Source organism: Sedimentibacter saalensis (assembly GCF_007830175.1).
Taxonomy (GTDB): domain Bacteria; phylum Bacillota; class Clostridia; order Tissierellales; family Sedimentibacteraceae; genus Sedimentibacter; species Sedimentibacter saalensis.
In genome coordinates this window covers 1-57,671 of sequence record NZ_VLKH01000010.1, presented here as the reverse complement: position 1 = coordinate 57,671, position 57,671 = coordinate 1, and the positions used below count along the sequence as shown (strand labels likewise).

Genomic DNA, 57,671 nt, shown 5'->3' with positions numbered 1-57,671 from the left:
TGATTGAAGGATAAAAGTAGCAAAGTGTAGAGCTGCATTCAGTTCTACAAAATTTTTATTAACTTGTATAATCTTTTCAATTTTATACTATACATTTTGAAATAATCATAAGGTGTATAATAAAGATGATTACTCATTAAATTAAACTAGTTTAACAGAAAATAGACTTGTAATGTAGAGCTACATATTTGTACTGATACTACAATTAAATTAATTTGTTCTTACTTCTTAAAAGTTTATATGAAAGTCGAGCGCATAAATTTAGCAGGAGAATTAAAATGAAATTACTAATATTATCTGATTTACATTTTAGAGAGAAGAATGATTGGCAAGTAATTGACAAAATCGGCAGTGAACTGATTAAAAGAGTGAAAGCTAAAATGAAAGATGATGAGACCATTGCAATTGCCGTTTTAGGTGATATTATTGACTGTGGTGGTAAAGGTAATAATACAGTGAAATTTGCAGAAGCAAGCAGGTTTATTAATATGCTTAAAAGCGAATTCAATGATGCACGGTTTTATTTTATACCGGGAAATCACGAAATTAAGGATGGGAACATAATCTGTGAATTTGATGAGTTTTACGCGCGACATAGTTTAAATCCGGATTTCAAGTTCACAAATGAAATTTCTATTTTTTCTGAAACTCTCTCAGGGTTTAATATGGTTTTTGTTGATTCAGTATTAGCTCGCAGACACGATGCCAACGGAGAAATAAATATTACAGAGTTAAAAAGCAATATGAAAGCTAATTGCAAAAACATTATTTTTATGCACCATCCTCCCTGTGCTCAAGAAGGGGCTGATCGGGTTGTTGTAAATTCTGCAGAATTAATTTCAACTCATGCCAATTTTGTGTTCTATGGACATCAACATGGCTATGTTAATGTTCCCGATTTTTTGGAACATGATACAGACATTCATTCTGTTGGTGCTCTATTTAAACAGGATAGAGGCACAAGAAATGAGTTTTTATTGCTTGATATAGCGGATAGTAAAATTAACTACGCTTATAGATATGTTTTTGCGGTATCATCTTTTCTAGCGCAATTGATGTTTCCTAAAAAAAAGGAACTAAAATCACATGAATGGAAATTTGACATTCCCCCTAAAATTGAAAAAGTCCTAAGTAGAAGATATAAAAAAGTCTCAAGTAAAACTTCATTTAATGAACGTGATTCCGTATTTACAGGTCTGATAGGAGTAAATATTGAAACGCTCTTAAAAAATAATAATAGCATTCTATTGCTTGGCGACGCTGGTGTTGGCAAATCATTTGTACTTACAAGCATTTATTGGAGTTTTCAAGATAATGAGGATTATTTTCCTATATGGATAAGCCTTAGAAATACAAACTATGAAACTATAAAAAGGTATGTCGGTTATGCACAACATAATACCATCGACAATAAAACTCCTGTTCTTATTATTGACGGATTAGACGAAATGAAAAGTGAAAATGTAGCTGATTTAATCAGAGATATCGGATCTGCTATAAATGGAGATGTAGAAGTTAAAATTATTATTTCTTCAAGAACAAACTTTAAGATTGAGTTGGAACATTTTGTAGAGTATAAAATTTTACCCTTAACAGATGAAGATGTTACAGGGATTGCTTCAGAAAAAGGAGTTAATGATATTGCTATTTTTATGGAGGAACTTAAATTGAAAAATTGTTTGCCACTGGCAAAAATTCCTTTTTATTTATTTGACATAATCAATATATATAAAGAGAAAGGCTCTTTACCAGAGCGCAATCAATTGCTTATTCATATGATTTTATCGAGGTTCAAGAACGCAGATGATCGATATCAGTGTAAGTATTCAGAAAGCATCTTAGGAAACGAATATAATATATTATTAGCTTTAAAAAAACTAGCATTCTTTATGCAGTCACATCACGAATATTCATTGGCAAATCTCAAGTATACTCGAATTTTGGAAACAAATATAAGAGAGCAGCTAAGAAAAACTGGTTTAGTCGTGTATCAAGAAGCTCAGTATGCTACATCTTGGGAATTTGAACACAATATTTTCCGTGAGTTTTTAGTGGCAGACTTGTTGAAAGAAATTTCATTTGATGAATTGTTAAATATCATAACATATGATGAAGAAAAAACGAAATTACGCCCTTCGTGGGTGAATGTTACGTCTTTTCTTTTGAGCATGAGGGAAGATAGCATGTTAAAGGAATGGCTAATTCAAAATGCCAAAGATATTATTTGTGAAATTGAATCAGATCGGTTAACACTGGCAGACCGTAACGATGTATTTATAGCCATACTTCAAGATTGTTTTGCTAAAGGCACTCCAGTCTATACGTATTATAACGTTGAAAAATTAACACGATATTTTCAGAGTGAAGAAACCATAAAATTTATACTGTCTGTATTGAAACAAAGCGATAGGTACTATGAAGTTTTGAGTGTTTTGCATATTTTGTGTTATTGCACATCATTTTATTGTTCAGAAGATTTGATACTAGAAGAAATTTTAAAATATTTATCGGCTGATGTTTCAGAAAATATAGTAGTTCGTGCTATAAAAGCTCTTTCTAATCTTTGCAAATCTAATTTATCAAAAAATATATCTATCATTTTTCCTTTTATTAAAAATGATAATAGAGTAGAGGTTGCTGGGGCAGTATGTGATTTGTTTGCAATCAATAATATATCGGACGAGTATGCCGACTATATTTTAGAAAAGCTGAGCAATGTCTGTGAATTTTGTGAAAGCTACAGTGCTGAAAAGTCTCTTATGCACGCAGTTGGTTCATTTTATAACCTGAATAATTTACTGTCCGCTATGGAATTATTGTGTAAAATGGATGCCCCATATAGATTTTATAAAAGCGATGAATTATTCACAGAACTTATTGAGAAAATCCATACTATATTGAGAGGTAGAGATGAGCACCATATTGATACGCTTATCGGCATTTTTATTATTGCTTCTAAGAAACACTATTCCAAAAAAACGAATGCTCTAAAGCAATATTTCATAGGGACAAACAATCTTGCAAAAGCATTTAATAAAATACTAGAGCTTGATTTACCAGACATAGACATGCTGTTTGCAATTGAAACAATAATGGATGAGAGTTTGACTAAGATTTTAGTTGAGCATTACTCTGCAAACAAAGTAGATGCCGAGATTGTTAAATGGTATGCAAGACGATTGCCTCAAGGCTCACCAATATTTGAATCTCTAAACAGAGCTGTGATAGAAAAAGAGAATTGTGATATTTATACAGAACCTCGTATTGATTGGGAAGAAAACAATAAAATAGGCAACCAAAAGTATTTTGACAGTTTGCTTGATAAAACTGAGTTTGAATCTTTAATTAATGAGTTAATAGATTTTTTGCATCCGGAAATTACTTGTGGAGAGTTATTGGGAGACTCATTTTCAAAAGTGCCTAATGATCGTGAAGATATGCATAATTTGGTAACAGCGCTTTATCACAACGGAAATGCAGAATGGAAAGTGGTGGATTTTGTAAATTCAATTGATTGGGATAATTTTTCTATTTTCCAAATTTGTAAAATGCTTAAAGATGACAAAGGTATCTTATTTGATGAACCACAAAAGAACGTTTTGGAAGAATACTACAACAAAATGATTCAAGAAATAAATTTTGAAACATTTGATGAAAGGCTTCCAACAAGTGATGCGATTCTATCCTATGCAGAACAACTTGTATTTTTGATGAGACGATACGATTTTGCGTGTAATGATGAAAAAATATTGGAATTTCTTATGCTACCTTGGTATGTTTTTGAATCATCATCTGTTAGTAGTGAATCAGAAATACTAAAGTTTGTTTCAGATAAAATTTCTGATCCACTGAAATTAAGAAGAAAGATACTTGAAAACATCAGAAAAAAGTCACTAAATCCACATGCGTCACAGACACACATTCTCTACTGTTTAGAATATAAATTACCAGATGCTGTGAATTTGGCAACTGATCTATTCAAAAGTACTGATGAAAATAGTAGATATTTACGGAATGCTGCAGTAGATTATTTAATTACTTTAAGTGGTGAGAAATATGTAGATGATTTAATTGATGCTAATATAGATGAGGACATGCTACGATATCTTGCTATTAAGTTAGAAAATGTTAATACAAATTTGATCAGTATACTAATTGAAAAAAACCAGCAATCTACGACCCGTATGTTATTTTTAGAGGAGCTTATAATACATAATTCTGAATATGCTTTACAGGTTTATACTGAACTTGTAAAGGAGAGAAATGGATTACCCGATAAACATACTGACACAATGAGTGTGCCTGAAATTACTCATTCGATACGTGAAGTCAATGACATTTCTCTGCTTGATCATGTTATGAATTTATTTGCAATCTGTCTGGGTGAAGGATTTGAAGATAAAGATGGATTTGGTCTTTTTTCAAGCTTAAACAGTTCAATTCAACAGTTAATTCAAGTAGATAAGATTAAGGTAAAAGAAAAACTTCAAAAAATGATAACAGATTATCCGGAAAATGAAAAACTAAAAGCTAATTGCAACTGGCATATACATAATATTGAGAAAGTACAAAATGTGTCTGGGGATACTCCTTGGAGTTTTAAAATGATCATAGAGTACTTAAATAGATTTAATTAAAATTAAATGATCAGATTGAATAAGAGTTCGAATTCTGTTGAAGAAAATAGTGATACATTATCTGAAATAGCAATTGATATAAGAAATTAGGCATACATAATTCGTACATATAAATTTTGAAGCCTGATTTTTTTGATGAAAATAAAAATAATAAAAACAGGAAAGACAGTAAAATTAATGAAAGAAATGGATGAAAATTAGATAATCATAGAGTGGGAGTAATATCAGTTGCTGCCCTTTTGGGAACAACTGATTAAAACAAGCTAGTAAAAAGATACCCTGATTATATCTGCCGAAATGTAGGAGAACTGAAAGAAATAGTAAAAATCATTTTTTAATGTACAATGCAGCTTTTAACATCTTAAAAGCATGATATTTTTCAAGTTTACATTTTTCAACGTATTCCTCTTTACGCTAGAATGCCTTACAATAAGATTATTGCAAGGCATTTGTTTTGGTGAACCATGAGGGATTCGAACCCCCGGCACACGGATTCGAAGTCCGGCACTCTATCCACTGAGCTAATGGTCCATGATTTATTATTACTTTTAGATTATACTACAAAGTTTTAATACTTTAATTTATTTAAATAATATATTAACGGTAAATTTATTGAAAATAATACAAATTTTTATTAATAGTAACCAAACAGTAACCACTTTTTATTCATACATAGAATTCATAAAAATAAAATGAGTTGAAAACCTGTTATTGCAAGGCCATTATGGTTACTTAAAACGGTGAATCAAGTTATTACGAACAGATTCGAAGTCTGCCACTCTATCCCCTGAGCTAATGGCCCACGACTAATAGATTATATTACAAAGTCGTGATAATTTCAATAGTTTCGTAATAATTATTTTCTGCTTCATAATAATTATTTTATATTTTGATATGTAAGTTTTAAATTTGCTGGTAACATCTTTCACATGCATGGCAAGAGGTAAAATACTTACAAATATCAGTATTTTACCTCTTATAATATCAATATTTTTTCTTAAGCCACAAATAGCTTACATAGTAAATTAATAACTGAACGCATACGGCATACCCAATTATTGTACTTGCTTCTGGAAATTTTAAAATCCTCAAGACAATAATTGCAATTGCTTCAATCAAAATTGAATAATAAAATGTCATGCTTCTAGCTTTTTCAGCTAGGAATCTGTTTCTTTCATCATTGTTTTGTACATTCATTTTTTCAGCATAGCTGTCATCATTTTTATAACGATGTAATTGAGTCAGCCTTACGATTGATATTACTATAAAACCAACTCCCATACCGCTCCAATATGTGTCCAGCAATCCGAAAATTTCAGATGCAGCAAATAGTGATATGCCCAAAATCATGATGAATCCAAAATAAATTGTTCTGTTTTTAATTTTATTCATTATAATCCTCCTCAAAAATAAAAATATCTTCTATAGCCATTGAAAAATATTTTGCTATTTTGAAAGCAAGCAAAATAGATGGATTGTATCGTCCGTTTTCCAATGAACTTATTGTCTGCCGGGATACCGACAATGCTTTGGCCAAATCTTCCTGATTTATCCCTTTTTCATTTCTTATTTCTTCTAACCGGTTTTTCAATTGTATCACCTCCAGGTAAAGCGTGCTTTACATGCATGAGCACGTTTTGTAAAGTTAACTTTACATCTATAATAACAGATAAATTATGCTATGTCAAGCTGGCTTTACATTTTTTTATAAAAAAATTACTAATAGACTTTGTTTAATAATTTATTCATGAAACAATATTCAATTTATACCCATGGAGAACTAAGAAAAATTTAATTAATAATAGACGTATTTTGCGTTCTTATGGTATACTGAAGTGTGCAATATTAAATAAATCGATATTTATGGTCATAATTATTATGCTGAATTTTGAATATAATTTTAATTTATACAAGCTATAAGTTTATATTATAATATCAATTTACAAGGAGGTGGTAAAATGTATTTGAAGGAACAGACATATGTCTGTACTCTAGCTGAAACCGGAAACATTTCTAAGGCCGCTGATCAGCTTTTTATAACACAGCCTGCTCTTAGCACTTATATCAGCAACTTGGAACAGAACTTAGGGGTACAGTTGTTTGCAAAGGTAAATAACAAATTTGTCCTGACATATATTGGGGAAAGGTATGTGGAGAAAGCAAAAGCTATGCTCAAGCTTCAGAATGAGTTCAACCTGGAACTAAGCCTGTTTGAAAAAGGTGTCAACGGAAGGATAAGAATAGGAGTTCAGGCAAGGAGATCTCCATTTATTGTTGCTGACATAATATGTCTTTTTAAACAGACACACCCGAATATCGAAATAGTTTTCTATGAGGGAGTAATATTCACATTAGAAAAAATGATAGAAGAAAACAGGTTAGATTTAATTATCTATACATGCCTTGAAAGAAAGCCTAACCTTGTGTACGAACGCATTAAAGAAGATAAGATTCTCGTTGCAATCAACAGCTTAAGCAGCTTGAGAAGCAGGACAAACTGGAATGAAGCAGACAAGTACCCGTGGATAGACATAGAGGACATTAAAGATGAAATACTGATACTTCCACATAAAGGTCAAAGTTTAAGGGATATATGTGAATTGTTGTTTAAAAGCGAAAAATTCAAACCTAAGAAAATTATTGAAATTAGAAACATAGAAACTATAATATCTATGGTTTCAAGAAACTTGGGAGTCGGCTTCAACAGGGAAAGCTACGCTGACAACATGAATGCTGCAAATGTAATGTACTTGAATATAAAGCAGGAAAAAACACCTTCTGAGCTTGTCATAGCTTATACGAAAAATAGCAGCCAGATACCAAATTTCATGAACATTGTTGAATCTATCAAAACATTGCTGCTAAATAAGTAAAAGTAATAGATGCTATAATATTGAAAACATTTACAAAAATTTTTTTCCATTATAGACTGTCGGTAGCTTAGCTAAAACATTAAAAAAGGAGTTGTTATATTGGAAAAAATTAAAAAAGGCAGCTTTAAGATGCCGCACTCATTGGTAATTGTAGCACTCGTAGTTATTTTTGCCGTAGCTATGACCTGGATTATACCGGCAGGACAATATGCAAGGGTTGAAAATGCTCAAGGAATGAAAGTGATAGACCCAAACACTTTCGAATACGTTGAAAGCTCACCTGTAAACCCCTTAAAAATACCGCAATTTGCTGTTGAAGGTTACATTAAAACTGCAAATCTAATTTTCGTTATACTATTTTCCGGTGCTGCTTTTGATGTAATAACCACTTCAGGTGCATTGCAGTCATTAATAGCAATGTTTGCAAAAAAGTATTCAACTAAGGAGTCTGTTTTCATACCTGCATTGACACTGGTTTTTGCTTTAATCTGCACTACTCAGGGTGTTAATACATTCATTGGATTTGCACCTATAATGGTAATGATTGCAAGAGGGTTTGGTTTTGATTCTATTGTGGGTGCAGGTATTATTCTTCTTGGAGGTGCTGTAGGCTTTTCAACCGGAACGCTTAATGTGAGCACAACAATAGTTGCTCAGAAGATAGCTGAAGTGCCGTTGTACTCCGGAATAGGATACAGGACAGTGAGCTTTGTGGTGTTCTTTATCATAACCAATATATACCTGGTGAGATATGCAAAGAAAATAAGACTAAATCCTGAACAGAGCCCAATGTATGATTTAGACAAACAAGAAAGCATACAGGGCAATGCTGATAGTTTTGATGAGCCCATGACCACAAGAAAGTGGATGGTAATACTTACATTATTTGCTGTTTTAGGAGTTATAGTTTACGGAGGAATTAAGCTTGAATGGGATTTAGAAGAAACAGCAGCTGCATTTATATGGATGGCAATAATAGCCGGAATAGCAGCGGGATATGGTCCCAGCAAAATTGCAAAGTGTTTTGTAAACGGTTCCAAGAGAATGATTGGTGCTGCCTTGATAATAGGGCTTGCAAGAAGTGTATCTAATGTGCTCACTGCAGGTTTGATAATGGATTCAACTATACACGCCTTCGCACAGGCATTGGGTTCGATTCCAAAATATTTGCAGGGCCCGTTCATATATATAGCAAACATAATAATCAACATGTTCATCACTTCAGGAAGCGGACAGGCTGCAGCTGTAATGCCTATATTTATTCCATTAGCTGACATGATTGGAATGACAAGGCAGACATCAATACTTGCCTTCAATTTTGGTGATGGATTCTGTAATTATATTCTGCCCACATCAACGGCTCTTATGGGAATATTAGGTGCATCCAACATCCCTTACGACAGATGGATGAAGTTCATGTGGAAGCTGTTCCTGATTTGGGTTGCAACAGGCAGTGTCCTGATGTTAGGAGCTCAGATCATTAATTTAGGTCCAATTTAAGGAGTTTAAATGAAAGAAAAATTATTTGATAGCATAAATGCTCAAAAAGGAAAATTAATTGAAATAGCAGATTATATTTTTGATAACCCTGAATTGTCTTTTAATGAAGTAAAAGCAAGCAAGGTTCTTGAGGATTATCTGGAAGAAGAAGGTTTTATGGTTGAAAGAGGATTGGGAAGTCTCAATACCGCTTTCAAAGCAGTATATGAAAACGGACAAGGAGGTCCAAACATTGGACTTCTTTGTGAGTACGACGCCTTGCCCATGGGTCACGGATGCGGCCACCACATGCAGGGACCTGCAATACTTGGAGCTGCCGTTGCCGTTAAAGATTTATGCAGCAATAAACCTTTTAAGCTTACTGTTTACGGAACTCCGGCTGAAGAAGGCGGAGGCGGAAAAATAATAATGCTTAAGGAAGGTTTTATTAAAGAACTGGATGTTGCCCTCATGATGCATGGGGGTCCATTGACCCAGGTAGATGTAAAATCATTGGCTGCAGAAAGCATCAGGGTCATATTCCACGGAACCAGCTCACATGCAGCCTTAAGACCAGAGCAAGGCAGAAGTGCGCTGGATGCTTTACTGCTGACATTCCAGGCAGTGGAATTCTTAAGGGAACATGTGTCGGAAGATACCAGAATGCACTATACAGTACTGGATGCAGGAGGAGCAGCCAATGTTGTGCCTAAGACAGCTGTGGGTTCTTTCAGCCTGAGATCCTACAGTTCGAAATATTTGGATGAAGTTAAAGAACGATTCAGCAAGATTGTTCAAGGCGCTGCCCTTATGACTGAAACAACTTATGATCTTGTATCAGAAAAAAGACTTGAAAGCAAAGTACCTTCATACATTCTTAACGATGTGATTATGAAAAATGCGGAGCTTATCAATGCACCTTCAATAAAGCCTGCAAGAGAGAAAACTGGATCTACGGATTTTGGAAATGTTACTTATTTGCTGCCTGGAGCTGTTATAAGGATTGCCTTTGTTGATGAAAGCGCTTCATCCCATTCACAGGAATTCCTGAACGATGGAAAGACAAGCAGAGGTCATGATGCAATAATCAGTGCTTCAAAAATACTGGCTGCAACTGTATTTGATTTGATTGAAACAGAAAACTTAATAGATGAAATAAAGGAAGAGTTTAATAAAACAAAATCCTTACTGTAGTACCGGATTTAATTTTTATTATTGATCACTCCCGCAATATATGTACATGAAGATATTAAAATTTGTCAATTAGGTATAAATAAGTTATAATAAAAAGCAATTCAGTAATGCAGAATTACGTTCAACAACAAAATAACATTATAAGGGTGAGTTTTTAATCATGTGTACAAGTTTTATTCACAGAGGACAAGATATAATTATTGGAATGAACTTTGATAACAATGGAATGAGGTATACTATTGATACCAAAAATCCTAAATGGTTTACAGTGCTAGTTGATGGTGGACGTGGAAGTTATCCATCATTTGGAGTAGATAGACTGGGAAGATTTTTCAACAATCTTGTTGTTAATTCAAATGGTAAAGGCTTGTACAAGCGAGCAAGCAAAAAAGTTACTCATACAACCAAACTGATTGAAGATATTCTCAATGATGTTATTTGTGTTGAAAAATTAGGCGAGTATTTAAATAACATTGAAGTTGTTAATACTCCGAACTGTAGCAGTCATAATATGATTTGTGATTCCAGTGCAAATGTCTGGGTAGTAGAACCTGGTCGTGGTAATATATACAATCCGGCAAAATCATCACAATTTTTTGTCATGACGAATTCCTCATTATGGGATAATCTAAATGAGAATAGTGAATGTGATTGTATTAGGTTTAAAACTATAACAAGTTTATTAGAAAAAGCAAAGCAAGTAAATGTCGAAACAGCATTTAGCATGCTTGATACTGTAAGTCAAAGAAACGGAGAATGGATTACTGCTGTCTCAATGGTCTACTCAAAGAATCTTAATACTGTACATTACTGTTTAAATGGGAATTTTAACGAAAGATTTGAATATAAGTTTTTAGAGTAATAAAAGTGCGAAATTGTTACTTCGTAGTTTCAAATTATTCGAACTAACTATAAAAAACACTTAAGGACTGATAATAAACCCTAAGTGTTTTTTAGTGCTATAATATAATGAAGATAAAATATTATTTTATTTATTTTTAAACTATGTTATAATAACAGCTGTATGTTATTATCGCAAATGTACCAATTATATATTATAAAATAGTACAAAGCGGCATATAAATAAGTATAAGCGCTAAATGTGGCTTAACATTAATTGTCGGGAGTGAGTATATGGTATCTAGAAAAAAATATATTCTTACGATTATCGTGGTTGTTTTTATTACTGCTTTTTTGACTTTGACGCTGGGCAATGTATTCCTGGTTGAAATCGGACAGAAGGTGGTTTTATCAGATGAAGCATACACCGAAATGAAGGATATGTATGACAAGTATGCAAAACAGGAAAGTGTCATGGAACTTGCCAAAAGCGATTTCTTATATGAGGCTGATGAGAAAGTAATGCTGGAAGGAGCACTGGAAGGGACGCTTGCAGCATTGGGAGATCCTTACACACAGTATTTATCAAAGGAAGACTTTGCTGCATTGATGCAGGACACAGAAGGATCATATGAAGGAATAGGTGTTTACATAACAGCAAGTGATGACAATAAAATACTGATTGTTGCACCCATTGAAGACACACCTGCAGAGAAGGCAGGATTAAAAACAGGTGATAAGGTAATAAGAATTAACGGCACTGAATACACTGCAGATCAAATTGATGCAGCTGTTAATGTTATGAAGGGTTTGCCGGGAACAAGCGTGACGCTGACTATTCAAAGAGAAAATTCTGACGGCAGCAATTCTGTTTCTGATGTTGTCATAAACAGGGAAACAATAAGAATTAAGACAATAAAGCCTGCAATGCTTGAAGACGGTATTGGATACATAAGAATCACAACTTTTGACATGCAGACTGCCGAAGATTTCAAAAAAGCTTATGCGGAATTGAAGTCCAAGGGAATGAAGAGCCTTGTAATAGATTTAAGATACAACCCCGGAGGAATTATAGATGCCACTGTTGAAATATCCGATATGTTCATGGGCGAAGGAGTTGTAACTTACACAAAGACAAAATCCGGAGAAATGGAATATTTCAAATCAGATTCAAAAGCTGAAGATATTCCGGTAGTTCTTCTTATCAATGAGGGAAGTGCAAGTGCTTCTGAAATCATGGCAGGAGCATTGAAGGATACTAAGAGGGCAACATTGATCGGAACAAAATCTTTCGGTAAAGGAATTGTTCAAAGAGTTCAAAGGTTCGGCAATGAAGGTGAAGGAATTAAAATGACTGTTTCAGAATACTTCACTCCAAACGGAATTAACATTCATGGAATAGGAATAGAGCCTGACATAGAATCTGTATTGCCGGAAGACGCAGCAGGATACGGATACGAATTCTACAAAACAGACAATCAGCTTCAGAAGGCTGTTGAAGTTTTAAAGGGAAATTGAATCAATAAACATAATGGGCACCCGAAAGGGTGCTCATTTATTTTGAGCTCTTTATATGAACATAATGAAAGTACAATATGTCTGAATCAGATTAAATTAGTCTGAACCAGACGAATACATGCCTACCTAGAATAAAATGCACATATTATTTGTGATAAAATTATCACTGCAGGCATAGCTTGTGCATTTTAATTTATAGGGAGGACTTAAATGAAAAAAATAATGAGAAGAATCAGTGTGATTTTGTTGTGCATAGTAATGGTGCTTTCGTTAGCTGCATGCGGGTCACAGGAGAGCAAGTCTGTTTACAAGGCAGGAACTTACACTGCAAGTGCAAACGGAAAAAATGGTGAAGTTAAAGTAGAAGCAACATTCACAGGAGATAAAATTCAAGCGGTAAAAATACTTGAACATAAGGAAACTGCCGGAATAGCAGACGCTCCTGTAAAAAGTATTCCTGAAAAGATAGTGTCAAATCAATCTTTGGCAATTGATACTGTCAGCGGTGCCACAATTACAAGCCAGGCAATTTTAACAGCAGTGGAGGATTGTGTGAAGCAGGCAGGAGGAGATGTGGATTCATTAAAGGCAGCAAAAGTGAATGCAGTTTCTGACAAAGTTGAAGAAGTATCTTATGATGTGGTAGTCATAGGAGCAGGAGCCGCAGGAAGTTCTGCAGCACTGGCTGCAAGTGAAGGGTCAGACAGTGTGTTGCTGCTTGAAAAAACAGCAAGCCCAATGGGAGCAGGAACACTGGCAGGCGGAATGTTTGCAGCTGAAAGCTCATTGCAGAAACAAGCCGGAAAGACTGTAGATAAGAACTGGATTTTTGATGAATATATGAAGGCTTCTGCAGGATATATGAACTCTGTACTTGTTCGAACTATTATTGATGAATCCAGTGAAACAGTTGACTGGCTTATAGATAACGGTATGCAGTTAAACCTGGTGGATGCAGGAAGCGGATTCAGTTTTGCAAATGTAGGAAGACCTTCTACTTTGCACGGATACAATGAAGGAGGCATAGCTGCCATCACAAAGCTTATAAAGCAATTTGAAGGCAATAATGGAACTGTAATGTTTTCTACTCCGGCTACTGAACTGCTTACAGATTCAAGCGGCAAGGTTACTGGAGTCATTGCTACAAAAGAAGACGGAAGCAAACTGAAGGTGAATGCAAAGGCTGTAATAATAGCAACAGGCGGTTTTGGCGGGAATCAGGAAATGCTTAAGGAACAGTTTGGTGACAAGTATACAATCGGTGAAGTGGCTTCCTGCACAGGTGATGGAATTAAAATGGCGTGGAGTGCCGGAGCAGCAGAATACGGCACAGCTACAGCCCATTATTTTTGGGAGACATTCACAGGAGAAGAATTTGGAGCCTTAATCGGTGCAGTGGGAGATGATTTCTTTTCATTGACGGACTTTACTTTTTATCCTCATTTAAGGGTTAACAAACTTGGACAAAGATATTGTGATGAAACAACAGTTACTGATTTTGCAACCCACGGAGCGCAGGTTCATATGCAGCCAAATCAAACTGAGTACTTGGTTCTGGATACAGGCATATTGGAACAGATTGCTGAAAAGGGTTACGTTTCAGTGGAAGATCACTTTGGAACGTTTAAAGGTAACAGAAATTTCTACATGGAGTTTAATGAGCCTAATGATACTGATGAGCTCATTGAAAAAGAAAATACACCAAAAGATTACGCTCCTTTGCTGGAATCAGCTTTAAACACAGGTGTTGTTTTCAAGGGAAACACATTGGAAGAACTGGCACAAAACATGGGAATAGATGGAGGCACTTTTACTGAAAGTGTTGAACAATCCAATACTGCAATCAAGTCAGGCAAAGATGACATGTTTTATTCCGACACAAACAGGCTTATTCCTGTACAAAAAGGACCATACTATGCAGTCAAGTATGTAGCGCGTAATTTAAGTACATTAGGCGGCGTTGCAATCAATGAAAAAATTGAAGCAGTTGACGGAAATGGTACTGCTATTCCGGGACTTTATGTTGCAGGTGCAGATGCAGGCGGAATGTATGGAAAATCCTATGTGAATTTTGAAGGAGGAACATTAGGATTTGCATATACTTCCGGAAGATTGGCAGGTCAAAACGCAATAGCTTATATGAACAAATAATTTCTTTAAATCTGATATATTAAATGATATAATGTTATCAATTTACAACTTCAATGAGTTATTTCTTCTGGAGGAATACAATGATAAACTTGCTGGGACTTATACAAATGTACAATACTTATGACCACAAAAGCATTTTTCACAGCGTGGCAAAGTGCCTTGTAAAAAACTACAGGCTGCTGGATACCATGACATCTGCAGAAATAGCGGACTTATGCAATGTTTCGCTGTCTACGTTAAATCGGTTTTTCAGGATGATGGCGTATCCCATGACTGTTTCAAAGCTGCCGCTGCTGGCCAGTCAGACAAAGGACAACTACATGTTTGACGGTAATTATATTCCTATGCAATCAGCAAGGAGTACCACAGAGTCCAGCATAGATTATTATATTAACTCATTGCAGGAGAGAATAACATCTTTACATGAATCAATTGATAAGGAACAAATCAAGAAATTAGTGGAAGACATAAATTCATGCAGGAAGGTTGTATTTTTAGGATGCCCCATACCCCAGGGAGTATGGAGGCTGCAGATGGATTTGACTTTGCGCGGAATAGATAACAGCGCATTTATGGATCCCAATTACCAGTATGAAGAGCTGAATTCCATTGAAGATAACACGATTGTTTTCTACACACAGTACTGCAGGTTAGGGGACAATGTGTACAAAAATGGGATAATATCCGGTAAGGATAAGATTAAAAAAGTGGTTCTTGTTACAAACAGTTCAATCCATCCACTATCATCACTTGCTGATTACTCGTTTTTATTCGAGGGGAATGGCACGGAGCAGGATAACATTCTGATGAATATTTATATCAATATAATTGCCATGGCATTTCGTCAGAAGTAATAACATGAAAGTTTTATTATTAATTATAAAAACAAACTAAACATTATAAAAGGTACAGCGGAAGCTGTACCTTTATATTATCCGTTACATTCTTATGAAACTTACAAATCTTGTTCCCTGGAATGACAATGTTCCGCTGTCTCCTTCGACCAGCATACCGAATTCGTATGATGGAACAGGGAATTCAAGCCTTTCTCCGTTGTTCAGCTCAAAGGTCACATAATAAAATGTGCTGCTTGAATGATGCATGTTGTTGTCTGCTGAATTGTGGTGGTGTGTTGATACGTTATATCTCTTTGTCACTACTTTTGCTTCAACAGGTATTACAGGCTGCTTGTTGTTGTGCATGTTTACTGATATGTTTTTTACTATTGAAAATATGATCACTCCGAAAACTATTATGAACATTATGGGAAACAGAGTGAACATAAGCCCAAAAGGATTGTATGAATTAATAAATCCCATATATCCTCCTTAATATATTAATACGGTTCGTTCCGCATTGTCCCAAATAACTGTCTTGTCTATTGCTTCGCTTATGAATCTCAATGGAACCATTATGCGGTTGTTAACAAGCTTCGCCGGAACGTCCAGGGCCTTTGCAGTTCCGTTTATATATGCTGTGTTGCTGTTTGCCGGTATCAATATTTTAGTGCCATCTTTTTCTACAACTGCTGTTGATGTTGCAGTGTCCCAGCTTACCTTGCAGTTCATCACTTCAAACACTGCTCTTAAAGGAACCATGGTTCTTCCGTTCTCAATGAACGGCCATTGGCTTATTGAGCTGAAGTCTATATATTGGTTGTAGATTTTCACATTTACAGGATTTTCTGTTTTTTTGTCTGTTATGTATTCAAACGCACTTGAACTTAATGCTGATATTGAAGCTGTTTCTTTAATTCCCTGGAATTCAAAATCTATGTTGTAGCTTCCTGAATCTTTAAATGAAAGTGTACCGTTTGATATACTTATTCCTTCCTTATCATAAGGATATATGAGAACATTGTCTGTAATGTTTATTTTTCTGTTTCCGTAAATTGCATAAACATTGAAGTTTACCTTTGTTGCTGTGTTGTAGACCTTGTCAGAAAAATCAAATGCAATTCTATCCGGTGTTTCCTTGTACTTCAGGTACAAATTAAGCACGTTGCATTCACAGGTTGAATCGCTGTTAAGCTGTCCATATCCAATTTCTGATATGAAATCGTTACGGAACAAATTAGACATGGCAGCATTGAGGCTTTCCTGGGAAAGAGTCTTGCTCACTCTCACTGAAATTTTAAGTGGATGATACTTGATTTTTCTTTCCAGTATGGTTCTTAACTCGTTTTCATCCTTGGCGGTGTTTTCATCCATGTAAATGTCGAGTCCGGTTTCCGCCAGAAGTTTGTCATAACCAAGCTCTGTGAGATAATCAAAGTATCTTTTTGAACTTTGAGGCAAAACCAGGGTTTCATCTATTGTATGGTCTTTTAATATTTCGTTGTCTGTAAGCATGTAGTAACTGTATGATACTGCACCATTGTCAGGCAGTGGATCATCCCATGTGGTGTCCATGTGGAACCAGTATTCACCAAGCTTTACCATGTTCCAGATGTGTGGTTCTCCATGCCCTGTTCCTGATACAAGCTTAACAGGAATTCCAAGCTTTCCTATCATGTTGTATGCAAGCAGGGCATATCCGTTGCAAACGGATTTTCCTTCCATCAGCAGGTCGTAATCAGAATAATATTGAAAAGTGGAGTCATACATGCCATTTTGCACAATATAATCATGGACAGACTTAACCTTTTCATGATCATTCATTGAAGGATCTATTATTTCTGAAAGTATGACGTCTATTTTTTTGTCAGCTTCAAGTCTTTTTGATCCAGTTATAATGTAGTTGATTTCCACATTGATGTTGGCGGTTTTTGAATGAGGGTATTCGGTTATTGTCCAGCTTGCTGACTTAATGTTTGAATTCACATAGATATCTTTGTCTACTGCATCCTGGATAGTTTCTTCAATGTTATCAATTTTTCCTGTATACTTGATTTCTATGTCTTGATTATATCTGCTCATTTGTTCAAATAAAACATTTTCCAATTTTTCATAAGTGTCAGCTTCATAAACAACACCGTAAGCTTCAAGGGAAAAAGCAGCAATAAAAATCAATAAAGAGCTTACAGTTGTTTTTAAAATGGTTCTTTTCATCTAATCACCTTCCCGTTCTTCATAAAACCATTATATACTATTTTGCGGCAAATTTAAAGCATTATAAACATCATGTTGAAACATAATATAATTTATTGTATTATAAATTGACGAACATTGTACGCCGCATTTTATTAGACGTTTAATATTTAGAAAAAGTTTCAAAAAAGGAGAAAAAATGTATAAAAATATTTTAAATAATATTTTAATGATGGAAGTTCCTTCCGCCGGGATATATGAACTTATTGAAAACGGGGAAATAAACAACATAATTCCTGAACTTTCAAAACTTAAGGGCTTTGAACAGCATACTCCTTACCATGACAAGGATGTGCTTGATCACACCATGGCGGTTCTTGACAGCATAAAACCTAATTTGAAACTGAGGATGGCTGCACTTCTCCACGACATAGGAAAACCGGACTGCTTTACTGTGGATGAAAAGGGAAGAGGACATTTTTACGGTCATCACATAAAATCGGCTGAAGAAAGCGAGAAAATACTTAACAGGCTTGGTTATGACCATGAATTTATAATGGATGTTAAAACTCTTATCAGATATCATTACATCAAGGAAATTGTGTCAGGAATCAAAGAAAAGGGAATAAAAAGATTCATTGATGCAGTTGGAGAACATAGACTTGACGACATGCTGGAACTTGTAAGAGCAGACATGGCAGGAAAACCAAACTCTGAGAATATTGAAGCAGTAAATAAACTTAAAAATATGTGCAGTGAATATCTGCAAAAAAAATATGCCGAGTAACAGCACATCAGATTGATGATAAAGTAACTTTTGACGTTGTCATTCTGAGGGCGTGGCCCGAAGAATCTCATGTTTTCAATAAGGATGAGATCCTTCACTATCGTTCAGGATGACAGCGTCAGTGTTTGTCAATAGTCTGACATGCCGAGTAACATATCAAACTATTGACAAACATTGATTTTCTGCATATTGTATGGACTGACCTTTGTATTCGTCCACGGGAGGACAGTAGTCCTCCCCTACATATTGAATTAATCTTGTCAGTATCATATGCCGAGTAACATCATATGAAATTATTTATAAACCTGATTTTCTGCAAATTTTATGGGCGGATTATTGTGTCCACCCACGGAAACGAATTCGCATATTGTAGGGGCGGACCTTGTGTCCGCCCGGTGTTTTAATATATAAATCACATTATCCCCTTATAAAACTTCCATTCCAAAATTCTTAATACTGATTCATTTATTCTTTCCACAGATATTTCACCGTTTGTTGCTGCTTCAAGCAATGAATTGTAGCTTTTTTCATAATCTGTAACTATAAGCATGTCATTGCCAGCAAGAACTGCTGTTGCTTCTGTTGAATTTTCAAGTGTCAGCTCCGAAACTGCTCCCATGGACAAATCATCAGTCATTATAATTCCTGTGAATTCCATTTCATTCCTTAAAATATCTATAACTTTGTTTGACAGCGAAGCGGGCAATGCAGGATCAATTGTTTCAACAACGTTGTGTGAAACAAGGATGCTTTCAGCTCCTGCCCTTATGCCTTCCTCAAAGGGGATAAAGTCCCTTTCTTCGAATGTGCTGTAGGGCCTTTTGTCATAGGCAGAACCTGTATGGGTGTCTGAATTGTTGCCATATCCAGGGAAATGTTTTAATGTTGCTGAAATATTGTTTTTTTTCATAATACCTACAACAGTCTTTACGTAAAGGCCTGTTTCTTCCGGGGATTTTCCGTAAGCTCTCTTGTTTATGAAATCAGTAGCATCAGTTGAAACATCGGCAACGGGTCCAAGATTAAGGTTTATTCCCAAATCAGCAAGTAAAGCTGATTTTTTAGCTGCATCTTTTTTTATTTCATCAAAACCTCCAATTTCATACAGTTCCTGAGGCGATTTGAAACGCTCATCTGCAAGCAGTGGATTGGAACTCACTCTTACAACTGTGCCGCCTTCTTCATCTACTCCTATAATCATTGGGAGGTTGCTTTTTTCCTGGTAGCTTTTTATATTGTCAATTACTTCTGTCTTTGTCTTTCCTTCAAAGTCTCTTCCAAACAATATGAATCCTCCGGGCTTTAGTGACATGAAAGAATCAAGCTGTTCTTCCTCAGGACACCTTACGAGAAACATCTGTCCGATTTTTTCTTCAAGAGTCATTTTGTCCAGATAGTCCTGGGCTTCATTTTTATATTCATGAAAAAGGCTTGTATCTTCATCCTCAGGCGTTTCAACGGGTTCCGAGGGCTCTGTATTTTCTATGGGCGGCGGTGCCGGGGTGTTGTTTTGATCATCTCTTGGAATTTCTCTTATGAGGGAACACCCTGAAAGAACGAATATCCATAATAAACAAATAATAATTTTTTTCACTTTCTGTCTCCTTGGTTGTTGTCTTATTAATATTAACAAATATCAAAATATTAGACGAGCAATTTTTAAATTTTGTTCAATTTGTAATTGTAATGTTAATAAATTGACTTGATTTAAAAATAATGCTATAATTACAATCATTAAAAAGCAGGTGATATTATGGAATTAGTGAATGAACCTAAGACTAAACGTGGATTGGAAACGTTAGACAAGATTAGCAAGGCTGCTGAGGAACTATTTAGTGAAAAGGGTTATTATGATACTGGAATTACTGATATAGTAATGAAGGCAGGCATTGCTCAAGGTACGTTTTACATATATTTCAATGATAAAAAAAGTGTCTTTGTTTATTTGATTAACAAATTGGGGAAAGAATTAAAAGACAGCATAAGGTTTAACACTAAGGTCAGCAAAGACAGATATGACGAAGAATACATGGGAATAAAAACATTCCTTAACTTTGTTGGCGAGCATATAGGACTTTTTAAAATAGTTTGGCAGGCTCAGTTTGTAGATATGGAACTATTTAAGGAATATTACGAATCTTTTTCAAAGGGTTATGTCAAAGGAATTTTAAAAGCTCAGACAAAAGGTGAAATGACGGATATTGACCCTGTTATATTGTCTTACTGTCTTATAGGAATTGCAAATTTCACAGCATTGAAGTCAATAGAATTTGACGGAAAAAGCAGCAACTATGATGAAGTTGTGGAAGAAGTAATGAAGTTCATACGAAACGGTGCATTTAAAAATAAGGAATCATAGGATTTGTGAAGTAAACTAAATAAGAATTTAGCAGCACATTAAGTAGTCTTAATGTGCTGATTTTTTACTTATAAAAAGTCGAAAAGAAAACGTTGACAAAATATACCAGCCATAATATAATAATCATGAAACATGACTCATGTGTCATATTAAAAAATATAGGAGGTTGGAAATGGATTTATCAAGCAAAAAAACAGCTATAATTGTAATGATAACAATATTATGGCTAACAATCAATTTTTTGGGCTGGAATGATTACTATCTGGTTTCTATGTACTTGGGAGTAGTTTTAATGTTGCTTTACATGATGCTTGGAATTGCCAAGCAAGGAATATTATCTAAAAAACTGTTTTTCTACTGTTTAATTCCATGGGCAGTTATATGGATAGCAAGTTTCACACTTGCTGATTACTATGCTGCTTTGTTTGCCGGTGCAATGCCTTCTTTCACAATCTTAGGTTTTCATCCTTCTTTTGCATCAATAGTTGTGGGATATTGGATAGGCGGAATGTTAACGTTAACAATCATGTATTACAATTTAAAAGATGAATGGCTTTCCCAGAAGGACTGGGACGATTTTGTCAAGAAAATCGCAAGCATTGATGAAACAGAAAAAGGAGGAGCACAATGAGCGCAACTGCTAAAACTTTAATTATGACATTTTCTTTCCTTATGATTGCAGTATCATTTTTTATAGGATGGTGGGCAAAAAAGAAAGTTACTTCATCTGAAGCATATTTTGGAAGCACCGGAATGTTCGGACCGTTTACAGTGGGACTTTCAAGCACGGCAGCAGTAGCAAGCGCATTTGCCCTTGTGGGAGTTCCGGGACTTATGTATTCAACAGGAAATGCCATGGCATTCTGGATGTTGTCATCAGCTGCATTTGCAATGGCATACTTGATACTTGGCAAGAAAGTAAGAGCAATGGCTGAAATAGGAAAAGTTGCAAGTCTTGGAGATCTTTCAGATTTGAGATATAACAACAACAGGGTTATTAAAATTACAATGTCACTGACTTTATTCTTAGGATGTGTAGCATATCTGGCAGCTCAAATAAAAGCAGGCTCTGAATTGTTTGGACATTTGCTGGGATGGGACCCTCTCGTTGCAGGATTTGTAATATTTGGAGTATTGGCAGTGTATATGTCTATAAGCGGAGAAGTTGGCGGTTTATTGACACAGGCTTTTCAAGGTCTTGTTATGGTAATAGCCGGTGTAGTAATAGTAGTTTCATTTTTTAATATCACTGGGGGCTTTGGAGAAGTTTTGAAAGTTACTTCCCAGGCAGGGACAGTTACAGCAAATGAAATAACAAAAGAGTTCAGTCCGGATATGCTCAATGCGTGGGGAAGCATGCCAAGGACAGTTGCCATGACATGGATGTTGATTCCTATCCTTGGAACTGTGGGACAGCCGCAGGTTATCACTCGTATGTACGCTTTAAAAGACCCAAGAGACATGCCCAAGATGGGACTTTATACAGCACTGTCTCACACAATGGTTGGATTGCTCACAATGGTTGTTTCAAGCGGTGCATTGTACCTTGTTGCAACAGGAAAAATTGATCCCCTTGTAAAAGGAGACAGAGCAATATATGCAATGGCCGATTATGCGGGAATAACAGCACAGCTGTTTGTTTATGCCGGAGTTCTTGCTGCAGCAATGTCATCTGCAAGTTTGTTCCTTTCAATTTGCTCAACTGTTGTATCACGAGATATACCAAGCGCTTTGGGTTTTAAATTTGAGTCAAAGAAACAAGTTCAGATTTCTAGGATTTCAATGCTTGTTCTCGGTATCATATCAATAGTTTTTTCTGTAACACAAGGTGAGATGGTTGGAATTCTTGGAACATTTGGATGGGGAACACTTATGTCAGCTACATTTCCTGTGTTTGTGCTGGGACTTTTGTGGAAGAGAGCAAACGAAAAAGGTGTTATGTGTGGAAGTGTAACAGGTCTTGCTTTAAACATAGCTTCCTTTGCAGGCTTCAAGTGGCCTGGAGTTTTGCCGTGGTACTTTAATGTAATAACCATAAGCATTGCAGTCACAGTTGCAGTGTCGCTTATTACAAAGGAACAGGGCTTGAGCAGAAAGCTGCAGGCAGTTATAGATTTATAAAATGGATGGGAGGTGAGTTATTCACCTCCTTGCAAAAAAATTATGGAGGTATGTGATGATAAATAATGGATGGATAGGAAACTACTCGTATTTCAGGGCAAGAATCAACGGCAGCAGCGAAGCTGTTTACGACCTGGACAACAATGTTCATTATACCTATAAGGATTTGGAAGACAGAGCCAACAGGCTGGCAAACTACATGAAAGAAAAACTTGGTATCGTAAAGGGAGACAGAGTTGCTTTCATATCCAGAAACGGAATTGAACTTATAGACGCATATTATGCAACCGGTAAACTTGGGGCAGTCTTGATTCCTTATAATGCCAGATTGTCAGCAGCTGAATTTGAAAAACTTTTAAACAGTGAAACTCCAAAAATATTGTTTTACGAAGAAATTTTTAAAAACACCGTTGAGGAATTTAAGGGAAAAACAAACATTGAAAAATATGTTGTGCTGAAGGATACACCTGGTGAAAGTGAAGAATTAGATTATATGAAAATTATGAGCTATGAAAACAACAATATGATTTATTGCAGCGATCTTGTTCTTGATGACATTCACCTGATTATACATACGGGAGGAACAACAGGACTTCCAAAGGGTGGCATGATTTCTCATCATTCATTGATTTTCAACGCTATGAATGAAATATGCACATGGGGGCTGAACTATGAAGACAGTGCATTCATAATACTTCCTCTTTATCATACTGGAGGATGGAATCTTCTTACTCTTCCTCTGCTGCACTGCGGTGGAAGAATTATAATCAATAAACAGTTTGATCCCAGACTCACTCTTGAAGTCATAGAAAAAGAAAAGACTACGCTTCTTTTTGGAGCTGCCACAATATTCAGAATGATGTCGGATTTGCCGGAGTTTGAAAATGCTGATCTTTCAAGTCTCAAATGGGTTATGGCAGGTGCTGCACCCACTCCTATCAACATCATGGAAAGGTTCTGGAACAAAAAAATTAAATTTGTTCTTGGCTATGGAATGACTGAAGCAGGTCCAAATAATCTTTCAAGCACACCGCAGTTTATGGCGGATGAGACTATTAAGTCAAAATATGCTTCCGTAGGAAAGCCAATGTATATGACAATGACAAAGGTTGTAGATGATAAGGGCAATGAAGTTGGAGCAAATGAAGTTGGTGAGCTGTTGTGGAGCGGACCTCAAATATTCTCAGGGTATTGGAACAACGAAAAGGAAACAAAAAAGACTCTTGATGGAGGTTGGGTATATACCGGAGATATGGCCACGGTCGATGAAGACGGTTACTACTATATTGTGGGCAGAAAGAAAAACATGTTCATAAGCGGTGGGGAAAATGTATTTCCACCTGAAGTAGAAAGCGCAATATATGAAATACCTCAAGTACAGGAAGTATGCGTATTCGGTGTTCCCGATGAAAAGTGGGGAGAAGTAGGGAAGGCTGTTGTATCACTGAAGTCAAATGCTTCAATAACTAAAGGTGAAATACAAAGTATTTTAAGAAACAAACTTGCTGGCTATAAAATACCAAAGTACATTCAGTTTGTTGATGATATTCCTAAAAACAATGTGGGCAAGATTGTAGTATCAAAAATAACGGAGCTTTACGGAAAGTGCGACGATTAGGAGGTTGACATGGACATCGTAGGCATAAAGAATATAGGAATCTATGTGCCGCCTAAAATAAAAGACAGTGCAAAGATAGCAGAACTTTCCGGAATACCTGAAGATGTTATCAGAGAAAAATTCGGAATAGTTCATGTTCATGAAGCGAGCCAGGATGAAACAGTGTCCTTCATGGGAATTGAAGCAGCTAAAAGAGCAATTGAAGGTTTTGATCCAAAAAAACTTGACTTGGTTGTATACTGCGGAAGTGAGTATAAAGATTACTACCTGTTTAACTGTGCAGCTAAAATTCAGCATGAAATAGGAGCAGTAAATGCCAATGCATTTGAAATTCATTCGTTGTGCTCAGCAGGTGTTTATTCTCTGAAAATATTAAAGAGCATCATGCTTTGTGACGACAGTATAAATCATGTGCTCCTTGTATCTTCTTCAAAGGAAACTCAGATTATAAATTATAAAAATCATAATTCAAGATTCATGTTCAATTTTGGTGATGGCGCTGCTGCAGTTCTTTTGGAAAAGGGTCTTGATAAAAATGTAATTCTGGAGACGCACATGATAAGTGATGGTCAATTTGCAGAGGATGTGGCTGTGTTTGGAGTAGGCTGCAGGAATTTTAAAGCAAATGCAGACATAAAATGCAGTGACAAGTTTTTAAATGTTCCTGACATTCAATCCATGAAAAAAAGGCTTGATCCTATAACACTTGACAATTTTAACAACGTAATTGCAAAATCTATTAAAAAGAGCGGATATACTGACAAAGACATAGGTTTTGTAGCTCCAATATTCATGAAGAGGTCAATACTTGAAAAAATACTGGAAAAATATAATCTCACTGAAGATAATTCTTTTGTGCTTGAAGAATATGGGCACTGTCAATCTGCAGATGCATTTATATCTTTAACAGAAGGTGAAAAAAAAGGACGGCTTAAAAAAGGAAAAATTGCGGTTCTGCTTGGAGCAGGAACGGGTTATACATGGGCAGCTACGGCTGTGAGATGGGGGTAGCATATGAAAATATTAGGAATTTGTTCAAGTCCACGGATGGAAGGAAACACTTTCTATTACTTGAAGACAGCATTGTCTGAAGCTGAAAAACTAGGAGCGGAAACTGAGCTTATACAGCTTTCAGGGAAAAAAATATCCGGATGCAGAACTTGTTACGAATGTGTTAATGCTAAAAAATGCACTCAGGAGGACGATTTTCAGGAAATTTTTGAAAAGATAACTAGAGCAGACGGCTTGCTGCTTGCTTCTCCTGTATATCATTCATGCATTACTCCTGAAATGAAATGTGTTCTTGACAGGGCAGGATTTTCCGGACGATGGGCTAAAAATGAAATGAAGGAAACAAAATCAAGCTATGAGTGGAAAGGTTCTGCTCTATCGGGCAAGATTGTGGCTCCTGTTACAGTTGCCAGGAGAGCAGGGCAGAACTTTGCATTTGCTGAAATTTTGCTTTGGGCAGCTGCAAATGACTGCATCATTGTAGGCAATACTTATTGGAATGTGGGTGTTGCAGGCAAGGGCGGCGCTTATAATGCCAATGAAGACCAGGAAGGAATCGGAATAATGACGAGACTTGCGGGAAACATGGTGGATGTAATTAAAAAATTAAATGCAGAGGTAAATTATGAACAGGCTTAAGGATAAGGTTGCAGTTGTCACCGGCGGTGCCAGAGGCATAGGAAGGTGCATTTGCGAACTGTTTGCAGATGAAGGAGCGAAAGTGATTGCTCTTGATATTTCAGATATTTTTTATGATAAAGACGGAGTTGAGGGATATAAGGCTGACTTGTGCTCTGCAAATGAGATTGAAATATTTGTTGATTATGTTGTGAAAAGGTATGGAAAAATAGATGTGCTCGTTAATAATGCCGGAATTACAAAGGATGCATTGATTGAAAACATGACTGAAGATATGTGGGATGCTGTTATGAATGTAAACTTAAAATCAGTGTTCAACCTCACAAAACATGTCTTGCCATCAATGAAGGAAAACAGAAGCGGATCAATTATTAACATATCTTCTGTTGTAGGAGAATACGGAAATGTAGGTCAGTCAAATTATGCTGCTTCAAAAGCAGGAATAATAGGTCTTACAAAGACATGGGCAAAGGAATTTTCAAGAAAAGGAGAAGCTATCAGGGTAAATGCAGTGGCTCCAGGATATGCCAACACAGAAATGATGGCTACAGTTCCTGAAAAGGTTTTGGAATCCATACGAGAAAAAACCATGCTGAAAAGGCTTGGAGAGCCTGTTGAAATTGCCAATGCCGTATTGTTCCTTGCGTGCAGCGAATCTTCATATATTACCGGACAGGTGATTTCTGTAAACGGAGGCTTGAGGCTTTAAATTTAAGAGATAAAAAAGGAGGATCGGTTTCTGCCGGTCCTCCGATTTTTTTATTGAGCTGTTTCTTCTGTTACTTTAGGCATTTCAGGAGCCTTTAAAGCTTCTGCCGGGATTTCAAAGGCAGTTGCTTTGTTTACATTTGAAATTTCCATAACCATTGTTACTTTCATGCTGTTAAGCATTGCCTTGTCAGATTCTGACATATCGCCAAGCATGTCTGTCATTCCTGACATCATTCCTGATAACATCTGGCTTAAGTCCATTTCGTATTTAACAAATTCTTTTGTTGCTTCATCAATGTATACTACGAAAGTAAGGTCTCCCATTTTTCCGGATACAAGTTCATCAAGCATCTTTGCAGTCATTTCTTCTTGTTCGCTCATTGATGTTGAAAGTTCTTCAACATATCCGCCAAGCAAATCCTTGTATATTTCTGTTGACATTGAGTACTGCATTCTTAAAAGTGTTCTTCCTGCATCATCAGTATATTTACCGAAATATTTTACATCTTTGATGTATTTCTTCATGAGTTCCTTGTTTGCTTCGATTTTATCCTGGTCATACTTCATGAGCATTGCAAACATTTCATCTTCTACTGTTGACTTCATCCATGTCAAGGCACCTTGGCTGTCAGGCATCCCCATGTAAGTTGTGTAGCCTTTGTCATCAGCTGACAGATACATTTGCATAACTGGCTGTGACATTTGTTGTCCCATTACGTCCATAACCATGTTTGCATTGATTTTTGCTTTCATTGGGTTTGTGAAGATAGTCATGAGCATGTTCATTTTCATGTGCATAGCCTGAACACTTCCTGCATCATCAGGAACGTTCATTGACATGTGCATTTCAGCAGTTGCATCATAGTTTTTCCAGTCATATGATTTGTTGTTTGCTTCTGTAAATATAGCAGCAGCATCTACAGGTGTTGTTGTTATAACTACTGTGTTGAGAGCCTGATCCCATTCAACTGAGGATCCGAATGCTTCAATGACTGCTCTTATTGGAAGATATGTTCTTCCGTTTACTATTTTTGCGGCTGTGTCTGTAGCAATTTTTTCGCCGTTTTTCATTATGTAGTTTTGTTCCACAGGAACTTCGACTTTAATGTCGCCTTTTATAGCAACAGCACTGCGGCTTTCATTGTTCCAATCAACAGTTGCACCGAATTTCTCAAGTGCGGCTCTAAATGGAACCAGTGTTCTGTTGTTTTCGTCAACAAACGGAAATCCCAAACTATCATTAAATTCAACTTTTGTTGAATCAATGCTTATTATAATTTCATTTGTTGTGTCAGCAAATGCGGTTACTGACGTAAAGATTAAAACTAATACTAGACTTAAAACAAAAACGATTTTTTTCATTATATTCCCTCCATATATTTGAATATTCGTCCTTTTACATGATATATTAATATCAATGCAAAATCAATACTTTAATATAATTATTTGATTAATTTGTAAACTATTACCAAAATCGGGTTTTTTATTTTTAGGATTGAAACAATAAGAATATATGATTAAATACTGCAAATTCAGGTATAATTGTATACATAAGGAGGAAATGATATGGAAATTGATTTTAACAAATCAGTACATGATTTGTGCAAAGAATATCCTGATGTTAAAAACATACTGGCGGAACTTGGATTTTCAGATATAACGAAGCCTGGTATGCTTGAAACTGCAGGAAGGTTCATGACAATAAAAAAGGGTTCTATAGCCAAAGGAATAGAAATTGAAAAAATAAAGCAGGAATTTATAAGAAGAGGATATGAAATAAAACAATAAATAAAGGAGAGATTATGAGCGAACAAATCAATAACAGGGAGTACAGAAAAGAGGTAATTAAGCAGGTTATTCAAGAGCTCCATGAGGGGAAAAGCGTCGAAGATGTGAAGCAGAAATTTGAGAAGGCATTTGCAGGAGTGTCTGCAACTGAAATTTCTGAAGCAGAACAGGCATTAATAACAGAAGGCCTTCCTGTTTCAGAGGTTCAGAGGCTTTGTGATGTCCATTCAGCAGTATTCAAGGGTTCCATAGAAGAAATTCACAGAGAAACAGACCCGGTTAAAATTCCCGGACATCCTGCCAATGTATTGATGCTAGAAAACAGGGAAATAGAAAAAATTATTGAAAACCAGGTAGTAAAAAATCTTGAAAGCAAGAGTCCGGATGCAATTCATAATTTGAACAGAGGGTTTGAGGAATTATCAAAAATAAACATACATTATTCAAAGAAGGAAAATCTTTTGTTCCCTTACATGGAGAAGTATGGAATCACTGCTCCTCCAAAGGTTATGTGGGGCGTGGATGATGAAATAAGAGAAGAACTTAAAATGATACAGTCTGATTTGTCATACGGAGTTCTCAATGAAGATTTGAAAAAGGGAATCAATGATTTGATGACCAGAATTAAAGAAATGATTTTCAAGGAAGAAAATATTATGATTCCAATGCTTCTGGATACAATGACTGAAGACGAGTGGAAAAAGGCAGCAGATGACAGCAGCGAAATAGGACACATGATTGATTTTGTTCCTGTATGGAAGCCTGAAATAAAGTACAAGGAAGAAATAAAGGAAGAGGCACAGGAACCAGGAGCAATTACTTTCCCAACGGGAGTTTTAAAAGCCGATGAACTTCAGTACATACTTAACACTCTTCCTCTTGACATAACATTTGTAGGAAATGATGACACAGTAAAATATTTTTCTCAGGGAAAAGAAAGAATTTTCCCAAGAACAAAGACCATAATAGGGAGAAATGTTTCAAACTGCCATCCGCCGGCAAGTGTGCACATAGTTGAAGGCATTGTGGAGGATTTGAAAGCAGGAAAGAAAGACCATGAGGATTTCTGGATTAAGATGGGAGAAAGATTTGTTTATATACGATATTTTGCCGTTAGAAACAATGCAGGAGAATTCCTTGGAGTTCTTGAAGTAACACAGGACATCAAGCCAATACAGGATTTAACCGGAGAAAAAAGACTGGTTTCAGAATAACAAAATATAAAAGGAACTCTTTTGAGTTTGTCAGATTTATTGACAAATCTAATTTTACACAAACCGTAGGGGCGGATCTTGTATCCGCCCGTGTTATTAAGCCAATAATTTGTTATCTTCGGGAGGACACAAGGTCCTCCCCTACACATTGAAACAACATTGTCATCAACCTAAGGAACTCTTATGAGTTTCTTTTTTTGTCTATTGAATATCATTGAATATTTAATTCCAGGAGTATATAATAATATTAATTATTATTTATATTTTGAAATTTCATAAATAAATTCTAAGGGGAGAATATGGATAGGAAATATGTTCTTGCATTGGATCAGGGCACTACAAGCTCAAGAGCAATTCTTTTTGACAGAAACGGAAACATTGTAAAAATTTCTCAAAAGGAATTCAGGCAGATTTACCCAAACCCCGGATGGATTGAGCACAATCCTTTGGAAATATGGGAAACTCAGCTTAATGCTGCCAGAGAAGTTTTAAATGGCATAAATAAAGAAGAAGTAGCGTGCATAGGAATTACAAACCAAAGAGAAACAACAGTGCTGTGGGACAAAAATACAGGACAGCCAGTTTACAACGCCATAGTGTGGCAGAGCAGGCAGACGTCAGAAATTTGTGACCAGCTTAAGAAATCCGGTATGGAGCCATACATAAAGGAAAATACAGGACTTGTAGTGGATGCATATTTTTCAGGAACAAAAATTAAGTGGATATTGGACAATGTGACGGGTGTCAGGGAAAGAGCTGAAAAAGGGGAAATACTTTTTGGAACCATTGACACGTGGCTTGTGTGGAAACTTACAGGGGGCAAGGCTCACATCACTGATTATTCAAATGCTTCAAGGACTATGATTTACAACATAAGAGAACTCAATTGGGATGAAAAAATATTACATGAGCTTAACATTCCGGCAAATGTACTGCCAGAAGTAAGGCAGTCATCAGAAATTTATGAAAACACTGTGAAGGATATTTTTGGTGTTGAAATTCCCATATCAGGCATAGCCGGTGATCAGCAGTCGGCTCTTTTTGGACAGCTATGCTTTCAGGAAGGAATGATGAAAAACACCTATGGAACCGGATGCTTCATGCTCATGAACACAGGCGAAAAAATAGTGAAGTCAAACAAAGGCCTCATAACAACCATTGCATGGGGTGTTGACAACAAGGTGGAATATGCTCTTGAAGGTTCCATATTTGTGGCAGGAGCTGCAATCCAGTGGCTCAGAGATGAACTTAAAATAATCCACGATGCCGCAGATTCAGAATATTTTGCAAGAAAAGTGGATGACAGCAACGGAGTGTATGTTGTTCCTGCATTTACTGGGCTGGGAGCTCCTCACTGGGACATGTATGCCAGAGGTGCAATAGTGGGACTCACAAGAGGAACAAACCGCAATCACATTATAAGGGCAACTCTTGAATCAATTGCATATCAGACAAAGGACGTAATCGAAGCAATGATTGAAGACTCAGGCATCAATCTCACAGCCCTCAAGGTTGACGGGGGAGCTACTGCCAACAATTTTCTCATGCAGTTTCAATCAGACATTTTGGATGTAAACATTGAACGACCTGAAGTCACAGAAACAACAGCTTTAGGTGCTGCATATCTCGCAGGACTTGCAGTGGGATTCTGGAAATCCAAGGGCGAAATTTCACAGTACTGGAGCATCAACAGAAAGTTCAAGCCTGAAATGGATGAAGAAAAAAGAAATGCACTGTACGAAGGATGGAAAAAGGCAGTCGGAAGGTCTAAAGACTGGGTATGACCTAGACACATTTTTCAGAGCGTTTTTTCTGAAAAATGGATGGTAGGTCAACCGCAACGAGTTCCCAATTTATGCGAACGGTAGTGAGCAGATAAATTGGTGAACTCGACTGCGTAATAAATTAAGAGTTAAGAGTTAAGAGTTAAGAATGAAGAATTATTTCACTTATTTTATATAGTCATTGCATTTAGAAACCTAAAAAACTATACATTTATTCACTGTCATTCTGAGAGCTTGCTCGAAGAATCTCATGTTTTCAACAAAGATGAGATCCTTCACTAACGATTAGGATGACAAAACTAGAGTTTTTCAGGTTCATGATGACAGTTTTAAAACATAGAAATTATAATTTTGGAGGGTTAAATGAACAGCAATTTTTATATTAATAACAGAGCGCGTTTTGCAGAAAGAATGGAGGATTATTCTACAGCAGTTTTCTTTTCCGGAAAGGCTCCAAGGGAAAGCGCAGATCAGGAATATGAGTTTTCTGTTGACAGGAATTTTTTCTATCTAACAGGAATAGACCGTGAAGACATGGTTTTAATAATCAACAAAATAGCCGGTAAAGTAACAGAAGCCTTATATATTCCGCCTGTTGATGAATATTTTGAAAAATGGTTCGGAATTCTCATGCGCAAAGAAGAAGCTCAGGAATTGTCCGGAATAAAAACGATTGAAGAAAGAGACTCATTCATGGCTCAGTTTGCCAAAAAACTTTCATCTTCAGACAGACCTGACAATGTATATATTTTCTCATACATAGCTGACAAGGATGAATCATATGACAGCTACAGGAGTCTTGCTCACTGGATTCGCAACCAGTATCCTGCAGTTAACATTAAAAGCTCCCTGGACATTATGATTGAGCTTAGAAGTTCAAAGCATGAAGAAGAAGTTAATGAAATAAAGACTGCAATAGGATATACAAAGGAAGCTCTGGAATTTGTAATGAAAAACTTAAAACCGGGTAAGTTTGAATATCAGGTCAAGGCAGATTTTGAATACCAGCTCATGCTAAGAGGGTCTAAACCAAGCTTTAAAACTATAGGAGCTTCCGGAGCTAAGGCTGTAATTCTTCATTACATAGAATTAAAACAAAAAATCGAAGACGGAAGTTTGATACTTCTTGACCTTGGAGCATTGTCAAACAATTATGCTTCAGATATTACAAGGACATATCCTGCAAACGGAAAATTTACACAAAGACAGAAAGACATTTACAACATAGTGCTTGAAGCTCAGGATGTAACAATGGATGCAATGCATGTGGGAGCAAGCGAGGTTGAAGTTAATGACAAAGTGAAAGCTCACTTTGCTAAAGGGCTAAGAAGTTTAAATATTATAAAAGATGATGCTGATGTTGAAAAATATTATTACCACGGCATAGGTCATCCTCTGGGACTTGATGTTCACGACCTTAGAAGAAGAGACAAGATTATGCAGGAGAACAATGTTTATACGGTTGAACCCGGTCTTTACATCAAGGAAGAAGGAATAGGAATAAGGATTGAAGATGATGTGTGGGTTACAAAGGGCGGCATTATAAACCTTTCAAAGGATATCATAAAGACTGTAAACGACATTGAAAATTTTATGAAATAAATATGAGTGCAAAAATCGCAGGAAAAATTCCTCAGACTACTCGACAAACTACGACGCTGTCATCCTGAATGATAGTGAAAGATGACAACGTCGTAAATTACTTTGTGATTAACCTAAGGAAAAAATCCTGCAATTTTTGTACAATAAATAATCTGAAATGTTTTAGAAAGGTAAAAATTATGAGCAAAAATAAAAGTCTGATTGGCTTAATATCAGGCATATTTGTTGCAGTTTTAATTAATATGCTTTCATTGGAAGGACTGTCACCTCAGGGAAAAATGTGCCTTGGACTGACATTGATGACTGTTGTTTTCTGGGCATTTCAAATAGTTCAGTCCGGTTATGCATCAGGACTTTATCTGGCACTTCTTGTAATTTTCAAGGTAGCTGAACCTGATGTTGTATTTTCCCCCTGGCTTGGAAGCACAATTTATCTTGTCATCGGAGCATACCTTATTGCTTCTGCTGTTAAGTCTTCAGGGCTTGGAGAAAGAATAGCCTATGCATTCATAATAAAGTTTGTGAATTCATATAGAAGCATTATAATATCTATATTTTTTCTTACATTCATATTGAGTGTTTTAATTCCACATCCTTGGCCAAGGGCGTTTCTCATCATGTCAGTTATGTCTGTAGTCATAAAAAATGCCAAGATACCAAAGGAAGATGCTTCTAAAATCGGACTGGCTGTATTTGCTTCTGCAGTTCCTGTATCAATGATTTTTCTCACAGGTGACAGCGTAATAAATACCCTGGCTGTACAAGCTACTGGAGAATCAATAAGCTGGCTTAAATGGTTTGTTTACATGGGACCTCCAAACATTATTTCAAGCATAATTACATGTGCATTGATTTTAATCCTCTTCAAACCAACTGCTGAAGTTACAGTCAACAAAAATGAAATGAAAGAAAAACTCAGTACTCTTGGCCCTGTATCAGTCAAGGAAAAAAGAACTATTGTATGGCTTTCAATATCTGTTGTACTGTGGATGACTGACTCAATACATGGAGTTAACATTGGATGGATTACGCTTTTGATTGCAATGCTCATGAGTTTTCCTGTCATAGGAGAAGTTCTGACCCCAAAACAATGGGGAGAAGTACCTGTGTATGTATTGCTGTTCCTCACAGCTGCCATGACCATAGGCAGAGTAGGAGGTGTTACGGGAATGAATGCATGGATTGCTGAAACAATTCTTCCTTCGTCAATACCTTCAAATCCCTTTGTGCTTGCATTCATCATATCTTTAATTTCTATGGTGATTCATATGGCCTTGGGGAGTGTTATTGCTGTTATAGGAATTGCAATTCCGGCTCTTTTGATATTTACAGAACCCATGGGCATAAGCCCCATAGTCACAACATTGCTTGTTTATACATCAATTGGAATTCACTACATACTTCCGTTTCATCACCTTGACGTCCTTGTAGGCCTGGGTGAGGAAAACGGCTTGTACACACAGAAAGAGGTAATGCGCCTTGGAATTTATCTTACGATGGTTGTGTTCATAATAACCGTCCTGGTGGAAGTTCCATATTGGAGGATGATAGGCTTGTTTTAGCTAGTTAGTATTTCATTAAAAAATCCCTCTTAATCAAGAGGGATCAGGTTGATGATAAAGTAACTTTAGACGTTGTCATTCTGAGGGCGTAGCCCGAAGAATCTCATGTTTTCAATAAAGATGAGATCCTTCACTATCTTTCAGGATGACATCGTCAGAGTTTGTCAATAGTCGAATCCCTCTTAATGAATAGAGGGATTTATAATTTCAAGGCTTTTTACTCCATAGTCTCCCATTTCAGAATCCCATGTAGTTAGTTCAATGCCGTGCCAATCGGTTCCGCCGGTTTTTATGAGACCGTGTTCGTCGGCAAATTTTTCATATTTTTGTATGAGCACTTCAGTGTGGTAAGGATAGTATACTTCAACTCCCCCAAGACCGTGTGGAAGAAGAAGTTCCATTTCGCCTAAATCTGCTTTTCCTATACGTGCAGGATGAGCAAAGACTGGTATTCCTCCTGCCTGCCTTATAACCTCAACGGCTTCAGATGAATGAACAGGAAAGTCGTCGATGAAGCGGTGTCCCGGGTATTTTTTTACCTTAGTGTTGAAAAATTCAGGCCAGTCCTTCAATGTGTAAGGTTCTCCGTTTTCAATCATTGCCTTCATTATATCAGACAATGCAAGTGACTGTTTGAAATCTGCATATTTTAAAATTTTATCCAAATCAAAATCTATGATGTGATTTTTTTGAAGCCAGTTGTAGTGTTCCAGGAAACTTTCATTGAAATGAGCGCCAATTATTTTCAGAAGGTCCTGAAGCTGACTGTTTTTGATGTCAATGTTGTAACCGAGAACATGTATTAAATGGCCGTTTGAAACTGAAGAAATTTCAATGCCGGGAATAACCTGAATATTTTCTTTCTGAGATTTTTCTATTATTTCAGCTACTCCGAAAGTCGTATCGTGGTCTGTCAGGGACAATGCTGTCATATTTTTATTCTTTGCAATTTCAATTATTTCATCTATGGAATTTGAACCGTCAGAATATTTTGAATGAATGTGTAAGTCAATCATGTGATACTCCTAATTTTTTATACAACATTATATCATTTTCATGATAAAATTGTCATTATAATTATTATTTCTAATCATTTTTTAATTTTGCACTAATTAATTTTGAATAAATTGTGTGTATTATATTATCAAACGAATATAATAATGGTAAAGGGAGATGTAATATGGAAATTTTAATAGGAATTTTTGTATTCTTTATATTTATAGCTGCAGCGCTTAACATAGGAGTTGTGTTGTTTAAAATATTGTTTACAATAATAGGTGCAGTTATGGGATTTGTTCTCATAATCATGCTTATTCCGCTGGGAATCGGATTCTTGCTTATTCCTGCAATAATAATAGGAATAATCGCAGCGATTATTAAATGTATACAGTTTATATTTTAGCATAAGAATACAAAACTCCGGTCTCGGAGTTTTATTTTTGTTGACAAATAAATGATATTTATGTATAGTTTAACATAAGAATTGAAATAATATATTAATGGCAATGAAGAGAAGAGTAATTTTTAAATCATGATATAGAGAACCGGGAAAGGTGAAAGCCGGGGATTGATTTATAAGTGAACATGGCCTCGGAGCCTTGTGCCTGAACTTATTTAAGGTACAACGTATGGTATACGTTACAATGCACGGTCAATGACCTGGTAAGGCTCATGCTGCGAAGCATGTGCGAAAAAGAGTGGTAACGCGAAATATCGCCTCTTAGCTTTGTGCTGAGGGGCTTTTTATTTGCAAGAATAAGCAGGAGGAAAAAATGGATAAAGGCAAATATTATTTAACGACAGCAATAGCATATACATCAGGCAAACCCCATATTGGAAATACATACGAAATCGTACTGGCTGACAGCATAGTCAGATTCAAGAAATTAAACGGATACGATGTGTATTTTCAGACAGGAACTGATGAACATGGAGAAAAAATTCAAATTAAGGCAGAGGAAGCAGGAAAAACTCCTCAGCAGTTTGTTGATGAAGTTGCAGGAGAAATCAAGCGCATTTGGGATTTGATGAACACAAGCTACGATAATTTCGTAAGGACAACAGATCCAATGCATGAAAAGAAAATTCAGCAGATATTCAAGAGACTTTACGATCAGGGAGACATTTACAAGGGATATTACGAAGGATGGTACTGTACACCTGATGAAGCATTCTTTACAGAATCACAGCTTGTTGACGGCAAGTGTCCTGACTGCGGTAGAGAAGTGCACATGGCAAGAGAAGAGGCATATTTCTTCAAAATGAGCAAGTATGCTGACAGATTGATGAAACATATTGAAGATCATCCGGAATTCATTCAGCCTGAATCACGCAAGAATGAAATGGTGAACAACTTCATAAAACCTGGACTTCAGGATTTGTGCGTTTCAAGAACATCCTTCAACTGGGGAATCCCCGTAACATTCGATGAAAAGCATGTTGTTTATGTATGGATTGATGCCCTCAGCAACTACATCACATTCATAGGTTACGACCCTGAAGGAAACCACAGCGAACTTTACAAAAAATACTGGCCTGCAGATGTTCATTTAATAGGCAAGGACATATTGAGATTCCACACAATTTATTGGCCTATACTTCTGATGGCACTTGGAGAAGAACTTCCAAAACAGGTTTTCGGCCACCCGTGGCTCATGGTTGGAGAAGGAAAAATGAGCAAGTCAAAAGGAAATGTTATTTATGCCGATGACCTGGTTGATTTGTTCGGAGTTGATGCAATAAGATATTTCGTACTTCATGAAATGCCTTTTGCAAGCGACGGAACACTGACATATGAACTTGTAATAGAAAGAATAAATTCAGACCTGGCAAACATACTTGGAAATCTTGTTAACAGAACAGTTACAATGACAAACAAGTATTTTGACGGCGAAATAATGGCACCGTCTGAGCATGAACCTATTGACGACGAGCTTATAAGTTTAGCCCTTGAAACACCATTAAAAGTAGAAAAGAAAATGGATGAGCTGAGGGTTTCTGATGCAATAGATGAAATTTTTACTCTTCTAAGAAGAAGCAACAAGTATGTTGATGAAACTCAGCCATGGGTGCTCGGCAAGGATGAAAGCAAGAAAGCAAGACTTGGAACCGTCTTATACAACCTGCTTGAATCTATAAGAATAGCAGCAGTGTTGCTGGAGCCATTTTTGCCTGAAACAGCACAAAAAATTTACAAGCAGATAAACACTGACAAGACGGACTGGGATTCTCTTGCACAATTTAACGGAATGGTTCCCGGACAAAAGGTTGGAACACCTGAAATATTGTTTGCAAGAATAGATGCTGTGAAGAAAATGGAAGAAATAAACAAAATAAATGAAGCTAAAAAGGCTTCTGAAGCACCGTCCCAAACACCTTCTGAAGTGAAAAAAGAGGAACCGAAAGAAACAAAGGAAGAAACTGCAGAAGATGATGGTCTCATTTCAATAGATGATTTTGCAAAAATTGACTTGAGAGTTGCTGAAATAGTAAAAGCAGAAAAACACCCCGATGCCGACAAGCTTCTGATACTTCAATTGAAGCTTGGTGATGAAGTCAGACAGGTGGTTTCTGGAATTGCCAAGTATTATGAGCCTCAGGATCTTGTAGGAAAGAAAATTGTAATGGTTTACAATTTAAAACCTGTCAAGTTAAGGGGAGTTGATTCAAACGGTATGATACTTGCAGCTCAAAAAGGAAAGAAACTCACTCTTATTTCCACCCTGGAAGACATTCCGGACGGAGCAAAACTCAGTTAATTAAGAATGAAGAGAACGGCGAGCCGTTCTCTATTTTTTATTATCAACATGTAGGGGCGGACCTCGTGTCCGCCCGCCGTAGGGCAGCAAGCCCTACGAATTTTTAACTAAAAAAGGATTTGTGCACGCACAAATCCTTCCATTAACTCTTAATTATTCACTCTTAATTCTTAATTGCCTTGACTAAGCTTCTTTTTTCCAAAGTCCGTGCAAATTGCAGAACTCATAAGCAGCTTGAACTTCATCGCCTTCAGCAAGTGCAAATACTGCAACTGGTTCTTCTCCAGGAGACAGACATTTTCTCTGAGCGCCTTGCTTAGTAACCAGGTAAATCCATTGAATGAAATGTTCAGGAAGCATTGGATGAGTTACGCTACCAACTTTAACTGTTACTTTGTTTCCTTCAACTTCTATTACAGGAACATGTTTTTCAGTAGCTGCGTCAACAGTGTTTGGAACCAGTTCTTCCATTTCTTTTCCGCAACATACCAATTTTCCGCCGCCTTCATTAATCAATCCTACTAAATTACCGCAAGTCTTGCAAACATAAAACCTTCCTTTGTTACACATATAATACCTCCTAATATTTTTGAATTATTCAACATTTAATGTATACCCAAAATTATAGAATTTAAAACATAAATTTTAAAATCATTCTGTTTTTCTTGTTCCCATCTTAAGGGCAATCAAGCTTACCATTGCCATTGCAACGGCCATGGCTCCAATGTTCAAAAATGTGTTGACGCCGGTTTTCAAGGCTTGAAATATATTGTCTTCAACCAATGCGAATATTGTCTGATAAAGTCCAAATCCTGGTACTATTGGAATCAGTGCCGGAAATATAAAAATAGTTGCAGGCATTTTAAATTTGCGGGCAAAAATTTCACCGAAAAAAGCAATAACTGTTGTTCCAAGGAAGAATCCAAGCCGTGGACTCCCTTGATTAACACAATAATTGTATACCATGTAACCTAAAGACGCCACAACTGAAGAATATATCAATGTTTTTTTAGGAGCATTCATTATCATGGCATAAAAATAGGCGGCTAAAAAACAAAATATCATTTCTAAAAAATACTTAACTATCATAATAACCTCCACCCTATAATATGCCTAAGGAATAAGCAAAATATATGAACACACCTGCTCCTGCTGCCAATGAAGCTGCAACCAGGAGAGCTTCTGCGCCTCTGGCCATGCCGGAAATAAGATCACCTCTTATGGTGTCACGTATGGCATTTGTCATTGAAAGACCAGGCAAAAGGGGCATTATGCTGCCGACTATAATTTAGTTGTAGTTGCCTGTTTTGGCAGCTGATGTTGCTATGATTGCAATAGCTGCAATAATTGTACCCAACACTATGCTTGAGAAAAACTGATATGAATGAAGGTTTACAAAGTGCTTTGTAATTTGAGTAATCAATATTCCTGTAAAAAGTGCCACTACAAATTCAAAAATTCCTCCACCAAATAGTACAACAAAAAATGCTGATGAAATTCCTCCATATAATTGAGCATATTTGTATTCATGAGGTTTATCATTTTCTATTTTTTCAAGTTCCTCAAGGGCCTCATCCAGATTGATGGCATGCAGGGCAATTTGCCTTGACACATTGTTCACGTCGGCTATTTTTTGAAGATTTATTGTTCTTTTTCTTATTCTTTTGACAACTGTGCTGTTTTCGTTTCCGTCGCTTGAAATAGTTATATAGAACCCTGTTGGTGTTGCAATTGCTTCTATTTCTTTGATGTCATATGCTTTGCATATGAATTTTATCGTTTCTTCAGCCCTATATGTTTCACCGCCGTTTTCCAGTATTATCTGGGCGGATAATTTTATTATTTTTAAAAGCTTTGCTGAAATTATTTCCAAGATAAATATCACTCCTATTAATTTACATCGATTATATCATTTTTAATGAATTTGTAAAGTTTTTAATGTGCAACTATACAATTTATGATATAATATTAAAAATATGCAGGAGGATTCAATATAATGAGAGAAAAGGAAGTCAAAGTCCTTAATATTGATAAAGACGAAATAGAAAAAAAACTTATAGAAATAGGAGCACTCCTGGTTAAAGATGAAGATCAGGTGAATTATAGATTTGATACTGATGACAGCATATTAAAGAAAAGACACAATGGTTATTTAAGAATCAGAATAACCAAGAACAATTTAAACGGCAAGGTAAAAAGTGTCATGACTTTCAAGAAAAGCATCAACAGGGACTCCTTACGAGTAAACGAAGAAACAGAAACTGAGGTTTCAGACTGGGAAAGCACAGCTAAAATTCTTGAGATACTGGGATATAAACAAAAAAGACCAGGTTATAAGCATCGCAGGTCATACTTTTTTGAAGAAATATATTTTGAAATAGACACATGGGATGAGGCGACATATTCAAAACCATATCTTGAGATAGAAATTTCAAATGATGAAGATTTAGAAAAGGCAATAGCTCTTTTAAATCTGGACAGAAGCCAGGTAACAACAAAATCAATTGATGATTTAAGAAAAGACTAATAAGACATTCAGATATTGGCACCGGTAACGGTGTTTTTATTTTACAAAATCTTAATATATTTGCATATACAAAATAATGTGTTATAATCAATTGAAATTTGTCTTGTATCTGCATGGCAGAACGAGAACAGGAGGAAATTATGAATAGAAATTTACAAACAGGCAAACTCACCTTTATGGGAGTTATGCTGGCACTCACTGTTGTGTTTGTTGCTATGACTGCAATACCCACAACATCTGCTTCAATGGCACTTTTTATTTTCCTGCCCACAATGGTAACAAGCATTGTGCAGGGACCTAAGGACGGCGCCATTATGGGTTTTCTTGCAGGAGGGGTTACTCTTTTAAGGGCTCTTTTGGCTCCTGCATCACCTCTGGACTATCTTTTTATAAATCCGTTGGTTTCAATATTACCGAGGATATTTGTAGGGGTAGTGCCGTATTTTGTTTATGTTATATTTGAAAAACTTATAAAATCAAAAACAATTTCTTTGTTTATTGCAGGAGCGTCAGGAGCTTTGACAAACACAGCCCTTGTTATTCTCATGCTTTATTTTATTTACAGCGAAGAAATTGTAAGATTGAGCACAGAATTTGGGATAGGCACTACTTTTGCGGCCTTTGCCATTTTCCTTGTCACAACAAGTTCCCTTTTGGAATGCACAGCGGCAGGAATAGGCACGACAGCAGTGGTAAATGTCTATAAAAGGATAAAAAAATAGGAGGATTGCCATGGTTTTGGTAGTTGACATCGGAAATACAAATATTGTCATCGGAGTTTACAATGGAGACGATATTACAGGAAGCTGGAGGATGGTCACTAGAAGTGAAAAGACATCCGATGAATACGGTATTTTCATATTAAATTTGCTGAATTACAACAATATTAAGCAAGAAGAAATTAAAAGTGCAATTGTTTCATCTGTAGTTCCAAATGTAATGCATTCTTTTCAAAATGCATTGAAAAAGTATTTCAATATTGAACCAATAATAGTTGGACCTGGAATAAAAACAGGGATAACAATTGCCACTGACAATCCTCGTGAAGTAGGAGCTGACAGAATCGTAGGACTGGTTGCAGCATATCATTTATATGGCGGAGAGCCTCTGATTGTAATTGACTTCGGCACTGCAACAACGTATGATGTTTTAAGCGAAAGCGGAGAGTTCAAATACGGAATAACATCACCGGGAATTCAGATTTCAGCAGACGCCCTTTGGCAGAAAACTGCGCAGCTTCCAAGTGTTGAAATAAAAAAACCAAAGTCAATTCTTGCAAGAAACACAATTACAAGCATTCAGGCAGGTCTTGTTTACGGATATATAGGTCAGGTTGAATACATTGTAAAAAAAATAAAAGAAGAATTGAACATTGAAAACATGAAGGTTATTGCTACGGGAGGACTTGGACGTGTCATGTCTGATGAAACAGATGTTATAGACCTTTATGACCCGCAGCTTTTGTTTAAGGGACTGAAAATAATTCACGACAAAAACGTCAAATAATTAAGAGTTAAGAATTAAGAATTAAGGAACAAACAGATTTGAGCTATCAAATCTGTTTGTTTTTTTGTAACAAAAAAACTCTTTTAAAATTAAAAAACTGTGATATAATAATAGAACAAACGTTCGGTAAAAAATAAAAATGTTTGGAAACTACAGCTTTTGAAAAGATTAAGGAGGTGGAAATGTGGGGCAGATTATAATGCATATAGACGTCAATTCAGCTTTTTTAAGCTGGACTGCAGCCTATGAACAGCAAATGGGAATAGACAGGGATATTCGCACGGTTCCTTCGGTCATTGGGGGGAATGAACAAAACCGCCATGGAATTGTTCTGGCTAAATCAACTCCGGCTAAAAAATTCAAGATACAGACAGGAATGTCGCTGATGGAAGCAAGGCAGCTGTGTCCGAATTTATTGGTTATACCGCCTAATTACAGAGTATATGTGAGGGCCAGCAAGACACTTAGAGAATATTTAATGAAATTTACTCCCGATGTGCAGCCTTTCAGCATAGACGAATGCTTCCTGAAATTTACAGATTTAAAAAGAGAAGAAGCAGCAGAGCTTGCTTATAAAATAAAGGACGGAGTAAAGGAAAAGTTCGGATACACTGTCAATATAGGAGTATCGGAGAACAAGCTGCTTGCCAAGCAGGCAGGAGACCTTGAAAAACCCGATAAGTGCCACACAATTTTTCCTGATGAAATAAAAGAAAAGCTTTGGGTTCTCCCTGTTGAAGATTTGTTCATGGTTGGGAGAAGAACAAAGCCTAAGCTTAACAGATGGGGAATTTACACAATAGGAGATCTTGCTGCTTCTGATTACAATTTCATATCAACAATGCTTAAATCTCACGGAAGAATGATTTACAACTATGCCTGGGGAAGGGATGATTCTGTTTTCAAAGAAAAATCTCCAATTAAAAGCGTGGGGAATTCCAGTACCTTAAAATTCAATGTAGACAACCGTGAAACTGCACATGCCATACTCTTAAGTCTCACGGAAATGACGGCCTTAAGATTGAGGGAAGCAAACATGAACTGCAGGGTTGTGAGCGTGAGCATAAAAGACAAGGATTTCGGATACGAAGCAAAGCAAAGAAAGCTCATGTATTTCACTGACTGCACAAGGGACATTTATCAGAACATATGCAGCCTATTTGACGAACTGTGGGACAGAAGGCCTATAAGGCAGCTTGGTGTTTCTGTTTCAGACCTTGAGTTTTCTCATATAAAACAAACAAATATTTTTCAGGATGAACTGAGCATAAAAAATGAAATTCTTGATAAGGCTGTGGATAAAATAAGGGTTAAGTATGGGGATGAAGCTGTGATCAGAGGAGTATTTGCCAACAGTGACTTAAGTCCGATTTTGGGAGGATACCCCGACGACGAATATCCTGGTATGGGAAGTATCTTGTAAAGGTGATAATATGAAAATTTTAAATGAACCCATAAAAGTAATGGTCATTTTCAACACCGACGGCAAAATAGAACCTGTGAAATTCAGGCTTGAAGACAAGGTCGTGAAAATTGAAAAAATAATGAAGACATACGAAGAAAGTATTGTTGGAAACACAAGAATAGTCTTTGTTTGCCTCCACAACGGAAAAGATATTTTTGAGCTTAAATATGAAGTTGACAGCAAGATCTGGTATTTGTTTAAAAAATAAATCCTGATGACAGCGTATATAATTGGACGTTGTCATTCTGAGAGCTTGCTCGAAGAATCTCATGTTTTTAACAATGATTAGATCCTTCACTATGGTTCAGGATGACAGCGTCGTGATTTGTCAATAGTCTAAGTCCTGATTAAATCAGGATTTTTTATATGAAACACGATACCACTACTCCTCTAGTTTTAAAATATGACAATATCTCGTTGTAATAAAAAGGATTAGATGATATAATAATGCGTAATTGTAACTTTGAGGTGAGAAAAGTGAGCGAGTTAGATGAATTGGCAGTAAGTGCCAAAACAAACGAAGATTCCATGAACAAATTAATTAAGCAATACGAGAATTTCATATTGAAGTGCGCATCTTCGGCAGCCCGTATCTATGTCTCAAGAAGTGATGATGAATGGTCCATTGCATTGGCGGCTTTTACAGAAGCTGTAAAAAATTATTCTGCTGAGAAAGGCAGTTTTTTAAACTTCGCAGAACTTGTAATAAGAAGGCGCATTATTGACTTCATCCGGAGCAAGTCGAGATATGCCCCGGAAATTTCGGTAAATCCGTCTATGTTCGGTTCTGAGACGGATGAAGAGGAAGATTATTCAATGCAGGCTGAAATAGCCCAAAAGGTGGCAACTACGGACGAAAATTCAGCAAAGCTTGAGATATATCTGGTCAATGAAATTTTTTCAGCCTATGGATTTTCCTTCATGGATTTGGCTGAATGTTCGCCAAAAGCCGACAAGACCAAGAGGGCTTGCGGCAAAGTTGTGGCATATATGCTAAAAAATCCCATATTGATAAGCGAAATGAAAGTAAAAAGGCAATTGCCGTTGAATTTAATTGAAAAAAATACAAAAGTACCCCGTAAATTGTTGGAACGTCATCGAAAATATATAGTAGCTGCAGTGGAAATTATGTCGGGGGATTTTCCATATCTTGCAAGTTATATGCGATATATTCGCGAGGAGTTAGAAAAATGAAAGCAGTAATTGTAGAAATCAAAGGCAGCAATGCAGCCGTTCTGTCTGAAGATGGCCGCATATCGCAGGTAAAAAACAGGAATTATAAAATTGGGCAAGAAATATCAATGTCAAACAACAGTTATGCTAAGTGGGCTTTAACAGCAGCTGCTGCAATGCTTTTGTTTGTCACTCCGGCATGGGCGTACATGACTCCGTACTCCTATGTAAGTCTTGATGTCAATCCTTCTTTTGAATTTTCTATAAACCGTTTTGACCGTGTATTGGAGGTTAAGGCTGTAAATGGTGATGCAGAGGAAATGGTTAAAGAAATGAATATTGCCGGATTGAAAAATAAAGAAATAAAAGATGCTGTAAGAAATGTTTTGACAGAGCTTAAAAATCAGGGATACATCACTGAAGGCGAAGATGGCGGAGTAGTAGTTGCTGCTTCAAGCAAGAGCGAAGAAAAAACCAATAACCTGGCAGCAGCTTTAAAAACAGCTGTCAATGAAGAAGTGGGCAAGTATAAAGAAAAAGATTCTATAGAAGTTTCAAAGGATACAATGGAAGTTTTGGAAACTGAAAACAAAGATTCTGAAGAAATTGAAAAGTCTGATGATTCTAAAAAACCAGAAGATAAAAGCAGCGTAGCTTTGGACAATGCTCAGGATAAAAACAAAGATAAGTCCGAGAACAAAGATAATGTCAAAGTGGAAAAGAATGCATCGGATAAAAATAAAAATAAAGACGAAGATGATGAAACAGGCGTTGAAGTTGAAGTTGTAAAAGTCAGCCAGCAGAAGGTTGATGAAGCAAAGGAAAAAGGTGTTACGCCAGGAAAGATGAACATTGTTGACAAACTTGCAGAAGCTTCAGGAAATCCTGAAGATTTTGACAAGGAAGAATGGCTTGACAAACCTGTCAAAGAAATAATGGAAGCTACAAAGAATTACGAGAAAGAAGCAAAAAATAAAGATAAAGACACGGAAAAATCCGTTGAAGTTGAAACTGAAAGCAAAGTAAATAACAATCAGGGAAACGGAAACAGCAATAACGGAAATTCCGGCGGCAAGAAAAACTAAAGCGTTTAAGGCCTCTTCGGAGGCTTTTTTTCATTTTCTTGACAATTTTTTTTACATATAGTATTATTGTTTAAATAAATCTTTTTGCACTGCAACGTAATTTTACGCAAATACAGTACAAACTGAGCAGGCGATGGACATTGTTCATGGGGCTGGGCCAATGGCAGCAGGTTATACCTGTGGGACGGGAGTATGTTCCACGGGTATTTTTGTATGCCCTAACCCAATTTTCGGACGTAAGTGAAAAAGTTAACATATGATTAAAAAATAGAGGGAATATAATGATTGAATTAGGAATAAGCAATTTATCAAAAATGTATGGTGTGGATAAAATATTTGAAAATGTAACATTTGATGTAAAGACAAAGGACAAGATTGCCTTAATAGGCCGAAATGGTACAGGAAAAACAACGTTGATGAAAATCATGGCAGGAAAAGAAAGTTTCCAGGAAGGTCAGGTCAATAAAAGAAAAGGATTAACCATAGGATATCTTGAACAAATACCAAATTATGATGATGATAACACAGTGTTGGATGTTTTAAAAGAAGCCTTTAAAAATACAGAAGAAATTAAAGCTCAAATGGAAGAAATTGAAAAGACATTTGATATTCTTAAGGGTGAAGAGCTTGAGACAGCCATAAAAAAATACGGCAATCTCCATGATTCCTATGAAATAGCCGGCGGATACAGCGTGAAAGAAAAACTGAGCAAAATACTTAAAGGCCTTGAAATATCGGAAGAACTTCAAAACAGAAAGTTTAATTTGCTGAGCGGCGGGGAAAAAACAAGGGTAATTCTCGGTAAAATTCTTCTTGAAGAGCCGGAACTGCTTCTTCTTGATGAACCATCAAATCATCTTGATATAAAAAGCGTTGAGTGGCTTGAAGAATATTTGAATTTGTATCAGGGAACCATTGTAATAGTTTCCCATGACAGATATTTTCTTGACAGGGTTGTAAACAAAATAATTGAGCTTGAACCAGACGGTGTACAGATTTACAACGGAAACTACTCAAAGTATGTGGCCGAAAAAGAACTGCGTTTTCTGCAGGCAATGAAGGAATATGAAAGCCAGCAGAAAAAGATTAAGAAAATGGAAGATCAGATTCAAAGATACCGCATATGGGGCGAAATGCGTGATTCCGACAAAATGTACAAAAGAGCGAAGGAACTTGAAAAAAGGCTTGAAAAAATAGAAAAAATAAACAAACCTATAGTTGACAAAAAAACTGCAGATTTTCACATAGACAATGTGTCAAGAACCGGCAGAGAAGTAATAAAGGTTGAAAATCTAGAAAAATCTTTTGATTCGAAGAAATTATTTGAAGATTTGAGCTTCACATTGTTTTACAAGGACAGCCTCTGCATTTTGGGAGAAAACGGAACTGGAAAATCTACCATGCTTAAAATAATACTGGATGAAATAAAAAGCGATGCAGGAAGCGTAAAAATAGGCTCAAATGTTAAGATTGGATATCTTCCTCAGGAAGTTTCTTTCGACAGGGAAGATGTTTCAATTGTTGATTATTTTTCATATCATTATGGGATTTCCATAAGCGAAGCACGCAAGGAGCTGGCTAAAATCATGTTTGCAGGAGAAGATGTCTACAAGCATATAAGCACGTTATCAGGCGGAGAAAAATCTAGGCTTAAACTAGGCATGCTCATTTATGAAAATGTAAACACACTTGTCCTTGATGAACCCACAAACCACCTTGATATTGAATCAAGGGAAGTGCTGGAGGAAAACCTCATAAATTATGAAGGCACAATACTTTTTGTGTCCCACGACAGATACTTTGTTGATAAAATTGCAACATGCATAGGAGAAATTGAAAACAAAAAATTTAAAATTTATGATTTTGATTATGAAAGCTACAAAAATGAAAAGCAAAGAATTGCAGAATTAAAGCAGTCTGCTGAAGAAAAGGAAGAAAAGGCAGTTTCTAAAAACAAGGAAATTTATCAGAAGAAAAAGGAAGAAACAAGGGCTGCAGAAAAAGCAAAAAGAGATTTGGCGAAGCTTGAAAACAATATTCTTGACACAGAAAACAAAATCATAGAACTTGAAAAAATACTTAACACAAGTTCTGCCGAATGGGATTTAAATGAATATAATAATAAATATGATGAATATGTAAAACTCAAAGAAAAAATAGAAAATTTGTATTTGGAACTGGAACTATATCAGTAAAGGAGAAACAATGACTGATTATATTATTAGAACGTTTATAAAGGATTATTACAATGTAAAGGACTCAGGCGTGAGGCAGACGTATGGAACTGTAAGCAGCATAGTTGGAATTGTCGTCAATGTTTTGTTGAGCCTTAGTAAAATTGCTGTAGGAACAATTTTCAACAGCATTTCTGTAATGGCAGACGGCGTGAACAATCTGTCAGATGCAGGTTCAAATGTAATATCCCTCATTGGATTTAAAATATCCGGCAAGCCAGCAGACAAGGATCACCCCTTCGGGCACGCCAGAATAGAGTATCTTACAGGGCTTGTACTAGGTATTGTAATTTTATTGGTTGGAATAGAACTTTTAAAGTCGTCCTTCAACAAAATTCTCAATCCTGAAAAAACAATATATTCACTTGCCATGATTATTGTTCTTTTCATTTCAGTAGCAGGGAAACTTTGGCTCAGCAGATTTTATTTTAATGTTGGAGTAAAAATAAATTCAACAACAATAAAGGCAGCATCCATGGATTCGAGAAATGATGTGTTTGCCACATCGGCAGTTCTTGCATCTGCACTGATATCAATGGTTACAGGCTTCGAAATAGACGGGTACATGGGGATTTTAGTTGCTTTGTTCATCTTGTATTCAGGGATAGGAATATTAAAGGACATATTGAATCCTCTCCTTGGAGAAATGCCTGATGTTGAGCTTATAAGCATGCTTGAGAAAAAAATATTGTCTTATGAAGGAATTTTGAACATACATGACCTGGTGGTTCACAATTACGGACCCAACAGGTATTTTGCAACAGTGCATGCAGAAGTTGATGCAAAGGAAGATATACTCAAGTCCCATGACCTCATAGACAACATTGAAAGAGACATTTCAAAGGAATGCGACGTCAACCTTGTAATACATCTGGACCCCATAATAACAAATGATCCTGAAATTAACAAACTTAGGTGCAGCACGGGTAAAATAATCAGAGCAATAGACGAAAAGCTCACCATGCACGACTTCAGGGTTGTTAAGGGAGAAACTCACACAAATTTAATATTTGATGTGCTGATTCCTGTGGATTACGATATGCAGCCTTCCGAGCTGGTTAAAATTATTGAAAAGGCAGTGAAGAAAGAAAATGAAAGATATTTTGCAGTAGTGACCATAGATAAAAATTATGTTTCTACATACATGAACAATCCATATTTGAAATGATATTGACAAGGAAATATAATACATGATTTGACAAAACAAGAGTTGAGCTCAGGCTCAACTCTCTTTATGTTTTATATCTTATCTTTTTCCGCTGCAGCCCAGGACATCTCTCATTTTGTGAGCTACCATGTCTTTAATTGCAACTCTTCCTGGTCCTAAGTATTTTCTAGGGTCAAATTCTGCAGGATTTTCAACAAGCACTTGTCTTATGCATGCTGTCATGGCAAGTCTTAAGTCAGTATCTATGTTTATTTTGCAAACTCCCATCTGTGAAGCACGTTTCAGCATTTCTTCAGGCACTCCTGCAGCTCCAGGAATTGCACCGCCGTATTTGTTGCAAAGATCAACAAATTCTATGGGAACTGATGATGAACCGTGAAGAACTAATGGGAAGTTCGGCAGAAGTTTTTCAATAGTTTCAAGTCTTTCAAAGTCAAGGCTTGGGTCTCCCTTGAACTTGTAAGCTCCGTGGCTTGTGCCTATGGCAATAGCAAGAGAGTCAACACCTGTTCTCTCAACAAATTCCCTTGCCTGGTCAGGGTCTGTATATGTGGCATCTTTTGCGTTTACCTTTACAGCATCTTCAACTCCTGCAAGCTTTCCAAGTTCTGCCTCAACAACAACACCTTTGCTGTGAGCATATTCAACAACCTTTTTAGTCAATGCTATATTTTCTTCAAAAGAATATTTTGAACCGTCAATCATTACAGATGTAAATCCGTCATCAACACACTGCTTGCATATTTCAAAATCTTCGCCGTGGTCTAAGTGAAGGCAAATGTCTATTCCTGAGTCTTCTATTGCTGCCTCAACCAGCTTTCTTAAATAAATTGGATTTGCATACTTCCTGGCTCCTGCGGAAACCTGGAGAATCACTGGTGCATTTTCCTGTTTAGCGGCATCCACAATACCCTGAATAATTTCCATATTATTTACATTGAAGGCTCCAACAGCATAATGGCCTTCATAAGCTTTTTTGAACATTTCCTTTGATGTTACAAGAGACATTTTATTTCCTCCTAAATATTAATAATTGAAATGTGTTATACTATATATTCAAATTATACTATAGTCAAGGGTAAAAAACATCAACTATTTTGTAAATTTTATTTAAATATTGTGAACAAAATCCAAAATGAACATAAAATGAGAAATATTAAGAAAATTAAAGCAATCTAAAGAAATAATGTTAATAATCCCTTTAAATTAGTTTAATAATCGAAAATTATGCTAAATGGCACTTGATAACGAAACAACAATTGGTTATTATATAGATTGTAAGTGTTAGCACTCTACGACATTGAGTGCTAACAATCAAATGGATAAATAATTACATTAAATAAAATAGGAGGAACAAATTATGACAGTTAAACCATTAGGCGAAAGAGTAGTAATTAAAATGGTGGAAGCAGAAGAAAAAACTAAAAGCGGCATCGTGCTGCCAGGAACTGCAAAAGAAAAACCACAAGTAGCAGAAGTTCTTGCTGTAGGAGCAGGAATCACAGCTGATGAAAAGAAAAAAGATGAAATAAAGGTTGGAGACAAAGTAATTTTCTCCAAATTTGCGGGAACTGAAGTTAAAGTTGACGGAGAAGAATTGATAATAATCAAATTATCTGATGTTTTAGCAGTTATAGAATAATATAAGGAGAGGTATGGAAAATGGCAAAAATAATAAAATTTGACGAAGATGCACGCCGTTCAATGGAAAGAGGCGTAAATGCTTTAGCAGATACAGTAAAAGTAACATTAGGACCTAAAGGAAGAAATGTAGTTCTTCAAAAATCATTCGGATCACCGGTTATTACAAATGACGGTGTTACAATAGCAAGAGAAATCGAACTTGCTGATCCGTTTGAAAACATGGGAGCTCAGCTGGTAAAAGAAGTTGCAACAAAGACAAATGACGTTGCAGGTGATGGTACTACTACAGCAACTCTTCTTGCTCAGGCTATTATAAGAGAAGGTTTGAAGAACGTTGCAGCAGGCGCTAACCCTATGATACTTAAAAGAGGAATTCAGGCAGCAGTGGAAGCAGCAGTAGCCGAACTTAAAAGCACAACAAAGAAAGTAGAAACTTCAGAAGAAATCGCTCAAATTGCTTCAATTTCAGCCGGAGACGAAGAAATAGGAAAATTGATTTCTGAAGCTATGGACAAAGTTGGTAAAGACGGCGTTATCACTGTTGAAGAATCCAAGACTATGGGAACTGACCTTACAGTAGTTGAAGGTATGCAGTTCGACAGAGGATACTTATCAGCATACATGGTTACAAACACAGAAAAAATGGAAGCAGTTATGGATAATCCATACATTCTTATAACTGACAAGAAAATCTCCAACATACAGGAAATTCTTCCTATATTGGAACAAATAGTTCAGTCAGGCAGATCACTTGTAATCATAGCTGAAGATATTGAGGGTGAAGCACTTACAACACTCATACTCAACAAGTTAAGAGGAACATTCAACTGTGTTGCAGTAAAAGCACCTGGATTTGGCGACAGAAGAAAAGAAATGTTAAGAGACATTGCAATTCTTACAGGCGGCCAGGTAATAACTGAAGAATTAGGATATGAACTTAAAGATACAACTATTGACATGCTTGGTAATGCAGCAACAGTTAAAATAGATAAAGAAAACACAATAATAGTTCACGGAGCAGGCTCACAGGAAGAAATCGCTGAAAGAGCAAAACAAATCAAATCTCAGTATGAAGAATCAACTTCTGAATTTGACAGAGAAAAACTTCAGGAAAGACTTGCTAAATTAACAGGCGGCGTTGCAGTTATCAATGTAGGTGCAGCAACTGAAACTGAAATGAAAGACAAGAAATTGAGAATTGAAGATGCTTTGAATGCTACAAGAGCAGCTGTTGAAGAAGGTCTTGTATCAGGAGGAGGCGTTGCTCTTCTGGCTACAACAAAAGTTGTTTCTGAAGTTGCAGCAGGCTTGACAGGAGACGCTAAAACAGGTGCAAAAATAATTGAAAAAGCCCTGGAAGAGCCAGTAAGACAAATTGCAGCAAATGCTGGCCTTGAAGGAAGCGTAATTGTTGAAAAAATCAAAAACAGCGCTAAAGGAATCGGCTTTGACGCTTTGAACGAAAAATATGTAAACATGATTGAAGCTGGTATAGTTGACCCAACTAAAGTTACAAGATCAGCTCTTCAAAATGCAGCAAGCGTAGCTTCAATGCTGTTGACAACAGAAGCAGCCGTAGCTGACGAACCAAAAAAAGATGAACCAGCAATGCCTCCAATGGGTGGCGGAATGCCGGGAATGATGTAATAACAATTTAAGTTATAGTATTGAATATGTTACAGAGTGATAAACCGTCCAGCTTTTGCTGGACGGTTTTTTTATGACTGTTACTGAGAACTGAAATTATTTAAAGGCAGTAAACTTTTTAAATGCACCTATGACGGACTTGACAGACTGGTGAGCAAAACAGACGCTGAAGGTGGAGTTTCCTCCAAGACATACGATGCAGACGGACGTCTCATCAAGTTTGTAAACGAGGAAGGTGCACAAACACATTATATTTATGACGATTGTGGCAGAATAGTTAAAATGACAGATGCACTGGGCAATGCAACCCTATACACCTATGATGAAATGGACCGTGTCCTCACCGTTACAGATGCACGTGGAGGCGTGACTTCTTATACCTACACCGACCGCGGCAATGTGGCGACCGAAACCAATGCCGAGGGTTATACCGTATCCTACGAGTACGACGGCAGACACAACATGGTTAAGAAGACAACAGTTGATGGCTCTACAACTTATATATACGATGCCTTAGACCGTCTTGTTTCCATTACCACTCCTGACGGAAAGACAGAGACATTTGAATATAATGGAGAAGGAAAGATAATAAGCAGCACTGACAAGGGCGGTCATAAGACTAGATATAAACTTGACGCCAATGGAAATATTGTTGAGACCATAGACGCTATGGGAAACAGCGCCTTGTTTGAATACGATTCAATGAACAATTTAATAAAGACTTCAATGCACCGCATAGATACACAGGACAATGTGGACGAATGGGAAATCACTTTGTACGAATTTGACGGAAGAGGACTTGTGACAAAGGAAGTAAATGCACTGGGATCAGTTACAACCTATGTATACGACGGTAACGGAAATCTTAAAACAAAGACAGACGCCGACGGAAAAGTGACTGTATATGCCTATAATGGTCTTGATATGATTACCTCTATCAACTATAATGGAGGAAAAGAGGTATCCTACCGATACAATAAGGTTGGGGATCTGGTGGAAATGAATGACTGGACAGGCAAGACATCCTTCGAGGTTGATTTATTAAACCGCATTACCAGGACTACCGACACAAAAGGAAAAGTTGTAGAATACAACTACGACGAAACAGGCAACCAGACTTCAGTCAAGTATCCTGACAACACTACTGCTGCCAAGACTTATGACCTTTTAGGAAATCTGAAGTCAGTAACAGAAACTGATGGACGTACAACTCGATACACATATGATGGGATGAACCGTATTTCTAAGATGGAATACCCACACGGCTGGGTTGAAGATTATCAATATGACTCCGTAGGTCAGCTTCTGAATGTAACAGACACAGACCCGTCAAACAATGACATGAAGCAGCAGAAGCATGCTTATACCTACGACGACTGCGGCAATATGACATATGAATACATGCGTGGAAATGGTATAGGAGAGGCAACAGTTGAAAATACCTACACCTATGACGCATTGCACCGCGTAACATCAGCACACGAGAACTACGGAAACAAGACACGAACATATCAGTATGATTCTTTGGGTAACCTGACTTATGAAACCGAGCTTGGCAATAAGTCCATAGACTACAAATTTAATAATCTGAACCAGATTACCAAAAAGTCTGAGGACAGCTGGAATACACAGAGTGATTTCACATACGACAGGCGCGGTAACCTCATTCAGGAAACCTACACCAAGAACAGTAAGATTTCTGTCACCGGAGAGTATACCTACGACGAGACAAACAAAATGGTGCTTGGGGTAAATGAGCTGGGAGAAAGCAGTGCATACCTGTACAACAGTCTGGGTGCCCTTGTTGAGAATACATGGGTCATTAAAAAGAATGCTTACGGCTACCATGACGTATCTGCTCTGACAAACATGGTAGCGGGAGAGGTCGTTGTAGACCCACAGACAGGCAAGAAGGACAAAAAGGATAAGCTTGCTCCGGAGGTAGTAGCAGCCAGCCCTGAGCTTAACAAGACATCCACGGTTGTAAAGCAGTTTGTTTTGGACTACACCAGCGATACCTTCGAACCTCTGATGGAGTACGAAGTAAACAGTCTTGAATACCGCTATGTCTACGGCAATGACAGACTAAGTGTCAACATCACCGGCGTAGATACAAGTGCGGGCAACCTAATTGAAAATGTCAACCAAATAAGGCTGTACTACCACATGGACTATCTAGGCACGGCAGATTATCTGACAAGTCCAATGACCGGCAAAGTAGAAAGCTGGACTCACTACAACGAATGGGGAGAAATCACCCACAATGCAGTACTAAAGTGCGGACAGCGAGAGCTTGACATGGTAAAACGCTACGCAACCCACGATTATGATAGTGTGCTTAGTATGTACTATGCCAAAGCAAGATTCTATGATGCGCAAAACAGAAGGTTTGCTTCAATTGATCCAATCTTGGATGGCAGTGTCTATGACATTACAGACTATGCTAAAGACCCTGTTCAGCTTGTGCAGTATCTGTATGTAAAAAATAATCCGGTTATTTATATAGACCCAGATGGACTGCGTCCTGTAATAGATGACTTAGATCCATATGGAGCATATTCAGAAAAGAGTTTTGATTATCGGTATTATCGACAAGAACATAAAGATATGTTTATTGAGGGAATTGTATCGTCAGCAACTGCACCTGTACATGGATTCGATTTATCCCAGGCCAGAGATTATCAGAAAAAGATTAAAAAATGTGATAATAATCTCATTTCTGATGAGAAAACGAATAAAGATAAAATATTTGAACTTCAAACACGATATCGTAATGCAAATACTCTATTAGAAACAGCAGCCGTGATTGCAGATATGACAAAATATACATGGTCACTTAGATATAATAATGCAAGAAATTATTATATTATAGGAGCTGGTGGAAACCAGAGTGCAGGTGAGGCATTTGATGTTTCAATGGGCTATTTGATTGGAAGTCAGGTTAGCTATGTAGCTGGTCAATCAATAAAAGGTGTAAGTAGCCAATTAAATAAAATTAAGGGAACGGTTAACTCTTGGAAGAATGCTGGCTTACTCGATGAACTGGCAAGTAATGGTGTTAAGTATACTGCTGATGATGTTTTAGCTGTAACAAAAACTGCGGATGGAAAATTAGTATGGCTGGAATCAGGTAACTCAAAGGCTGGTATGCAACATATTCTTGAACATGCAGATGATTTTGCCCAAAAGGGTATACAACAGAGCCAAATTAAAGATTTGGTTATGGAATCACTAACCAACGGAAAAATCGTAGGATATCAAGGTAGAGGAACAGGAAGGCCGATTTACGAAGTAACATTCGGTGGAAAAACATATCAAACAGCTATAACTGTAGGTGATAATGGGTTCATTGTTGGTGCAAACCCAACAACATGGCCATAGGAGGAAAATATATGAAGAAAGTAAAAATTTATTTAGATTACCATTGTTTTCCTGTATGGATTTATAATGAAAATGGAGAATTAATAAATAACGACCTGCCAAAGGAATTAATGGAAGATAAAGAAGTAGATAATGTATTTGTAGAAATTCAAAACTTCTATGATGGTCTATTCATTGATAACTCAATAGAGTTTAAATACAATGGCTTTAAAAGTGACTTAGATAGACAAAGATTTTTAAAAATGATAGAAGAAGCCATAAACCTTATTAAATCTAAACTTGATGATTCATACATTATAGAACAAAAAATTGATATTTAGTTGTAAGCATTTAGTATTATAGAAAAGAGGATAATTTAATAGAATTTCCTCTTTTGCCAAGGCAATGTTGTTCATAATGTATGAAAAGAATAATATAAACAATAGGCCACACAGTTTGATGATGTGGCCTTTCTTAGATCAATAACAAATATTTTATATGATGCTTGAGTTCAAGTGTTGAAAACGCATGAACCGTATTTCTAAGATGGAATACCCTCACGGCTGCGTTGAAGACTACCAATATGACTCCATAGGCCAGCTTTTGAATGTAAAAGACACAGACCCGTCAAACAATGACATGAAGCAGCAGAAGCATGCCTATACATACGACGACTGCGGAAACATGACATATGAGTACATGCGCGGCAATGGTACATGAGTGGCTACGGTTGAAAATACCTACACCTATGACGCATTGCACCGCGTAACATCAGCACACGAGAACTACGGCAACAAGACACGAACATACCAGTATGATTCTTTGGGTAACCTGACTTATGAAACCGAGTTTGGCAACAAATCCATAGACTACAAATTTAATAACCTGAACCAGATTACCAAAAAGTCTGAGGACAGCTGGAATACACAGAACGATTTCACATATGACAGGCGAGGTAACCTCATTCAGGAAACCTACACCAAGAACAGTAAGATTTCCGTCACCGGAGAGTATACCTACGACGAGACAAACAAAATGGTGCTTGGGGTAAATGAACTGGGAGAAAGCAGCACATACCTGTACAACGGTCTGGGAGCCCTTGTTGAAAATACATGGGTCATTAAAAAGAATGCTTACGGCTACCATGACGTATCTGCTCTGACAAACATGGTAGCGGGAGAGGTCGT

Annotated in this window: 48 protein-coding genes, 1 tRNA gene, 1 pseudogene, 1 riboswitch and 1 other annotated feature; of the genes and pseudogenes, 38 read left to right on the top strand and 12 right to left on the bottom strand. The window is 36.6% G+C overall.

The genetic code is table 11. The features are described 5' to 3' along the window. The first annotated feature begins 278 nt into the window (after positions 1–278). A complete protein-coding gene (locus LY60_RS14510) occupies positions 279–4,637 on the top strand; it encodes a metallophosphoesterase (protein ID WP_145085424.1) in 4,359 nt (1,452 codons plus the stop codon). Positions 4,638–5,092: 455 nt separating this feature from the next. On the opposite strand, the gene LY60_RS14505 is transcribed toward LY60_RS14510, so the two are convergent. From LY60_RS14505 to LY60_RS14495, 3 genes are all read right to left on the bottom strand, one after another. Further along, a tRNA-Arg gene (locus LY60_RS14505) sits at positions 5,093–5,168 on the bottom strand. 453 nt (positions 5,169–5,621) lie between these two features. Further along, positions 5,622–6,029, bottom strand: coding sequence for a DUF2178 domain-containing protein (locus tag LY60_RS14500; protein ID WP_145085421.1), 408 nt, complete (start codon positions 6,027–6,029; stop codon positions 5,622–5,624). Further along, positions 6,022–6,228 carry a helix-turn-helix transcriptional regulator gene (locus LY60_RS14495; protein WP_145085418.1) on the bottom strand — a complete coding sequence of 69 codons (207 nt, stop codon included), beginning with the start codon at positions 6,226–6,228 and terminating at the stop codon, positions 6,022–6,024. Before LY60_RS14495 ends, LY60_RS14500 begins: the two co-directional genes overlap by 8 nt. 367 nt (positions 6,229–6,595) lie before the next feature. Here LY60_RS14495 and LY60_RS14490 point away from each other — a divergent pair, with 367 nt between their 5' ends. The 7 genes from LY60_RS14490 to LY60_RS14460 all read left to right on the top strand — a co-directional run bounded on the left by LY60_RS14490 (position 6,596) and on the right by LY60_RS14460 (position 15,546). Beyond that, the gene (locus tag LY60_RS14490; RefSeq protein WP_145085415.1) at positions 6,596–7,510 is read left to right on the top strand and encodes a LysR family transcriptional regulator; all 915 of its coding nucleotides are present in this window, start codon (positions 6,596–6,598) and stop codon (positions 7,508–7,510) included. A 129-nt stretch (positions 7,511–7,639) separates the two neighbouring features. Continuing rightward, positions 7,640–9,010: a YfcC family protein gene (locus LY60_RS14485; RefSeq protein ID WP_145085671.1), complete on the top strand. Its 1,371-nt coding sequence runs from the start codon at positions 7,640–7,642 to the stop codon at positions 9,008–9,010. A gap of 9 nt (positions 9,011–9,019) precedes the next feature. Beyond that, positions 9,020–10,183, top strand: coding sequence for a M20 family metallopeptidase (locus tag LY60_RS14480; RefSeq protein ID WP_145085412.1), 1,164 nt, complete (start codon positions 9,020–9,022; stop codon positions 10,181–10,183). A 205-nt stretch (positions 10,184–10,388) separates the two neighbouring features. Continuing rightward, positions 10,389–11,045, top strand: coding sequence for a hypothetical protein (locus tag LY60_RS14475; RefSeq protein ID WP_246145507.1), 657 nt, complete (start codon positions 10,389–10,391; stop codon positions 11,043–11,045). A 272-nt stretch (positions 11,046–11,317) separates the two neighbouring features. Beyond that, entirely contained in the window at positions 11,318–12,541 is a 1,224-nt protein-coding gene (locus LY60_RS14470) for a S41 family peptidase (RefSeq protein WP_145085406.1), read from the top strand. Positions 12,542–12,751: 210 nt separating this feature from the next. Next, the gene (locus tag LY60_RS14465) at positions 12,752–14,692 is read left to right on the top strand and encodes an FAD-dependent oxidoreductase (RefSeq protein ID WP_145085403.1); all 1,941 of its coding nucleotides are present in this window, start codon (positions 12,752–12,754) and stop codon (positions 14,690–14,692) included. Between the two features lie 80 nt (positions 14,693–14,772). After that, positions 14,773–15,546, top strand: coding sequence for a MurR/RpiR family transcriptional regulator (locus tag LY60_RS14460; RefSeq protein ID WP_145085400.1), 774 nt, complete (start codon positions 14,773–14,775; stop codon positions 15,544–15,546). Between the two features lie 84 nt (positions 15,547–15,630). On the opposite strand, the gene LY60_RS14455 is transcribed toward LY60_RS14460, so the two are convergent. Beyond that, the gene (locus LY60_RS14455; RefSeq protein WP_145085397.1) at positions 15,631–16,011 is read right to left on the bottom strand and encodes a DUF2500 domain-containing protein; all 381 of its coding nucleotides are present in this window, start codon (positions 16,009–16,011) and stop codon (positions 15,631–15,633) included. A gap of 9 nt (positions 16,012–16,020) precedes the next feature. Next, positions 16,021–17,742, bottom strand: a complete 1,722-nt coding sequence (locus tag LY60_RS14450) for a stalk domain-containing protein (protein ID WP_145085394.1) — start codon at positions 17,740–17,742, stop codon at positions 16,021–16,023. Between the two features lie 178 nt (positions 17,743–17,920). Between LY60_RS14450 and LY60_RS14445 the strand changes: the two genes are divergently transcribed. Beyond that, a complete protein-coding gene (locus LY60_RS14445) occupies positions 17,921–18,508 on the top strand; it encodes an HD domain-containing protein (RefSeq protein WP_145085391.1) in 588 nt (195 codons plus the stop codon). A 412-nt stretch (positions 18,509–18,920) separates the two neighbouring features. On the opposite strand, the gene LY60_RS14440 is transcribed toward LY60_RS14445, so the two are convergent. Continuing rightward, positions 18,921–20,102 carry a glycoside hydrolase family 3 protein gene (locus LY60_RS14440; RefSeq protein ID WP_145085388.1) on the bottom strand — a complete coding sequence of 394 codons (1,182 nt, stop codon included), beginning with the start codon at positions 20,100–20,102 and terminating at the stop codon, positions 18,921–18,923. Between the two features lie 159 nt (positions 20,103–20,261). Between LY60_RS14440 and LY60_RS14435 the strand changes: the two genes are divergently transcribed. The 7 genes from LY60_RS14435 to LY60_RS14405 all read left to right on the top strand — a co-directional run bounded on the left by LY60_RS14435 (position 20,262) and on the right by LY60_RS14405 (position 26,965). Further along, positions 20,262–20,867 (top strand): TetR/AcrR family transcriptional regulator, encoded by a 606-nt coding sequence (locus tag LY60_RS14435; RefSeq protein ID WP_145085385.1) that lies wholly within the window; start codon positions 20,262–20,264, stop codon positions 20,865–20,867. 172 nt (positions 20,868–21,039) lie between these two features. Next, positions 21,040–21,498, top strand: a complete 459-nt coding sequence (locus tag LY60_RS14430) for a hypothetical protein (protein ID WP_019229787.1) — start codon at positions 21,040–21,042, stop codon at positions 21,496–21,498. Next, positions 21,495–22,988 carry a sodium:solute symporter family transporter gene (locus LY60_RS14425; protein WP_145085382.1) on the top strand — a complete coding sequence of 498 codons (1,494 nt, stop codon included), beginning with the start codon at positions 21,495–21,497 and terminating at the stop codon, positions 22,986–22,988. The genes LY60_RS14430 and LY60_RS14425 overlap by 4 nt, the downstream gene beginning before the upstream one ends. Before the next feature lie 55 nt (positions 22,989–23,043). Further along, positions 23,044–24,606, top strand: a complete 1,563-nt coding sequence (locus LY60_RS14420; RefSeq protein ID WP_145085379.1) for an AMP-binding protein — start codon at positions 23,044–23,046, stop codon at positions 24,604–24,606. 9 nt (positions 24,607–24,615) lie between these two features. After that, positions 24,616–25,617 (top strand): 3-oxoacyl-ACP synthase, encoded by a 1,002-nt coding sequence (locus LY60_RS14415; protein WP_145085376.1) that lies wholly within the window; start codon positions 24,616–24,618, stop codon positions 25,615–25,617. A gap of 3 nt (positions 25,618–25,620) precedes the next feature. After that, complete coding sequence (locus LY60_RS14410) at positions 25,621–26,256, top strand: flavodoxin family protein (RefSeq protein WP_145085373.1); 636 nt, start codon at positions 25,621–25,623, stop codon at positions 26,254–26,256. Next, positions 26,243–26,965 carry a beta-ketoacyl-ACP reductase gene (locus LY60_RS14405; protein ID WP_145085370.1) on the top strand — a complete coding sequence of 241 codons (723 nt, stop codon included), beginning with the start codon at positions 26,243–26,245 and terminating at the stop codon, positions 26,963–26,965. Before LY60_RS14410 ends, LY60_RS14405 begins: the two co-directional genes overlap by 14 nt. A 50-nt stretch (positions 26,966–27,015) precedes the next feature. Here the strand turns inward: LY60_RS14405 and LY60_RS14400 are convergent, their stop codons facing one another. Then, a complete protein-coding gene (locus LY60_RS14400) occupies positions 27,016–28,329 on the bottom strand; it encodes a copper amine oxidase N-terminal domain-containing protein (protein WP_145085367.1) in 1,314 nt (437 codons plus the stop codon). A gap of 204 nt (positions 28,330–28,533) precedes the next feature. Between LY60_RS14400 and LY60_RS14395 the strand changes: the two genes are divergently transcribed. From LY60_RS14395 to LY60_RS14375, 5 genes are all read left to right on the top strand, one after another. Continuing rightward, positions 28,534–28,755, top strand: a complete 222-nt coding sequence (locus LY60_RS14395) for a DUF1858 domain-containing protein (protein ID WP_145085364.1) — start codon at positions 28,534–28,536, stop codon at positions 28,753–28,755. Positions 28,756–28,769: 14 nt separating this feature from the next. After that, complete coding sequence (locus LY60_RS14390) at positions 28,770–29,969, top strand: DUF438 domain-containing protein (RefSeq protein ID WP_145085361.1); 1,200 nt, start codon at positions 28,770–28,772, stop codon at positions 29,967–29,969. A gap of 299 nt (positions 29,970–30,268) precedes the next feature. Next, a complete protein-coding gene (glpK, locus tag LY60_RS14385) occupies positions 30,269–31,753 on the top strand; it encodes a glycerol kinase GlpK (RefSeq protein WP_145085358.1) in 1,485 nt (494 codons plus the stop codon). Positions 31,754–32,116: 363 nt separating this feature from the next. Beyond that, complete coding sequence (locus LY60_RS14380) at positions 32,117–33,355, top strand: aminopeptidase P family protein (protein ID WP_145085355.1); 1,239 nt, start codon at positions 32,117–32,119, stop codon at positions 33,353–33,355. Positions 33,356–33,534: 179 nt separating this feature from the next. Continuing rightward, positions 33,535–34,917 (top strand): SLC13 family permease, encoded by a 1,383-nt coding sequence (locus LY60_RS14375; RefSeq protein ID WP_145085352.1) that lies wholly within the window; start codon positions 33,535–33,537, stop codon positions 34,915–34,917. Positions 34,918–35,099: 182 nt separating this feature from the next. Here LY60_RS14375 and LY60_RS14370 read toward each other — a convergent pair whose 3' ends face one another. Further along, a complete protein-coding gene (locus tag LY60_RS14370) occupies positions 35,100–35,933 on the bottom strand; it encodes a PHP domain-containing protein (RefSeq protein ID WP_145085349.1) in 834 nt (277 codons plus the stop codon). Positions 35,934–36,097: 164 nt separating this feature from the next. On the opposite strand from LY60_RS14370, the gene LY60_RS14365 reads away from it, so the two are divergent. Then, entirely contained in the window at positions 36,098–36,319 is a 222-nt protein-coding gene (locus tag LY60_RS14365; protein WP_019229771.1) for a hypothetical protein, read from the top strand. 94 nt (positions 36,320–36,413) lie between these two features. Continuing rightward, positions 36,414–36,641, top strand: a binding site (T-box leader). Positions 36,642–36,662: 21 nt separating this feature from the next. Further along, entirely contained in the window at positions 36,663–38,675 is a 2,013-nt protein-coding gene (metG, locus tag LY60_RS14360; protein ID WP_281291872.1) for a methionine--tRNA ligase, read from the top strand. A 183-nt stretch (positions 38,676–38,858) separates the two neighbouring features. Here the strand turns inward: metG and LY60_RS14355 are convergent, their stop codons facing one another. The 3 genes and pseudogenes from LY60_RS14355 to LY60_RS14340 all read right to left on the bottom strand — a co-directional run bounded on the left by LY60_RS14355 (position 38,859) and on the right by LY60_RS14340 (position 40,548). Continuing rightward, positions 38,859–39,245: a desulfoferrodoxin gene (locus LY60_RS14355; RefSeq protein WP_145085343.1), complete on the bottom strand. Its 387-nt coding sequence runs from the start codon at positions 39,243–39,245 to the stop codon at positions 38,859–38,861. A gap of 81 nt (positions 39,246–39,326) precedes the next feature. After that, positions 39,327–39,764, bottom strand: coding sequence for a threonine/serine exporter family protein (locus tag LY60_RS14350; protein ID WP_019229768.1), 438 nt, complete (start codon positions 39,762–39,764; stop codon positions 39,327–39,329). Positions 39,765–39,777: 13 nt separating this feature from the next. Beyond that, positions 39,778–40,548, bottom strand: a pseudogene (locus LY60_RS14340) (threonine/serine exporter family protein). A 123-nt stretch (positions 40,549–40,671) separates the two neighbouring features. Here LY60_RS14340 and LY60_RS14335 point away from each other — a divergent pair. The 9 genes from LY60_RS14335 (at position 40,672) to LY60_RS14295 (ending at position 49,833) form a co-directional block, all read left to right on the top strand. Beyond that, on the top strand, positions 40,672–41,202 hold the full coding sequence (locus LY60_RS14335; RefSeq protein ID WP_145085334.1) for a class IV adenylate cyclase: 531 nt from the start codon (positions 40,672–40,674) through the stop codon (positions 41,200–41,202). 140 nt (positions 41,203–41,342) lie between these two features. Continuing rightward, complete coding sequence (locus LY60_RS14330) at positions 41,343–41,924, top strand: ECF transporter S component (protein ID WP_170226248.1); 582 nt, start codon at positions 41,343–41,345, stop codon at positions 41,922–41,924. A 10-nt stretch (positions 41,925–41,934) separates the two neighbouring features. Further along, the gene (locus tag LY60_RS14325) at positions 41,935–42,708 is read left to right on the top strand and encodes a type III pantothenate kinase (protein ID WP_145085328.1); all 774 of its coding nucleotides are present in this window, start codon (positions 41,935–41,937) and stop codon (positions 42,706–42,708) included. 184 nt (positions 42,709–42,892) lie between these two features. Next, on the top strand, positions 42,893–44,131 hold the full coding sequence (locus LY60_RS14320) for a DNA polymerase Y family protein (RefSeq protein ID WP_246145505.1): 1,239 nt from the start codon (positions 42,893–42,895) through the stop codon (positions 44,129–44,131). 10 nt (positions 44,132–44,141) lie between these two features. After that, positions 44,142–44,381 (top strand): hypothetical protein, encoded by a 240-nt coding sequence (locus LY60_RS14315; RefSeq protein ID WP_019229762.1) that lies wholly within the window; start codon positions 44,142–44,144, stop codon positions 44,379–44,381. 269 nt (positions 44,382–44,650) lie between these two features. Further along, positions 44,651–45,367, top strand: coding sequence for an RNA polymerase sigma-I factor (sigI, locus tag LY60_RS14310; RefSeq protein WP_170226247.1), 717 nt, complete (start codon positions 44,651–44,653; stop codon positions 45,365–45,367). Next, positions 45,364–46,431 (top strand): anti-sigma-I factor RsgI family protein, encoded by a 1,068-nt coding sequence (locus LY60_RS14305; RefSeq protein ID WP_145085322.1) that lies wholly within the window; start codon positions 45,364–45,366, stop codon positions 46,429–46,431. Before sigI ends, LY60_RS14305 begins: the two co-directional genes overlap by 4 nt. A gap of 112 nt (positions 46,432–46,543) precedes the next feature. Continuing rightward, a riboswitch (NiCo riboswitch) is annotated at positions 46,544–46,621 on the top strand. A 91-nt stretch (positions 46,622–46,712) separates the two neighbouring features. Beyond that, positions 46,713–48,626 carry a ribosomal protection-like ABC-F family protein gene (gene abc-f / locus LY60_RS14300; RefSeq protein WP_145085319.1) on the top strand — a complete coding sequence of 638 codons (1,914 nt, stop codon included), beginning with the start codon at positions 46,713–46,715 and terminating at the stop codon, positions 48,624–48,626. 10 nt (positions 48,627–48,636) lie between these two features. Then, a complete protein-coding gene (locus LY60_RS14295; protein ID WP_145085316.1) occupies positions 48,637–49,833 on the top strand; it encodes a cation diffusion facilitator family transporter in 1,197 nt (398 codons plus the stop codon). 78 nt (positions 49,834–49,911) lie between these two features. Here LY60_RS14295 and fba read toward each other — a convergent pair whose 3' ends face one another. Further along, positions 49,912–50,841 (bottom strand): class II fructose-1,6-bisphosphate aldolase, encoded by a 930-nt coding sequence (fba, locus tag LY60_RS14290; RefSeq protein ID WP_145085313.1) that lies wholly within the window; start codon positions 50,839–50,841, stop codon positions 49,912–49,914. Between the two features lie 352 nt (positions 50,842–51,193). Between fba and LY60_RS14285 the strand changes: the two genes are divergently transcribed. The 6 genes from LY60_RS14285 to LY60_RS14260 form a co-directional block, all read left to right on the top strand. Beyond that, positions 51,194–51,475, top strand: a complete 282-nt coding sequence (locus LY60_RS14285; RefSeq protein WP_019229756.1) for a co-chaperone GroES — start codon at positions 51,194–51,196, stop codon at positions 51,473–51,475. A gap of 20 nt (positions 51,476–51,495) precedes the next feature. Continuing rightward, positions 51,496–53,124, top strand: coding sequence for a chaperonin GroEL (gene groL, locus LY60_RS14280; protein ID WP_019229755.1), 1,629 nt, complete (start codon positions 51,496–51,498; stop codon positions 53,122–53,124). A gap of 150 nt (positions 53,125–53,274) precedes the next feature. Beyond that, positions 53,275–56,505 (top strand): RHS repeat-associated core domain-containing protein, encoded by a 3,231-nt coding sequence (locus LY60_RS14275; RefSeq protein WP_145085310.1) that lies wholly within the window; start codon positions 53,275–53,277, stop codon positions 56,503–56,505. An 11-nt stretch (positions 56,506–56,516) separates the two neighbouring features. Then, entirely contained in the window at positions 56,517–56,825 is a 309-nt protein-coding gene (locus tag LY60_RS14270) for a hypothetical protein (protein WP_145085307.1), read from the top strand. 187 nt (positions 56,826–57,012) lie between these two features. Further along, positions 57,013–57,204, top strand: coding sequence for a hypothetical protein (locus LY60_RS14265; protein WP_145085304.1), 192 nt, complete (start codon positions 57,013–57,015; stop codon positions 57,202–57,204). After that, positions 57,205–57,671, top strand: a 467-nt coding sequence (locus LY60_RS14260) for a hypothetical protein (protein WP_145085300.1), incomplete at its 3' end; no start/stop codon positions are given.

Bases quoted from the DNA above. Each gene is read 5' to 3' on its own strand.
- LY60_RS14510 (WP_145085424.1), top strand. From the start codon at position 279: ATGAAATTACTAATATTATCTGATTTACATTTTAGAGAGAAGAATGAT.
- LY60_RS14500 (WP_145085421.1), bottom strand. From the start codon at position 6,029: ATGAATAAAATTAAAAACAGAACAATTTATTTTGGATTCATCATGATT.
- LY60_RS14490 (WP_145085415.1), top strand. From the start codon at position 6,596: ATGTATTTGAAGGAACAGACATATGTCTGTACTCTAGCTGAAACCGGA.
- LY60_RS14485 (WP_145085671.1), top strand. From the start codon at position 7,640: ATGCCGCACTCATTGGTAATTGTAGCACTCGTAGTTATTTTTGCCGTA.
- LY60_RS14480 (WP_145085412.1), top strand. From the start codon at position 9,020: ATGAAAGAAAAATTATTTGATAGCATAAATGCTCAAAAAGGAAAATTA.
- LY60_RS14475 (WP_246145507.1), top strand. From the start codon at position 10,389: ATGAACTTTGATAACAATGGAATGAGGTATACTATTGATACCAAAAAT.
- LY60_RS14470 (WP_145085406.1), top strand. From the start codon at position 11,318: ATGGTATCTAGAAAAAAATATATTCTTACGATTATCGTGGTTGTTTTT.
- LY60_RS14465 (WP_145085403.1), top strand. From the start codon at position 12,752: ATGAAAAAAATAATGAGAAGAATCAGTGTGATTTTGTTGTGCATAGTA.
- LY60_RS14460 (WP_145085400.1), top strand. From the start codon at position 14,773: ATGATAAACTTGCTGGGACTTATACAAATGTACAATACTTATGACCAC.
- LY60_RS14455 (WP_145085397.1), bottom strand. From the start codon at position 16,011: ATGGGATTTATTAATTCATACAATCCTTTTGGGCTTATGTTCACTCTG.
- LY60_RS14450 (WP_145085394.1), bottom strand. From the start codon at position 17,742: ATGAAAAGAACCATTTTAAAAACAACTGTAAGCTCTTTATTGATTTTT.
- LY60_RS14445 (WP_145085391.1), top strand. From the start codon at position 17,921: ATGTATAAAAATATTTTAAATAATATTTTAATGATGGAAGTTCCTTCC.
- LY60_RS14435 (WP_145085385.1), top strand. From the start codon at position 20,262: ATGGAATTAGTGAATGAACCTAAGACTAAACGTGGATTGGAAACGTTA.
- LY60_RS14430 (WP_019229787.1), top strand. From the start codon at position 21,040: ATGGATTTATCAAGCAAAAAAACAGCTATAATTGTAATGATAACAATA.
- LY60_RS14425 (WP_145085382.1), top strand. From the start codon at position 21,495: ATGAGCGCAACTGCTAAAACTTTAATTATGACATTTTCTTTCCTTATG.
- LY60_RS14420 (WP_145085379.1), top strand. From the start codon at position 23,044: ATGATAAATAATGGATGGATAGGAAACTACTCGTATTTCAGGGCAAGA.
- LY60_RS14415 (WP_145085376.1), top strand. From the start codon at position 24,616: ATGGACATCGTAGGCATAAAGAATATAGGAATCTATGTGCCGCCTAAA.
- LY60_RS14410 (WP_145085373.1), top strand. From the start codon at position 25,621: ATGAAAATATTAGGAATTTGTTCAAGTCCACGGATGGAAGGAAACACT.
- LY60_RS14405 (WP_145085370.1), top strand. From the start codon at position 26,243: ATGAACAGGCTTAAGGATAAGGTTGCAGTTGTCACCGGCGGTGCCAGA.
- LY60_RS14400 (WP_145085367.1), bottom strand. From the start codon at position 28,329: ATGAAAAAAATCGTTTTTGTTTTAAGTCTAGTATTAGTTTTAATCTTT.
- LY60_RS14395 (WP_145085364.1), top strand. From the start codon at position 28,534: ATGGAAATTGATTTTAACAAATCAGTACATGATTTGTGCAAAGAATAT.
- LY60_RS14390 (WP_145085361.1), top strand. From the start codon at position 28,770: ATGAGCGAACAAATCAATAACAGGGAGTACAGAAAAGAGGTAATTAAG.
- glpK (WP_145085358.1), top strand. From the start codon at position 30,269: ATGGATAGGAAATATGTTCTTGCATTGGATCAGGGCACTACAAGCTCA.
- LY60_RS14380 (WP_145085355.1), top strand. From the start codon at position 32,117: ATGAACAGCAATTTTTATATTAATAACAGAGCGCGTTTTGCAGAAAGA.
- LY60_RS14375 (WP_145085352.1), top strand. From the start codon at position 33,535: ATGAGCAAAAATAAAAGTCTGATTGGCTTAATATCAGGCATATTTGTT.
- LY60_RS14370 (WP_145085349.1), bottom strand. From the start codon at position 35,933: ATGATTGACTTACACATTCATTCAAAATATTCTGACGGTTCAAATTCC.
- LY60_RS14365 (WP_019229771.1), top strand. From the start codon at position 36,098: ATGGAAATTTTAATAGGAATTTTTGTATTCTTTATATTTATAGCTGCA.
- LY60_RS14355 (WP_145085343.1), bottom strand. From the start codon at position 39,245: ATGTGTAACAAAGGAAGGTTTTATGTTTGCAAGACTTGCGGTAATTTA.
- LY60_RS14350 (WP_019229768.1), bottom strand. From the start codon at position 39,764: ATGATAGTTAAGTATTTTTTAGAAATGATATTTTGTTTTTTAGCCGCC.
- LY60_RS14335 (WP_145085334.1), top strand. From the start codon at position 40,672: ATGAGAGAAAAGGAAGTCAAAGTCCTTAATATTGATAAAGACGAAATA.
- LY60_RS14330 (WP_170226248.1), top strand. From the start codon at position 41,343: ATGAATAGAAATTTACAAACAGGCAAACTCACCTTTATGGGAGTTATG.
- LY60_RS14325 (WP_145085328.1), top strand. From the start codon at position 41,935: ATGGTTTTGGTAGTTGACATCGGAAATACAAATATTGTCATCGGAGTT.
- LY60_RS14315 (WP_019229762.1), top strand. From the start codon at position 44,142: ATGAAAATTTTAAATGAACCCATAAAAGTAATGGTCATTTTCAACACC.
- LY60_RS14305 (WP_145085322.1), top strand. From the start codon at position 45,364: ATGAAAGCAGTAATTGTAGAAATCAAAGGCAGCAATGCAGCCGTTCTG.
- abc-f (WP_145085319.1), top strand. From the start codon at position 46,713: ATGATTGAATTAGGAATAAGCAATTTATCAAAAATGTATGGTGTGGAT.
- LY60_RS14295 (WP_145085316.1), top strand. From the start codon at position 48,637: ATGACTGATTATATTATTAGAACGTTTATAAAGGATTATTACAATGTA.
- fba (WP_145085313.1), bottom strand. From the start codon at position 50,841: ATGTCTCTTGTAACATCAAAGGAAATGTTCAAAAAAGCTTATGAAGGC.
- LY60_RS14285 (WP_019229756.1), top strand. From the start codon at position 51,194: ATGACAGTTAAACCATTAGGCGAAAGAGTAGTAATTAAAATGGTGGAA.
- groL (WP_019229755.1), top strand. From the start codon at position 51,496: ATGGCAAAAATAATAAAATTTGACGAAGATGCACGCCGTTCAATGGAA.
- LY60_RS14270 (WP_145085307.1), top strand. From the start codon at position 56,517: ATGAAGAAAGTAAAAATTTATTTAGATTACCATTGTTTTCCTGTATGG.
- LY60_RS14265 (WP_145085304.1), top strand. From the start codon at position 57,013: ATGAACCGTATTTCTAAGATGGAATACCCTCACGGCTGCGTTGAAGAC.